We start from the raw sequence: 57,671 nt of genomic DNA, 5'->3' as shown, positions 1-57,671 counted from the left end.
AATGACTTCTGCGGGTACGATGCAATCTTTTTGGGTTCCATCATTAGCGGGACAAAAATACACAATGGCAAATATGCAGACAGATCTTTACTTAGTAGCTGATCGTCCTGGGGAATATGTTGGTCGAAACACAAGCTTTAATGGTGAAGGCTATGCACACATGGCTTTTGAGGTTATTGCTCAATCTCCAGATGATTTTAATGAATGGGTTAATGATATTAAAAATACTGCTAACACATTAACAGAAGATGAATATGCAGAAATATTGACTCCTAGTATAATAGGGCGAAAAACATACAATGGAACACATTTACAATGGATCGATCATGCTCATGGCGGATCAGAAAAATATATCAATCCAGAAGATTATGAAGAACATCTTTATGAGCAAGGCGAGTTGGACGAAGTAGATTCAAATCTGTCAATTACAGATACTGAAGTAGAAGAAGTGGAAGATGAATCAGAACAAGAAGGAAATTAAGGTGGGGGTGAGAAGCGTATGAAATATGATTTTTTTGTAACAGGTGACCCAATAATTTTGATGTCACAAATTGGTATTGGGTTAACAATGATCGGTTTAATTGCACTTATTACGTATTTAAAAAAGTGGACTTACTTATGGAAAGAGTGGTTTACCACTGTAGATCATAAGAAAATCGGGATTATGTATATTATTGCTGGTGTCTTAATGTTCTTCCGTGGTGGAGTAGATGGTCTGATGATGAAGGCGCAGACTTCTCGACCTGGGTTGGAACTTTTAAATGCACAACATTATGATGAGATATTCACGACACATGGTATTGTAATGATTTTATTTATGGCAATGCCGATGTTAATTGGTATTATGAATGTGCTAATTCCACTGCAAATTGGTGCACGTGATGTGGCATTTCCAAAACTAAATGCATTAAGTTTTTGGTCGTTTTTTGTAGCGGCGCTACTATTTAATATTTCCTTTGTAATTGGTGGTTCTCCTGATGCAGGTTGGACATCGTATTTTCCTTTAGCAGGAAAAGAGTTCTCTCCTGATATAGGTAATAACTATTACGCAATTGCACTACAAATTTCAGGTATCGGGACGCTAGCTACAGGGATTAACTTTATTGTAACGATCCTTAAAATGAGAGCACCTGGTATGAAATTGTTGAAGATGCCTATGTTTACATGGACATCACTTGTAACATCTGTCTTAATTGTAGCAGCATTTCCAATTTTGACTATTGCGTTGTTGATGATGACACTTGATAGAATGTTTGGTGCACACTTCTTCACAGTTGCTGCAGGTGGAGATCCGATGTTGTGGCTAAATCTTTTCTGGCTTTGGGGACATCCAGAGGTTTATATTGTGGTATTACCAGCGTTTGGTATGTTCTCAGAGGTTATTGCTACATTCTCTAGAAAAAATTTATTTGGTTATGTAACAATGGTTGTTTCTATTGTAGCAATCGCATTTTTAAGTATGCTTGTTTGGGTACACCACTTTTACACAATGGGTAATAGTGCGGCAGTTAACTCAGTCTTTTCAATAACGACGATGATGATCGCAATACCGACTGGTGTTAAAATATTTAACTGGCTGTTCACGATGCGAAAAGGTAAAATTCAATTTTCAAATGCAATGTTATGGTCCTTAGCATTTATTCCTTGCTTTACTATCGGTGGTGTAACAGGTGTTATGTTAGCAATGGCTGCCGCGGATTATCAGTACCATAACACGATGTTCTTAGTAGCACACTTCCATTATGTATTAATTCCAGGTGTAGTGTTTGCAGTATTTGCTGGTCTTTATTACTGGTGGCCAAAGATGTTTGGCTTTGCATTAAATGAAAAAATCGGTAAATGGCACTTCTGGTTATTTGTGATAGGATTTAATTTAACATTTATGCCAATGTTCTTTGTTGGATTAGACGGCATGTCTCGTCGTATGTACACTTATTCAGAAAGTACTGGTTGGGCACCATGGCTAGGATTCTCAGCTGTAGGTTCCTTAGTAATGGCAGCAGGTTTTGCAGCTTTAGTGTATAACCTATACTGGAGTTTCCGTTACGCATCACGTGATGTTGGATCAGACCCTTGGGATGCTCGTACACTCGAATGGGCAACAGCATCACCAGTACAAGAATACAACTTTGCTGTGATTCCAGAAGTAACGGAATTAGATCAGTTCTGGAAAGATAAAAAAGAGGGTACAAACAAAATTAAAAAAGAAGATATCAAAGATATTCATATGCCGAGTAACTCTGCTGTTCCAATCATAATGGGTGTAGCATTTGGAATAGTAGGTTTCTTCTTAGTCTTTGAGATGTTTATTTTATCAGCAATTTTCTCAGTCGGTATAATCGCTTGTTTAATTGCTAATTCATTTGATTATGATGATGGTTATCATATTCCAGCTAAAAAAGTTTTAGAAACAGAACGTAAGTGGAGAGGTGATCTATAATGGCATCACAAACATCAACACCGTTAGAATATAGCACGCACCAAAATGAAATGACTATTTTAGGATTTTGGATATTTCTAGGTGCGGAAATCGTTCTTTTTGCGACCTTATTTGCTGGATACTTTGTATTAGAAAATGGTGTAGCAGATGGGCCGACACTAAAAGATATCCTTATGATGAAAGATGTTTTAATTGAAACATTTTTACTTTTGACTAGTAGTTTTACAATGGGCTTAGCACTTCATCAAATGCGTCAAAACAACTTAAAAGGCATGCTTATTTTTACAGTTATTACTTTGCTTTTAGGCGCTGGTTTTATGTATATGGAAATTAACGAATTTATTCATTATGTCCATGAAGGTGTGACAATGCAAACAAGTGCATTTGGATCAGCATTGTTTACATTACTAGGAACACACGGTGTGCACGTAACACTTGGTATTGGTTGGGTTATTCTATTAATTATCCAATTGGTACGAAGAGGAATCACACCAGTAACATCTCGTAAATTCTTTATCGTGAGTTTATATTGGCATTTCTTAGATGTAATCTGGATCTTCATCTTTACCTTTGTTTACTTGAAAGGAGCGTTGATGTAGATGAAAAAACAATCAATGTTTCCTTTAAATCATGTGTTGGGTTTTGTTTTGTCCATCGCATTGACTGTAGGTGCTGTATTTATTGTCTATCAAACAGATTTTTCAGCATCAGTTAAGATGAATATCATTGGAACATTAGCTATCTTTCAAGCGTTAATACAGTTGATTATGTTTATGCACATTACAGAAGGTAAGTCTGGTGGTATTAACATAATTAACATAGCGTATGCGATTTTCTTAGCAATCGTTGTTGTAGCAGGATCAATCTGGGTCTTAACAACAGGACACGCAGCGATGTAATTTAAAAAATTAGAACTGAAGTTAAAAGAGTGCAATCACGTTCAACGTGTTTGCACTTTTTTTAATGGTCTTAGAAATAAATCGGTCTGTAGACTTAAGCTAATTCAAACTGTTAGCGGTGTAGAATGTTCTGAGGAAATATTATACTTACATTAACAAGAGCAAAGGAGGTGCACGGAAATGAATGTGTATGAAATGCAAGGAGTCATTAATGAGCGCAAACGTAAATGATTGGTAGATAAGGAGGTTTAAAGCTATGCTAAACGTTTATGAATTAGAAAGTAAAATCATAGATCGGCGGCCAAAATAATGTGTGAGAGAGGGGGCGCATTATCATGAAGCACGTCATCAATAGAAAAAAATAAAAGCAATTTTCCACATTTATTGTAGGGGAAATTGTTTTTATTTTTTTCTAATTAATTGCTCATGATATACTATATGATAACTATCAGCAGGTGTTTTAAATTGTGTTAAAAACAAGGGATTGATTTAAGTGGAGAATTTTACGGAGAATATGATTGATATTGTTCAAAAAATACCAGCAGGTAAAGTCATGACATATGGACAGATCGCTCGTGAGGCAGGTAATCCAAGAGCTGCAAGACAAGTTGCACGTCTTTTACATAGCTTGAGTGATAAATATAAACTTCCATGGCATCGTGTGATCAATAGTAAGGGTGAAATTAGTTTAAGTGGTGAGAGGTTAGAATCTCAAAAAGGCTTGCTTGAACAAGAAGGAGTTCAGTTTAGCCGTTCGAATAAAATTAATTTAACAGTTTATCGACACCTTTAAAATCATAGTGATTGGCTTTTTCTTAGTAGTACGGTAAAGTGGTAGATAATATATACAAAGGGGAGAGAACGATGGCTCATAAATTTGATACAAAGTCAGTGCATCTTGCATTAAAAAATAAAAATGCTGTAGATAGTAAAGTAACACCTATTTATCAAACTTCAGCATTTAAATTTACTGATTTAGACGATTTAGAACGTTTTTATCAAGGTGAAAAAGATTATCTCTACTCCAGAGTAGGAAATCCAAATACTGATGAACTTGGGGCTGCTGTTGCCCAATTAGAAAGTGCGCCAGAAGGTATTGCAACTTCTTCTGGTTTATCAGCAATTTTAGTGGGGATATTAGCTACAGCAAAAGCTGGAGATCATGTATTAGCTTCTACAGATATATATGGTGGAACTTATCAATTATTAGCACATGAATTGGCGGACTTTGGGATAGAAGTGACCTTTATTGATTTTGAAAAAGATCAGATTGAACAGAGTATTCGTGATAATACAAAACTATTATATTCTGAATCTGTGACCAATCCATTGCTTCGTGTTGAAGATATTGCGTCTATTGTTGCAATTGCTAAAAAACATCATCTCTATACGATGATAGATAATACCTTTGCAACGCCTTACTTATGTCAACCATATACGTGCGGCGTTAACTTGGTTGTTCATAGTGCAACTAAATATTTAGGTGGACACAGTGATGTGACTGCTGGTGTACTTGTTGGTGATGAAGAACTAATAAATAATGCAAAATCAAAAGTAGTTAATATCGGTACTAATTTAAGCCCGTTTGATGCATGGTTAGCATGTCGTGGGATAAAAACCTTAAGTGTACGTATGGAACGTCATGTTAAAAATGCTCAGGCATTAGCTGATGCATTAACAAAAAATGCTAATGTATCAAAAGTATATTATCCAAAAGAGGTTTCCTCTAATGGAAATGGTGCGATTGTATCAATAGATGTGACAGGTACATGTGATATTAATAAATTCTTTCAATCTTTGGGTTGGGTAAAAATAGTGCCAACTTTGGCAGGAGTAGAAACCTCAGTTTCTTATCCACTAACTACTTCCCATCGAGCGTTACCAAAAGAAACACAAGATGAACTAGGTATTACCGAAGGATTAGTTAGGATCTCGGTAGGAATTGAAGATGCTGAAGATATTATTGCAGCATTTGAACAAGCAATAGTAGAATCCAAATATTAATCTTAAAATTCACCTTACGTAATTTGTAAGGTGTTTTCTGTTTTGCTGATTATGTATAATAAGTTCAGAATAATATTTTATTAAAAAATTCAGGAGGGTTATGTGATGAAATATGCAGTAATTACTGGGACTTCAAGAGGGTTAGGGGAATCAATCGCAAAATTACTTATGCAACAAGGAATCCATGTAATAGGAGTTGCGCGTCACGCGAATAAATCTTTAAAAAAATTGGCACAAGAAACAACAGGTTCTTATCAAGATTATGCATGTAACCTTGCCAACGGAGAAGAAACCGAAAAAATATTTTCGATAATTGCAGATCAATTGTTTAAAAAACAGACAGATATTGTTTATCTAATTCATAATGCTGGAACAGTTAATCCAATCAATACAGCGGATAAGCACACTGTAGAATCACTGAACTCTCATGTTCACGTTAACTTAATTGCACCAATGATTACAACAGGAGTATTCCTTAAAAAAGCAAATAAAACAAAAATTCCACTTATCGTAACAAGTGTTACCTCGGGAGCAGCAGACCGATCGGTATATGGTTGGAGCGCATATTGTGGAACAAAAGCTGGATTAAATCGCTATACAACATCTGTAGCGTTAGAGCAAGATCAATTAGCGACATCTAATAAGGTCATTTTATTTGATCCAAGTATTATGGATACAGATATGCAGGAGGAGATTCGTTCTACAAGTAAAGAAGCATTTCAGGATGTTGATAAGTTTCAAAAGTATAAAGAAGAAGATAGTCTTAGAGATACAGATACAGTCGCAAACGTACTAGTAGACATATTAATGGATTCAGAAAATGTGGTGAATGGTGAGTATTATAGCGTGAAAGATGTGCTATAAGTATAACGACAGTTCATTTGCGATTTGCTTATCAACAAACACTAAAAATGTTACAACAATTAAAAATAAAGGCTAATACCCATTTTCTGAGTTAGGCCTTCCACTCTGGAGATTATTACATATTCTATAAGTGTAATAAGTAAAGGAGGGGTTATTAAGATGAGTGCAGGATATGGTTATGGTTCCGGATTTGCATTGGTTGTTGTTTTATTCATCTTGTTAATTATCATCGGTGCATCTTGGGGCTTTGGTGCATACTAAGTTTTAAAAGATACGAAGAAATAGAGGATCCTTTTTCAGGTTCCTCTATTTTTTTATGCAAAATTGACATGAAAATATCAATTTTGTGATAAACTGTTTGTATTAATGCATACATAATAGTGAAAACAAAATATGGTATGGCAAGTAAGGAAAGGGAGTATGAACGATGATTACACGAAAAAGTGAACGTGAAATAGCAATGATGCAAGAAGCTGGGAAGTTATTAGCCTCTTGTCATAAGCAGATAGCTACGATGATGAAACCAGGTGTTACAACAAAAGATATTGATGAATTTGTTGAGAAGTATTTAGCAGAGAACGGGGCTACACCTGAACAAAAGGGGTACAATGGATATGAATATGCGACTTGTGCATCTATAAATGATGAAATCTGTCACGGTTTTCCAAGAGATGAACCTTTAAAAAATGGTGACATTGTGACAATCGACATGGTTGTAAATTTAAAAGGTGGGCTAGCAGATTCAGCTTGGACCTACGTTGTTGGTGAAGCAGATGAAAAGACACAACGCTTTTTAGATGTAACGAAAGAATCCCTGTACAAAGGGATTGAACAAGCGAGAGCTGGGAATCGTATTGGAGACATTGGGCATGCGATTCAACAATTTGCAGAAGCGGAAGGCTATTCAGTTGTACGAGACTTTACTGGGCATGGAATAGGACCAACTATTCACGAAGAACCACATATTCCACACTATGGTTTGGCTGGTAAAGGAGCTCGATTAAAAGAAGGTACAGTTATTACAATTGAACCAATGCTTAATGAAGGTTCTTGGCACAGTAAGATGGATAGTAATAATTGGACAGCAAGAACAATTGACGGAGAAAGATCCGCTCAATTTGAGCATACGGTTGTTGTGACAAAAGGTGAACCGATAATTATGACAGATCAAGATTAAACAATAGTGGAAGTGGCAAGGTAGCTTATGCTGCCTTGTTTTTTTTGTGAGAAGAAAATCTTCTATATTTGCCAAAAGTGCTGTTGTTATATCGATCGTTGATTGAAATTACTAAATTAAATCTTCCACATACTTACGGTTATATGGTAAAGTATTTCTTAATACATAGATTACTGGGGGAATGGTAATGGCTAAAGCTTTGATTGAGCATCAGTCATCACAACGAATAAAAATGATGCAAAAAGGGTTTGTGACTGGCTTACCTATTTTGTTTGGTTATTTACCAATTGCGATTACATATGGTGTACTTGCTTCACAGTCCGGAATATCACTAATAGAATTAACGCTGATGAGTGTACTGGTTTTTGCAGGTGCAGCTCAGTTTATGGGCGCAAATATGATTGCAATCGGTGCAGGGTCAATAGAAATTATTATTGCCACTTTTGTCTTGAACTTTCGTCATTTTGTTATGAGTTTATCTTTTATGAATAGTGCCCGAGCACTTGACTTAAAATGGAAGATACCTCTTTCGCTAGGTGTAACAGATGAATCATTTTCAGTTTCCTCTGTACATAAGGAAGAAGCAAATCAAGAAAGAGGAGCATACTTTTATGCTACTTTGATGTTGACAGCTTATTTATCGTGGGTAATAGGTTCATTTCTAGGAGGTATATTAGGGGATATTATGCCAGCAGCATTGAGCCAAAGTATGGGAATTGCATTATATGCAATGTTTATTGCTTTATTAATACCATCTGTGAAGGTGGAAGTGCGTTATGGAATTGTTGCAGTTATAGCAATGGTTTTTAATTATTTCTTTAGTCTTCACTTGGATCAAGGTTGGGCAATTGTCCTTAGTACAATATTGGCTAGTTATATCGGTATCTTTTTTGTGAAGGTGGAACAAAAATGATTATGTTTACAATTATTGGTATGGCGGTTGTAACTGTGATTCCACGACTGATTCCTGCTTTTATTATGGATAAAGTAAACTTTCCGAATTGGGTAAACCGCTGGCTTAATGTTATTCCATATGCTGCATTAGGTGCCTTGATTTTTCCTGGAATCTTAACTGTTATCCCGGAACAACCATGGATAGGTTTTGTTGGAGGACTCGTTGCAATTGGACTGGCTGTATTTAGAGTGAATATTATTGTAGTGGTCATCGGAGCAGCAGCCACTGTATTTATTTTAAATTAAATATATATAGAAAAAACCAACGTGAAGCATTCATTCACGTTGGCTTTTTAGATTATCAATTGTTCTACTTAAACAAAATAAGTATAGAGCATAAATATTACGTCATAGTTGATATAGTATGCGCATTAGCAAGTAACGTAAGTTACCGCTCCTCAAATGAAATTGACTCCCTCTCCGCAGGTACGGCCTCAGCTAACTAGGAAGCAAATGTTTTCGGTTGGCCAAGTAACCGCAGTCCCACAAGTCGAAGATCCACTTGGTAAAGTGTTTTTCTTTACCAAGTTAGCTGAGACTGAGCCTACGGAAAGCGAATCCATTTTCTTACATAGCGGGTTAAACGTTTAATGCGCAGATAAGAATCAAAAATTTACTTTTAACATATAAGCTTATTCATCTGAAGGGTGGGGTTCTGTGTGAATATGAGCGTGTGGTACGGCATGTTTTTCTGCTAATAGTGCTTCAATTCGGTCGGTAATATGATGACTTTGTTTTACTGTTAATTCAGGGTCAACATAAATTGTAATTTCAATCAATGCTTGATTGCCATGTAGTCTACCCTTCATATCCTTCACCTCTAAAACTTCTGCATCTTCTTTTATACTTGCTCGGATTACCTCTAGTTTTTCCACGTCAAAACCGTCCGTTAATGTGTGACTTGCGTTACGAAATATCTCCCAAGCAGTTTTACATATGATAAAACCAACTAGTAGACCAGCAACAGGGTCTAGCCAATATAATCCAAATTGAGCACCGACAATACCAACAAATGCTCCAATACTTACAAGCGCATCTGATTTGTTATCCTGTGCTGCAGCATAAAGGGAACTACTTTGAATTTTTTTTGCGAGTCGTAAGTTATAGATATAAACCCCTATCATAACAAATGCCGCAATTAAAGCTGTCCATGCAGTTAGCATATCAGGCTGTGTGTAGTTATTTTCTATAATTGACTGAAACGTACCGATAATAACTTGCAACCCAACAGTAACCATAATAAAAGCTGCTATAAGTGAAGCAATCGTTTCTGCACGGAAATGGCCATAGTGATGATCTTTATCTGGCGGCTTACGAGATATTCGGAGGCCGATTAAGACTGCGATGGAGGCTATGACATCAGTTGTATTATTTAACCCATCGGCTCTTAAAGCGGATGAGTTCCCGATTGTTGCGACAATTAACTTTATAGTTGCTAAAAGAAGATATGCAGTAATACTTAACCATGCACCTTTTTCACCTTTTTTTAAGTTTTCATACTGATCTTGATCCATGGCAGTTCCTCCCATACTTTCTATCTGCATAATAGCTTAACAAATAGATGTTAAATGAGTCTAGAGAAAAAAAGCGTCCTAAAGTAACATCTTTTTACTTTAGGAAACAATTCATTTCTATCGTTTCCTTTATTTTTAGTATTTCTTTTTTGTTCATACATGAATTAAAGACAAATCTGCATAATAATTTCATGAAGATTTTTTGGAGAAAAGGAAGGGTAAAATGACGCAAGAAAAGACACGAAACAATAATGAGGATGAGTTACACCAGAAACGGTGGGCAATTGTCTCGTTAGCATCGATTCCCTTGATAATGACATTAGGAAATTCTATGTTAATACCTGTGCTACCATTAATGGAAAAAGAGTTGGATATTACTGCACTTCAATCAAGCTATATTATAATGGTATATTCAATTGTTGCAATTGTACTTATTCCTATAGCAGGTTTCTTATCAGATCGATTTGGAAGAAAAATTGTAATTATACCTGCGTTATTAATTGCAGGTGCCGGCGGATTACTCTCTGGTTATGCTGCCTGGAAAATGGAATCGCCTTTTATGGTAATCTTAATGGGCAGAATTTTACAAGGTGTAGGTGTATCAGGAACTGCCCCGATTGTTTTGCCCTTAGTAGGAGATATGTTTAAGCGGGAAAAGGATGTTAGTACAACTTTAGGACTTGTTGAAACAGCCAATACTTTCGGAAAAGTATTAAGCCCAATATTAGGAGCTGCTTTAGCAAGTGTTATTTGGTATTTACCTTTTTTCTCTATTCCGATTTTTTGTGTGGTTTCAGCTTTGCTTGTACTGATTTTAGTAAAAAAACCAAAAAAAGAACAGGAACCAATTGAATTTCGAACATATTGGAAGGATACGAAGTCAACATTCAAAAAGCATGGAAGATGGTTAGTCGCAATTTTCATAATTGGTGCGATCCTAATGTTTGTGTTATTTGGAATTCTATTTTATTTATCGAGTATGTTAGAAGACAATTATAATATTACAGGTATAAAAAAAGGGCTTTATTTAGCTGGGCCACTTGCAGCCTTGTGTTTAGCTTCATATCTGACAGGGAGAAAGATTGGCTCAAATATAAAAGCTATGAAGTGGACAGTATTTATAGGACTCCTAGTAGTAGCAGTGTCTGTTATCTCACTTTCGTTTTCCGAACATTTCATCTATATTTTAATTATTTTCTTAATTGGGGGAATTGGAATTGGTGTTGGTTTACCATGTTTGGATGCAATTATTACAGAGAGTATGGATAAAGAGGTTAGAGGAACCATTACCTGCTTATATAGTTCTGCTCGTTATTTAGGTGTTGCGGCAGGTCCTCCAATAACCGCATTTGTAATGCGATTTGATTTATTATGGATGATCGTAGTTTTTAGTGTAAGTATTGGAATCGCCCTTTTGTTTTCATTTTTTAAAATTAAACCGGAGGCTTCTTAATTTTCTAGGGTTAAGTTTAATATAATATATTGAGGGTAAATGAATAATAAATATATTCTGAAAATTCGACGTTCAACTATTGCAATTTATATTAAAATTTAAGATAATAAAAAAAAGGAACAAGGGGGAAATGTTCCATGAAGAAGCACAAAGTGAATTACACGTTAAAAGCATTTGATGGTAGAAAGAATGCATCAATTGAAGCAAAACGAGAAATTTCATTTGAGATCAAGCTTGCCTCTAGGCTAATATTGGATGCATTAGTTTCAGATTGGAATAAATCTAATCTTGAAAAGCAAATTAATGATTCCATCGACAAGCAAGATAAAGAGAGGTTTCTTCAACTAAGTAAACAATACCAAACATACACACTTGAATACTAAATAGGTTATCCTTGCCGGTTCTTTGGCAAGGATTTTTTATTCTTGTATTATCAGCTCCCGCTGAAGGAAGTTTCAATTTAACAATAATTTTTCTAATAATTTCATTCTCATAGGGTTATCTAGATATGTTATAGTGAAGAGAAGTAGATAGTACTTATGAAAGGATTTTTGATATGAAAAAAACAATTTTTCTTCTTTTTGTCCTTGTTAGTAGCTTATTGCTAACTGCCTGTCAACCAGACAACTTATCTCAAGACAGTGATCAACATCAACAAAAAGAACTGGATGATAGGTCAAAAGAAGATGATATAGATCTAGAGGAATCAGATTCAAGTAATAATAAAAATAATGATAATTCTGATCAAGGGCAAGAAGAGGAAAAGAATAACGAAGGCTCAAAAGGTACAGGGGAAGAACACAAAAACGAAGAACAAGAAAATAATGAACAAAAAGATGAAGAACAAACAAAACAAGATAAGCATATTGCTGCAGTAGAAGAAGGAACTGGATTGCATATTGTCGATAATCCAGGGAGTACCAAAGTTTATGTGAATAAACAAAGAAAGCTTCCAACAGGATATACTCCTGATAACTTAGTTGTTCCAGATGTTGCGCATTATGCTGCTAAAGATGATCCAAAAAGACAAATGCGACAAGTAGCTGCCACTGCACTAGAAGCATTATTTGCTGAAGCGAAAGCGCAGGGGATTGATTTAATTGCTGTGTCAGGTTTTCGTTCTTATAACAGGCAAAAGATAATCTATAATTACAATGTAGAAAACAAAGGCCAAGAACATGCAGACAAATACTCAGCTAAGCCAGGTACAAGTGAACACCAAACAGGTTTAGCAATGGACGTTGGATCTGCTAATGAAACTGCAGCAACTTTATTAGAAGAATCATTTAGGCAAACAAGTGAAGGTGCCTGGTTAGCAGAGAATGCACATGATTTTGGTTTTATTATCCGTTATCCTGAAGGGAAAAGTAATATTACAGGATATAATTATGAACCATGGCACATACGTTACATCGGTGAGGAAATAGCTACTGAAATATATAATAAAGATATCACGTTAGAAGAATATTTTGGCTATGGTTATTAATGAAAATCCTTTCTCTTGAATGAGAAAGGATTTTTTCTAAATTTAATTTGAATATGTAAATTAGCAAAACTGTGTTAAAAGTTGAGTAGTTATATTTAATAAAAAACGATAGAATGAATGTAGAGAGTTTACTGAGAGGGGTTTTTTTCGTGTGTTTTCGTATTGAAAAGGATACATTAGGTGAGGTCCATGTTCCAGAATCGAAGTATTGGGGAGCACAAACACAGCGAAGTATAAAAAACTTTGCTATAGGTATTGAAAAAATGCCGAAAGAAATTATAGCAGCTTTTGCTATATTAAAGCGCAGTGCAGCAATAGCAAATAACGAATTAGATCTTTTGGAAAAAGAAAAGATGGATGCGATTGTCTATGCGGCTGAAGAGATATTAACCGGTAACTTAGCGGAACATTTTCCTTTAGTTGTTTGGCAAACAGGTAGTGGCACACAAACAAATATGAATGTAAATGAAGTGATTGCAAATGTGGGTAATAAATGGCTTCAGCAACAAAACAGCACGGCTAGACTACACCCAAATGATGATGTAAATAAATCACAAAGCTCAAATGATACATATCCAACTGCGATGCATTTGTCCGCTACCTTACAATTGGAGAATCATCTATTGCCTAGTGTAAGAAAATTAAAAAATACACTAGCAAAAAAGATGACTGATTACCAAGCTGTAATTAAGATTGGTCGAACGCATTTGCAGGATGCAACGCCTTTAACTTTTGGCCAAGAAGTTAGTGGTTGGCATCATATGCTGGTTAAGGCTGAAAAGATGATTGAAGAAAGTATGGTTTATTTCAGAGAACTTGCAATTGGTGGCACTGCTGTAGGAACAGGGTTAAATGCACATCCAGATTTTTCACAGAAGGTATGTCAAGCTATTACATCCTATACAAACAATGAATTTGTTTCAGCTCAAAATAAATTCCATGCATTAACTAGTCATGATCAATTTGTTCATACACATGGTGCATTAAAGGCACTAGCAGCAGATTTAATGAAAATTGCGAATGATGTGCGTTGGTTAGCAAGTGGCCCAAGAGCAGGTTTAGGTGAAGTAGAGATTCCGGCTAATGAACCAGGAAGCTCGATTATGCCAGGAAAAGTTAATCCGACACAAGCAGAGGCTGTTACAATGGTAGCTGCACAAGTTATGGGAAATGATGCAACAATTGGATTTTCGGCGAGTCAAGGGAACTTTCAACTGAATGTATTTAAGCCTGTAATTGCGTTTAATTTTTTACAATCTGTACAATTATTAACAGATAGCATGCTCTCATTCGATAAGCATTGTATGCAAGGTTTAGAACCAATCGAAAAAAAGATGACTCAATACTTAAACGATTCGCTCATGCTTGTAACAGCGTTAAACCCACACATTGGTTATGAAAAGGCAGCAAAAATAGCAAAGTTAGCTTATCAGCAAGAATTGAAGTTAAAAGAAGCAGCAGTTCAATTAGGTTTTTTATCGGCTGAAGAATTTGATCAGTTTATTGATCCAAAAGATATGGTCTAATTTTCTACAGAGAATTATGGAAAGACTACCAAGTATTTTTATAATAACTTAGCATCTTCTGTTCACACTATTTATTGTAGGAGGTGATTAGAAGATGGCACAACGAAATCAATCAAATCAACTTTTAGTACCTGGAATCGAACAAGCATTAGACCAAATGAAATATGAGATCGCACAAGAATTTGGCGTGACATTAGGAGCAAATGAAACTGCTCGTGCTAACGGTTCAGTAGGTGGCGAAATCACAAAACGTTTAGTTCAACAAGCAGAACAACAATTTGGTCCACAACAATAATTGAATAGTATATGGCATATAAAGAGGCACTGTTTTTCAGTGTCTCTTTTAAATAGAAAGTAGTGAAGCTTATGTATATTTGTCCAGTCTGTAATGGATTAGAAAACACAACAAAAATGTGTGCGAATTGCCAGGTTAACATGGAAGAACAGGGCCGCCTGATTGAACAACTAGGTGACTATGCACCATATTTAGATGACGAAGGAATGAAGCTTTTTGATGGAGACACACAATCAAAGACAAATCACACGTGTGTCCATGTATATCAATGTCAAATTTGCGGTCAAACAGATCATGTTTCAATTCAGGAAATTTTTTATCATTAAAAAAGAAGCAGTTTGGTATAACCAAACCGCTTCTTTTAGTAGAAAAATTATTATTTAATGCGTAATTCAGTTTCACGATCAAAGAAGTGTGATTTATGCATATCTAATGCTAAATCAATTTTTTGACCACCAGAGATATCAGTTCTAGAATCTACACGTGCAACAAAATCTTGGCCAGCAAATTTTGAATAAAGGTATGATTCAGAGCCCATTAATTCAGCTACATCAATAGTTGCTGTAATGGTAGAACCCTGGTTTGCATCTATGAAAACAGGTTCGTCATGCATATCTTCTGGACGTACACCTAAGACAATTTCTTTACCTACATAACCTTGGTCACGAAGAATCTTCATTTTACCTTCAGGTACCTCAAGTTTTACATCATGATTTTCAACTGCAAATTGTCCTTCTTCTAATATTCCATTAAAGAAGTTCATAGAAGGGGATCCGATAAATCCACCAACAAAAATGTTATCAGGTTTATCATATACTTCTTTAGGTGCACCAACTTGCTGAATAATACCGTCTTTTAAAACAACTAGGCGAGTTGCCATTGTCATTGCTTCTGTTTGGTCATGTGTAACATAAATAGTCGTTGTTTGTAGGCGGTGGTGTAATTTTTGGATTTCAGCACGCATTTGCACACGTAATTTAGCGTCCAAGTTTGATAACGGCTCATCCATCAAGAATACTTTTGCGTCACGTACAATCGCACGTCCAAGTGCCACACGTTGACGTTGACCACCAGATAGTGCTTTAGGTTTACGATCTAAGTATGCTTCAAGTCCAAGAATTTTTGCAGCATTTTGTACACGACGATCGATTTCGTCTTTTTTAAATTTACGAAGTTTCAAACCGAATGCCATGTTATCATATACGTTCATGTGTGGATATAGTGCATAGTTTTGGAACACCATCGCGATATCACGATCTTTAGGTGCTACTTCATTTATTAGTTTATCGTCAATGTAGAGTTCTCCGCTTGAAATTTCTTCTAATCCAGCGATCATACGTAGTGTAGTTGATTTACCACAACCAGATGGTCCGACAAAAACGATAAACTCTTTATCTAATACTTCAAGGTTGAAATCATCAACCGCTTTTAATGCACCTTTTTCATATACTTTATCAATATTTTTAAATGTTAACTCTGCCATGTGAAACCCTCCTAGTTTTTGAAAACGTTTTAATCTATATTTTATAGTTTACTTTAAGTTAAGAGAGTGGTAAATGGCAAACGTGCACAAAAAAACTTGTCCGTATTTGTGCACGCTTACATACCGTGTTTCATTTTGTGTTTTAGTAGTAAAGTTAGATATACGGAAAGCGCTCCATCAAACTGTTTTACGTCTATTCCTGTCCTTTCAATAAACTTATCAATACGGTACTGTAAGCTATTACGATGCATGTACATTTTCTTTGCAGCCAAGCTTGTATTGGAATTAGATTCTAAAAAAACTTGAATTGTTTTTAACAATTCTTCATCATCATTCGTCTCTTGTAGTATCGCATCAATTAATATACTGTAGTCAGCTTCTGAAGATGCTTCAATTAATAGATAGGGAGCTCCGGATACATAATTTATCACAGGACCTTTGTTAAACTTACGCAAGAAATGGGAACATTTTTTAACCCATTGATAGTACGTTGGAGCCTTCTCTAAATTTCTGAAAAACGGCCCAACAAATAGATGGAGATCTAAATAAAAATCACTCATGAATACATCAATCATGTTGTTATAATCTATCTCTTCATCTAGTGGAGGTTTTGTTTCTTCAATTATGATGCCTTCTCGATTATTCTCCCATAGAATAGGTGTGTGAGTAGGAAAGATGCCATGAATGGCTTCTTTGAATGCATCCGCTTCAATGAGATCATCAGATAAAGAAAAATAGACAAATCGGTACACTTTAGGTTTATCTTTCCAGATTGGTAGCTTTTGATTGAATATTAACTGATTCCATTTTTCTTCGTTTTTGGTCAGTGGTGTTTGTGTTGCTTCATATGGTTGTAAAAAAACGTCTAAAATTTCTTTTTCTTTAGGTCCTATTTGTTCTTTGTCTATCCCGATTAGTAGACTGTCAGGAGTCAAATACCAAGCGTAATGCTTACTCAAATTTGATTGGTTAATCTGTCCCTCGATTAACGTTGGGAAAATTTTTTTTAGTTTGTCCAACATAAAATAGCCTCTCTCTTTAATTTTCATTTATTTCATTATAACAAATCACTAAGAATTCGCACATATAACATACTTTCTATTGTTAAAAAAGATCTATATAATAGACTTCAACAAAAATTATTATAGGCAACATGGGAAGGTGTTTTGAAATGTCAACAGTATTAATCATTTTCATGATGGTCGCAATTGGTGCAGTAATTGGAGGAGTGACCAATTCTTTAGCAATTAAAATGCTATTTCGACCCTATCATGCAAGATATATCGGTAAGTTTAAGTTACCATTTACTCCAGGCTTAATTCCCAAAAGAAAAGATGAACTTGCGAAACAATTGGGAAAAATGGTTGTTGAACATTTAATAACAGAAGAAGGATTAAGAAAGAAGTTAGTAAATCAAGATTTTCAAACACAAGTTGAAATCTGGTTAGAAAAAGAAGTGAATAAATTACTTGTGTCGGATAATACGCTACGATCAGTAGCTGCACAATTCGATTTTATATTGGACGAGGTAGAGATAAAACGAGTTCTTCAAGAAAAGGCTAAGGGATATTATGATAATTGGATGAAAGACAATGCAACGAAATTAGTTGGAGAAATAATAGATGAAAATGTACAAAGAAGGTTAGTAAGTTATTTCCCTATGGTAGCAGAAGTATTGCAACAAAGAGGGGTTAACTACCTTGGAAGTGAAGGAGCCACTAGTAAGATGGAAGAACTAGTCGATTCCTACTTCACGGAAAAAGGTTTCTTTGGTAATATGTTTGCCTCCGTCATGGGTGGAAGAACGATAATTGATAAAATCCAACCTATCCTAACAAATTATGTAGACTCACAAGATATGAAGCAAGAGCTAGAAAAACTATTGCAGCAGGAATGGGAATTTCTCCTAGAAAAACCTATTAAGGAAGTAGAGGTGATAATAGGTAAAGATACGGTCGAAACACTTATTGGGTATACTATTGATCAATACGCACCAGTAGATAATATAATTGATCAACCATTTAAAGTATGGTTTGGTTCCATTAATCATCTAATAGAACAAATAGTCACTGGTGCATCAACTCAATTGATGCAAGCGGCAAACAAACGTATAGGAAAACTTATTAGTGGGCTAGGTTTAGAACAAATTGTTGAAAATGAAGTACAAGCTTTTCCATTAGAAAGAGTGGAGCAACTCGTGCTAAATATTTCACGACGTGAATTTAAATTAATCACCTATTTGGGAGCACTGTTAGGCGGTTTAATTGGCTTAATTCAAGGAATTATTGTCGTATTGGTTGGATAATGGATATAGGTTTGTTATAGTTAGTGAGTAAGAAAAATGATTAAGTAAGAAATCTAGGAGGAAATTAACAAGATGGCAAATATTCAAGATAGTGCACAACAATTAGAAGAAGCAATTCGAAACAGTGATGAATTTCAAAATTTGAAACAAGCATATGAAACAGTTATGGCTGATGAAGTTGCGAAAAAAATGTTTGAAGACTTTCGTAATACGCAAATAGAATTACAAGAAAAGCAAATGCAAGGTCAAGAAATTACAGAAGAAGAAATTGAAAAAGCACGTAAGGTTGTAGAGACTGTACAACAACATGATCAGATCTCTAAACTAATGGAACAAGAGCAAAACTTAAATGTTTTGATCAATGACATTAGCAAAACGATCACGAAGCCATTAGAAGAACTATACGGTGCACAAGAACAATAATAATACCTAAAACTCCTGCTATTCATCATAGCGGGAGTTTTTTGTGAAATCAAATCCGCAAACCTTGTTACGTTCAAATAATCAAACTTCACAGTCGATATTATGATGCGTCGTAACTAGTCTAGTAATGTGAGTCACCGCTCCTCAAGTGAAATGTACTTGCTTTCCGTGGGCACGGCTTCAGCTAACTCGGATAAGCAAAGTCCGCTTTCCGAGTGGATCTTCAGCTCGTACTGTTCCCACAGGAGTCTCGCACATTTCACTTGTTTCGCTAACAAGAAGACCTAATCATGATGATTAAAACACTAACACCCAATAAGCTTTACTAAGAGTAAATGGTCTGTATAAATTATTTTTTGACTATTTAGCTTATCAAATGAAATTGGTGACACTCCTGCAGGAACAGCACGGACCGAAAATCCATTTTTAGAAGTGATCTTCTTCTAAAAATTAGTTGAGGTCGTGCCTGCGGAAAGGGAGCCAATTTCATTTGAGGAGCGGGTGAGTACTGGTAACTCACGCTAATAGTTATGTCGCATCATATTTATTTTGCGTCGTAGTTTATGGCGATTTCGTGAGAAACAACAAAAAAACAGTTTTACAAATAAAGAGAAGAATTATTTATTTAATGTGAAACTTCTATCAAGTTTAACCGTACTATTAAAAAGGATGTTTTTTTAGAAAGGGGTAAGCATTAATGACATTGAAATTGGAACAGGTGACGAAGAAGTTTGGGGATTTTACTGCAGTTGACCAACTTTCACTCGAAATACCTGAAAAACAAATATTTGGTTTCCTTGGGGCCAATGGTGCTGGTAAGACAACAACATTTCGTATGATTCTTGGTTTGATGGATGCAACACAAGGTAAGGTAACATGGAATGGCAATTCAATTGATTATGGAAATAGTAATGACATTGGCTATTTACCAGAAGAAAGAGGCCTGTATCCTAAGTTAAAGGTAAGAGAACAGCTTATTTACTTAGGACGATTAAGAGGCATGCATAAAAAAGATATAGTTCCTGCATTAGAAGAGTGGCTTGAACGGTTTAAAGTACCGGATTACATTGATAAAAAAGTTGAAGAATTATCAAAAGGGAACCAGCAAAAAATTCAATTTATTTCTGCTGTTATCCATAAGCCGAAGTTATTAATATTAGATGAACCTTTTTCTGGATTAGATCCAGTAAATGTAGAGATGATGTTAAAGGCCGTGGAGGACTTAAAAGAGGCAGGAACTTCAATTGTTTTTTCATCCCATCAGATGGAAGTTGTAGAAGACCTCTGTGAACATCTCTGTATTATGCAACATGGTAAACCAATAGTACATGGGAAGTTAACAGAGATTAAACGTTCGTTTGGTAAGAAAAACTTATTTATTCATGCTGATTTTGATTTAGATTTTCTTACAGATATTTCAGGAGTTGTATCACAGAAAAAAACGCCAGAGGGCTGTAAATTACAAATTGAAAATGAGGAAATATCACAAAAAGTTTTTGCGGCAATTCAAGATAAAGGTTTTGTTCGCAGATTCGAGCTAGAAGAACCATCTTTAAATGATATCTTTATTGAGAAAGCTGGTGAAGCTTATGAATAAGTTTTGGATTGTATTGAAACACACATACTGGACTCGGTTTAAATCAAAATCATTTATTATAACGACTGCAATTTTTCTCGTATTTATTCTTGGTTTAGCTAATATCCAATCAATTATTGGATTGTTTGATAATGAAGATGAACAGGATATTGTTGCTGTGGTTGATCAAACAGATGAAATATATGACATGCTTTCACAAAATTTTGCTCAGACGGATAACAATATTTCACTTGAATTGTTTGATGGTACAGTGGAAGACGCAGAAGAAGCGGTTAAATCTGGTGAATATGTTGGTGTCTTAAGTATTCAGTCAAGCAAGGATAACTTACCTGTTGCAAGTTATCATACAAGTCAGTTGTCCAATACAAGGATCCAATCACAATTAGAAAATCATTTACAACAAATCAAAGTAGCGTTGGCAACTAATCAGGCTGGGATAGATCAATCTGTACTTGAGTCGATTTACGCACCAATTGAATTTGATACAGTTGCAATTGAAAACGAATCCGGTGGGGAAGCGAAAACGGAAGAAGAGTTAAATGGTGCACGTGGTCTTGTCTATGTGATGCTTTTCTTATTATATTTTGCTGTTTTAACATACGGGAATATGATTGCAATGGATATAGCCAATGAAAAATCTTCACGTGTGATGGAAATCTTAATTTCAAGCTCATCCCCTGTTAGTCAAATGTTTGCAAAAATTATCGGGATTGCACTCTTAGGATTAACGCAGATCGGCTTGTTTTTAATTGTTGGTTTTATCATGATTCAACAAAAACAAGATGAATTAGTCGGAGGTTTCTTTGAATTCTTTGGTTTATCAGAAATTTCTGTCGCAACATTTATTTATGCGATTGTGTTCTTTTTACTAGGTTATCTACTTTATGCTACATTATCGGCAATGCTTGGTTCACTAGTTAGTCGAATGGAAGAAGTCAATCAACTGATGATGCCGGTTATTTTACTTATCGTGGTGGCCTTTATGTTAGCTATGTTTGGAATTAGTGTACCTGAATCAAGTGTTATGACAGTAACATCGTTTATTCCATTCTTCACACCAATGGTTATGTTCTTACGTGTAGGCATGCTAGATGTTCCGATTTGGGAAGTAGGATTAAGCATTGCGATTATGATTGCAACAATTGCTTTCTTAGCATTTATTGGTGCCAGAGTATATCGTGGTGGTGTTTTAATGTATGGCCGTGGTGCTTCATTAAAAGATTTTAAACAGGCAATGAAATTATCAAAAAAAGAATAGTTAAAAATTAGCTTGTAATGGATTAATCTATTACAAGCTTTTTTTAGTTGACGAACGTGCATTCGTTTTTGTGGTCTGCTACAATAATAGTAAGAAAAGATAGTTAGAAAGGGATTATAAAATGCAGGAAAAATTATCGTTTATTCATTGTGCTGATTTACATTTAGATAGTCCTTTTACCGGATTGAATCATTTACCTGATCGAATATTTCAAGAAATAAAAAAAAGCACGTTTAAAGCATTAGACAATTTAATAGATGTAGCAATCAAAAAGAAAGTTGATTTTATCCTAATGGTCGGTGATGTTTTTGATCAAACAAACCAAAGTGTTTACGCACAAATGCAATTTCTAAAAGCATGTGAAACGTTACATCACGCAGGGATAGCTGTGTATCTTTCATTCGGAAATCACGACTATTTACAACGTAGTTTATTACAGTTTAAATTCCCAGAGAATGTCCATATTTTCACTGATGACACGGTTGGGTCTTTTATTTTTGAAAAAAATCAAAAGCAACTTGCAACCATTTATGGATTTAGTTATTTAGAAAGAGCAGTACATAAAAATAAAACAGAAGAATATCAAAAAGTATCAAACACGCCTTATCATATAGGTATGCTTCATGGAAGTGTTAAACAACAAACAGACCATGATGTCTATGCGCCTTTTCAAGTTAGTGAATTAGATAATAAAGGGTTTGACTATTGGGCACTTGGCCACATTCATAAGCGTCAGCAGTTAAAACAAGCCCCACCTATTGTCTATTCGGGAAATATACAAGGAAGATCAAAAAAAGAAACAGGCGAAAAAGGTTGTTATTATGTAGAAATGGACGGGAATAGTGTAGATCTAACGTTTTGCCCGCTTCAAACTATTCGTTTTGAAACTATTACATTAGATGTAAATCAGTGCACAACCATACAACAGTTAGAAAAAGCACTTGACGAAAAAATAGAACAAATTCATAACACATATGGAAAAACAATTTTAAGGATCCAGTTAACAAATTTTCAAGAGGTAGTAGAAACATGGTTTTATGAAGAGATGATCGCAGATGTTATTGCCTTTTTAAATGAAAAAATGACAATCAAACATGATTGGATCTGGATTCAAGCGATAGAACTTTCAGAGCAGAAATATATTGATAAAGAAGCTTTACGACAAGGTGACCATTTCTTGGGTGAAATGCTACGTTCATTTGAAAACACTGAACTAAAGGAAGAGCTTGAGCCATTATGGAAGCACAGGCAAGCAAGAAAACATCTAACAAAGCTTACCAAAGAAGATGAAACAGAAATTATTGACCAAGCAGAGAACCTGTTAATCTATCAATTATTAAGGAAGGAAGAAAGATGAAAATAGTACATGCGGACATATATGGCTTTGGCAAATGGTCTCAAACTTCTCTCGATTTTTCTAAGGGATCACTTATTGTAATTAATGGAGAAAATGAATCAGGGAAATCAACACTGCGTCAATTTATGTTATTTATGTTATTTGGTATGCAGCCAAAAAAACGAGCACAATTTTTACCGAAAAAAGGTGGAAAGTTAGGTGGACGTTTAACGATTCAAACAGAAGATTGCGGTACCTTTACAATCGAACGCCTTCATGATCGAAATAAAGCACTTGCTACTTGTTACCATGAGGATGGCAATCAATATGATGAATCATGGCTACAGCAAAGGTTGAAAGGATTAGATGCTCAGGCTTTTTCTGCTATTTTTTCGTTTGATTCCGTTACATTACAACAACTACAGCAGATAAAAAAAGCTGATATTGGAGAAGTGTTATTAGGTATAGGTATGACCGGAACTGATCAGATCTATTGGACAGAGAAGTGGCTTGATCAACAACTACAGCAATTATTTAAACCACATGGAAAAAAACCAACAATAAATCAGTTGCTTGAAACGATAGAAGAAAAAACAAATGAACTAGTTAGAATGGAACAAGAAGTAGAAAGTTATCAGCAAAAACAACAGGAAAAAACGATCCTGCAAGATACTCTTTCAGAATTACAGGAAGAATATGAAGTATTACGGAAAGAAAAATTACAAACGGAACAAAAGCTTCATTTATATCCAACAATTGAAGCATTCCATCAGACACAACAGAAATTGGCAAGTTTTTCAACAGAAATTGAATTCCCAGAACAAGGGCTCACACGTTACCAGCAAATAAAAGAAGCAATGTATCCGTTAAAAAGTGAATTGACACTAATAGAATCAAACTTGGAAAAAGAAAATCAGCAATTAATTCAAGTAGAGGAATCTTTACTTAATGCTGAAGTAGTTAATAGCCTTGAAGAGTTAATTACAAAAGCAAAAAAACATCAAGATATTGATAATAAACTACAATTCACTAAAAAATCGATAGAAGACTTAGAGAAACGATTAACACAGGAACTTCATTTGATGCAAGTAGGATTGACAATTGACTCCTTTAAAGGTTTTTCATTTTCCTTTGCTACAGAAGAGATATGGCAAGAAATAAAAGAAGAACAAGAGCAAATTACAAGAGAGTTTGCAACAATAGAAAATGAGCAAGCAACTTTGAAAGAACAGCAGAATTTTCTTGCGAAAGAAAAACAAACATATGAACAAAATCAATTAGACCAGGCAACCATTAATCGTTTTGTTGAACAAGTGGACCACAAAAAGCAAGTAGAAGCGGAGCATAAGCTGACAGCTAACCGTAATAAGCAAAAACAAAGCTGGCAGTCAATGAAACAAACAAAAATTAGAAATGCAAATCGAATTGGTCTAATTAGTTTTGGGTTAATACTCATATCAGGAATAATTGGTTTTTTACAATCAACTTTCTATTGGTATGGATTTTCTATAATAGGTTTGATTTTTATCCTGTTGCAGCAAGTTTCTCTTCGTCAATCGATACGATCGATGGAACCATTATTTGTTGCAAAAACAGATGATAGCACTATTAAGTCAATTGATGAACGACAATTTCAAGAAGCAGAAGCCATCTTACAAGAACAGAACCAACTACAACTGCAAGTGGACAAAACAGAAAATGCATTACGTGATCTTCAACTTGAGCAAGTAAAGTTAGAGGAAAGGAAACAATTCTATAAGCAGAAACAACAAATGCTTACCATAAAAATAACAGAACAAATAAAACAGTACCCATTTTTACAAGACGTATTGGTTAGCCACTGGCCAAAACTATATCATCACTTAGAAAAAGCAATGGAAAAAGCAGAAAAGATTTATATATTGACTAAGGAAGCTGATCAACTTGCAGCTGATATTAGGGATTTTTCGTTAGCTTTAGAGGAAGCATATTATCAGCACTTTTCACAAAAGGAAGAAGATAAAAGTAAAATGCTGCAAGCAATACGAGAAATAGCAGAAGGTCAAAAATATAAAATGGAAGAACAAACTCAAATCCGAATGAGATCGGATGATTTAGTGACAAAAAAGCAAGCGATTCAATCGAAGTTGCAACCTTATCAAGCTGATATTAAGCAACTATGGCAAAAGGCTAAAGTAAATGACGAAGAACAGTACATCACTAAGGGAAATCAAAAGCAAGAACAACAAGCCTTAGAGAAAGAGTTAGCAGTTTACCAACAGCAATTAGTTGCTTTTCTATCGGAGCAGGAGTGGTCGCGATTATCACAAGGGGATTTAGTTACAAAAGTCGAACAGGATGAAGCTCTTGGCATGGTAACTGCTAAATTAAAGGAGATTCAAGCTGAGATTAAGGAAAAACAACAACAATTAGCTACTATTCATTTAGAGCTAGAACAACTTGAAACATCCACTTTATATGTAGATGCAAAACATCGCTACTATACTTTACAAAGCGAATTGCAACAACATGCAAAACAATGGGCTGTGTATCAATTGGCAATAGAAAAATTGCAAGATACAAAGGAAGTTTTTCAGCATTATTATCTACCAAAAGTATTGGAACGAACAACATTTCATTTTAATTATATTACTAATAATAAATACGTGAATGTTTATGTCACAAATCAAGATGCAATCTTACAAGTTGAAGATTTTGAAGGAGTCCATTTTAATGTAGCAGAATTATCTCAAGGAGCAAGAGATCAATTATATATTTCATTACGGATTGCTTTAAGTGAAATGTTTCAAAAACAAATGCGGATGCCATTTTTTATTGATGATGCATTTGTTCATTTTGATCCAAATCGACTAGAAAAGATTATTAAAATATTTCAAAAAATGACTGAGAATCAACAAATTATTTTATTTACTAACGACACAACATGGGGTAAAATGACACCAGATAAAAAAAATACGCAAATAGTACAAATTTAATCAATATTGGTTAGCAATCCAATTAAAATAATGGTAAGATATCTTAAGATATTTACTTAAGAAATTTTTCAATGGTAGATTACTTTGATTAAGTGTATGTTTTCAATTTTGATGTAAAAGGATAAGTTTTATTGTAACGACCTTTAAATTGTTAAATTCAAATGAATATACCACTTCAAAAATTCAAAGTGTTGGAGGGTCAAATATTGTCAAAACATGAAGGTAGGGATGAATGGGCAACCTACGAAGAAATAATGGACAAATTTATTCAAGTAATAGCTAAAAATATGAGTTTGTATGGGATTGCGCCTTCGGTTGGTCGTTTATATGGAACATTATATTTCAGTGAAACCCCAATGACTTTAGATGATATGCGTGATGCGTTGGCTATGAGTAAAACGAGCATGTCTACTGGTGTTCGTGCATTATCTGAAATTAAAATGGTTGAACCAGCTTTTAGGAAAGGTGTACGAAAAGATTTATATAAATCAGAGGAAGATTGGTACAAATCTTTTACATCCCTATTTGGAAATCGTTGGCGCCATCATACTGAAACCAATATCGAAGAAGCGGAAGAGGCAATCCATGAATTGAAATTAATAGCTGATAAAACAGAAGATCAAGAATTATTAGATAAAATTGAATTGGATATTGACCATCTTCGGTATGCTCAAGATTATTATCGCTGGCTAATGCGTTTTATTCAAGTAGTGGAGTCTGGTGAAATCTTCAAGTATGTTCCACGTCATGACAGAACTTAAATGAACCTAAAAAGATGCAAGACAAGATCATTACATAATGACTTGTCTTGCATCTTTTTATCTGGCGAATGTCTATAAACTATTACGTATAATCTATATGATACGACATAACTAGTAGCGCGAGTTACTAGTACTAACCCGCTTCTCAAATGAAATTGGATCCCTTTCCGCAGGCAAGGGCTCAACTAATTTTAGAAGAAGAACACTTCTAAAAATGGATTTTCGGCCCGCGCTGTTCCTGCAGGAGTGTCACCAATTTCATTTGATACGCTAGACATTCAAAAAAATGCATACGCATATTTTATTCTCTGTAAAGCTTAGTGAGTGTTAGCACTTTAATTATGGTTAGATATTCCAACTAGCGAAGTAAGTGAAATGGTCGAGACTCCTGTGGGAACAGCGCGAGCTGAAGATCCACTCGGAAAGCGATCTTTGCTTATCCGAGTTAGCTGAAGCCGTGCCCAAGGAAAGCGAGTCCATTTCACTTATGGAGCGGTTATGGCATTCATATCTTTAGTTACGTCGCATCATAATATCGACTGTGATGTATGATTGCTTTAATAAAAGTCTTTTTATTTTATCTTTTCGGTGTTTTCGTAGCGGCTGTCTAGGTAGTCGACAATGTGAATTAGGTATCCTTCAACAGACTGTGGTTGTCTGACGCATGATCCCCATTCAGGTAAACCATGATGGCAAAGAATACAGTGTGTCATTTCATGTATTTTTTCTATTCCAATGGTAATTTTTTCTGTTTCAATAATTTTTGTTAACAGCATAGCACCATATGGAATATGGCCAACCATAACACCTAAAGGGTCCATGGATATACCAGCTTGTTTTCGGTTTTGTATATTAGACAAGTCGGCTGTTGGATATAAAAACTTAAATGCTTCAAATGATTTTCCGGCATGATCATATTCTAATAACTTACCAATATCATGGAATAAGATACTTGTAATCAATAAGTCGTGTTGCGGAGCAGCATCCTTATATTGCATCATCCCATGTAACATATGATAAAGGTGATCAATTGTATCTTTCCAAACAATTGGTGACACATGTTCTTGTTCCTGCGTAAAGCCAGTCCAAAGTTCGTTTTTATATGCTTTTTCAACAACACTAATTAGTTTTATTGTAGCTTGAATATGGTTATCTTCAAATTTTGTCACATATCGTGCAAATCGCATTAGGCCGACTGTATGCTTTAATAGACCACCTAAATAATTGTGATGAAAACCTTTAGCGGCTGGTGCTAATCGAAAATCGTTCCAAAAGTGTCGCATTATGGCAAGTGAAATATCCTGATAAGGAGAAGATAATTCGTATATGTATGCAAATAACTCTGTAGTTAAATCTTCTAAATTTTGCTGCGTGTAGGGTAAGAAGGAAAAAGGATTTATCTCTTCTTCACAGGAACGTAGTTGATTGATCGTGATTGATTTATGTCCACGAAATGAATCAACAGTTCCTTCAATATCAAAAACAGAAAATTTCTCTAAAGAGGGGAGATGCTGCTCTATTTCACCTTGGTTATCCCACATTTTCGCTTGGATCATTCCAATATTATTGCTAAAAGATAAACGTAAATATTGCTTTCCGTTTTTAGTTAATTTAACTTCAAAGTCATTTAATAATAATCGTTCGCTTACCCTATTTCCTTGTTGTTCATCTTGAATGTTAAAAGATGTTTCACCCTCCGGTAAGTCAGGGAGAGGAAATGAATTAAGAATATCCTTCTTCTGTTCAGATGTAATAGAATAGGAAATTGGTATAAATTTATAAAAGTAAGAAGCGTTATCACTCATAAAATATTTCACTCCAGATAGATTATATTATGATCACTGTTATATTGTAACGTAGCAGAACATGTTTTAATAGTGTCAACAACCCATGACTGAAGTCACGGGCTTGTAAGGTCTTACAACCTTTAGAATTTACAGCGGACAACAAGACCAGCGTCTTGCCCTTTAAACCACGCCAGAGGTGCTGTTTAGGCTCCAAGCAACCCGTTTTTTATCATTTAAGCCACAACTATTTGTAGCAGAATTTCATCTTTCGTATAGTATTCCCCATAGTGCTTAAGGTTGAACGCAGCGTTAATATCTCGGTCAAGATGTGCGCCACAAGAAGGGCAATCCCATTCACGAACAGCTACATTTCCTTTTAGTGCCGTATTCTTATGACTGCAAGTGGAACATAATTGTGTAGATGCAAAATTTTTCGGTGCTTTTACGTAGTATTTTCCTTGCTGTTCTAGTTTATATTTTATATACAAGCGGAAGTTACCAAATCCATTATCTTGCTGATTTATGGCATAATGCTTGTTTTGTCCAATTGCACGAAGGTCTATGTTTTCTACTACAATCATGTCATAGCGATTCGCAAGAGTATAGGCTTTTTTGTGAAGCCAATCTTTTCGTTGGTTCGCAACTTTGTTCTGTAGTCTTGAAACAATTAGTCGCTGTTTTTCCCAACGATTAGAGCCCTTCACTCTGCGTGACAATATGCGTTGTTCTTTGGCTAGACGCTCTTTCATTTTTCGATAATATTGCGGATAATTGGCTTTCTTACCCTCGCTATCTACGAAAAAATAAGATTGAGAATAATCTATTCCCAAAATGCGATTTGGTGTACCAATGCTTGTAATTTCCTTTGGAAATGCAACACAAATAGACACATCAAATTGTCCTTTCATGTTCATCGTAACCGTTACATTTTTAATTTTACTACCTTGTGGCAATGGTCTATGTGTATGCAACTTCAATCCAACGGCTTTCACAGAAGATTTTTGCGCTGATGGAAGATATAATATGTCATCTTCGATGTAAATATTTCCGTTTTGGTTAAATGTCGTGTAGCTAGCTTTGCTACCTTTACGAGAATGGAATTTGGGCATTCCTTTTAAATCACGAAATGTCGGTTCTATCCCTAGTGTCTTCTGACGTTTCAAGGCAGCTTTCTTGTATTGTTTTTTATAGGCAATTTTATTAAAGGCTGTAACTGCCTTGTTGAAGTGTTGTTTTGCTTCGTTAGAAGCAAAGGCGTCCACAAGATACAAGTAGGCTACATGATCGTCACTTACGGCTTGTTTTTTAAATGCAGAAACAGTCGGCATACCTATTTTCTTTAAAGAAGGTAGTTTGTCACCAATTTGATAATCGTTCTTTTCCAAGTAGTCATATAGATAGGCAACGTGAAGGTTATACATCTTTCTATCTGCACCAAAACACTGTCGCAAATACGTTTCTACTTCATCAGAAATAGGGATAGCACGATACACATAGCCGCGGTTTACTAATTCAAGCATTGGTTTCACCTCCAATTATTTTTCTTTTTGGTTTTGGATATAATTACTTTTGATATGGCTATCACCTTATGTTCATTATATCACATGCATATAGAAAAACGTTGATTTATGAATGGATTTAGTCCGATAGAACATGTCGGACAATTGAGTTAGCAGAAGCTAACCCTTGTCCGAAGTCGATTCATCTCATGACTGAAGTCACGAGGGTTCTCGACTATTTCCTAAATATCTAAGCAAAAAAAGACTAACATAAGATTTCCTTATGTTAGTCTCAACGATTCAAATAGATTACTCGACTATATCTTCAGCTACTTCTTCTTTAGCAAATAAGTCTTCAAAGTCTTCTATTTTCACATCAATATTTGCTTCCTCAAGTACTTGGTCTAGTTTTTCACTAGAATTTTCTACTTTAGATAAAGCTATTTCTTGTCTTAGATCCTCACGAATGTCTTCTAGAGGCTCAACTTCAGTATCTAATTCACGCTTGTCCGTTACTTTAATAATGTGCCAACCATGGGTAGATTCTACAGGTTCACTAACTTCATCTACATCTAAACTGAAAGCAGCATTTTCAAACGGTGCTACCATTTTTCCGGCACTAAAATAACCCAGTTCTCCACCACTTGTTGCTGAACCATCAATTGAGTGTTCTTTTGCTAGTGTGGCAAAATCTGCACCTTCATCTAATTGTGCTTTTAAGTCTTTTGCAGTTTCTTCATCAGCAACTAAAATGTGACTTGCTTCCACTTCCGTTTGCATTCTTTCATAACGGTTTTCGATTTCTTCATCAGTTACTTCAATATCTTCAGTAACTGCCTTTTGAACTAGTAAATTTATCTTTAAAACTTCACGTAGTGCTTCTTCGTCAGCTAAACCTTGTTGTGATAAAAACGCATCCCATTGATCGCCAACTTGGCTTTTGTACATTTCAACTTGTTCGTCAATTTCTCCTTCTTCGAGATCATACTTGTCCTCTAATATTTGTAACATAACCATTTGTTGTAATACCGCTTCACCACTTGTATCTTTTAATTCATTATAAAATGCCTCTTTTGTAATATTTCCAGATTCTGTTTCTACAACTGTTTCTGGATCATCTGATGAACAAGCAGATAGTGTGAAAATTCCTGCTGCTAGGGTTGCTGCTATAGCTAGTTTTTTCATTTAATTACACTCCTATTGTTGTTAGTTTGATTTTTTTTGGCAATTACTGCACCCATGAGATAATATAACACACTTCTTTTAGAAATAAATAGTCTAAATTTAAATTACTTACTTTTTACATAATTGTTCCACATTAGTGCGCTAGTGAATCCTACATTGACTTTATTAAATAACAAAAGGATGTGATTGTATAATCACATCCTTTTGTTATTTTCATTAACAGATCATTTCTTAAGTATAAATAATCTCTATGTATGAAGAAATTAATAAAATAGTAATTAACACATTAATTGTGCGAAATACGTTAGGTTGTCTTTCTTTAGACATCTCAGTTTGTAGGCACAATCGATTTGTCAGTGTATTAAACAAAAATAATACAAATAATGCAAAGGGAACGAAAAATGTTATCATACCAATGCCCTCCTTTTATCCATGTTATTACTTTATCAAAAATAGATCCATTTGAACAGTGAAACATTAATAAAAAAAGCACCTCTTAGTTAGAAGGGGTGCCTTAGCTTAGCGTGAAATTAAGATATCATAACCAGTTCCATCATTTACAACAATACATTTTCTCGGGGCACGTATGAATTGCCCAGTATAAATAAAATCTGTATAGGAGAGACCAATATTAACTGCAGAAATTATAAGAAAGTAAACAAAATACTCTCCAAAAAAGTAACTAGCCACAAGTCCAGGTATAGTTAGGAAAATAGTTGGCGCGAGTAATGTAATGATAGACGTACGCTTAGACATTTTCGCCCTTAATAATACTTTAATTATTGGAAATGTTTTTTTGTGTAACCGACAGTTAAATTTAAAAGTTCGATTAGTTAATAGTAATGGAATAAAGTGCACAAACTTATGAACAACCGGTAGTAAAAGTAAGCCTATCAGTAACGGGAAGATACCATGATCTTTCACGTTGCTGGTTTGATGCACGATGGAAAAGGGTAAATATAATAAAATGAACGATAGTAATCCTACCAAAAATGAGATTAAATAAATTCGATTAATACCAATTTCTCGTTGCACATTCACAGTTTTCCAACAATTCATGAATGATACCTCCCCTTACGTTATATAGCGAATAATTGAATGAATTCGTGAAATATCCTTCAATGACTATAGTATGTTTTTTGGGGGAAATCAATAGTTTTTTTAAAAAAAAATTAGACACAAAAAATAAGCATAATGCATACTTACATTATACTTATACACTCTTTGAAAGAGGAAGTGTTTAAATTCGCCTTGGATCAGGCTTTATGGCTTGAAATGTGCGTTTTATTCGGTCATTAAAAGAAATAATCTCAGCAAGTTTTTTTTCCAATTGTAACGTATCATTTGTTGGTAAATTGTCACTTTTAGATTCTTCTACAAGAATCTTCTCAACATCATCTAAAGATTGCTCTTGGGAGCTAGTATGATCAATCCATTTATGAATATAGGTACTCATGAATTTACGGTATAGGTTGGAATCAGTTGTGTATAAATCTTTTCGAACACCTTTTTTCCATACACGCTCAACTAAATTTAATTCTAATAAGTTACGGATACCAGTACTGACTGCAGTTTTACTTTTACCTAATGTTTCGCTCATGTCATCTAACGTCATTGGAGAATCTTCAATATATAATATAGAAAAAAGTCGTGCTTCTGAAGGAGATACATCAAACATCTCAATAGTCTTGGAAAACTCATTAATGATTAATTGTTGCATATTCTCTAATGGATTTGTCATAGTACCCTCCTACAAAAATAAGTTGCTTAGTTTAGGTTACACTAAAATTAAGATGAATGGAAATCATGCTTTTAGTAGATATTAGAAGAAAAGGGGAGGATTTTTAAGTAAAAAGCAATAAAAGTTCGTACAGTTTAAACTGTACGTAAAATTTGTTCGAAATTAACGGTATTTATCATTTGAATTATCTAGCGAAAAAAGGATATAGTATTAAGGTAGCATTTTATGCTTAATAAAACACAGTATGTAAATAGCACTTGTAAATTCCAGTGGAACCAATTTTTAAAGTGATTAAAAAGGTACTGTTAAATTTATTTAATAAATGTAAACGAGGTGAATTCGATGCCGGTTATTAAAGTAGAAGGATTATCAAAAGTATTCGGTAAAAATGTAAAAGAATCATTAAAGCTTTTGGATGACGGTATGAAAAAAGAAGAAATCTTAAAACAGACTGGTGATACAGTAGGTGTTAACCGTGCTTCTTTTGACGTAGAAGCTGGTGAGGTTTTTGTTATTATGGGCTTATCTGGTAGTGGTAAGTCTACATTAGTTCGTTTGTTAAATCGACTAATCGAACCTAGTGAAGGAAATGTATATGTAGACGGAGAGAATTTGGCTACAATGAACAAAGAAGATCTTCGTCGCGTCCGTAGAGAAAAACTAAGTATGGTGTTCCAGAACTTTGGATTATTCCCACATCGTACGATTTTAGAAAACGCGGAATTCGGCTTAGAAGTTCAAGGGGTAGATAAGGAAGACAGAAAGGAAAAAGCTAAAAAATCTTTAGAGATGGTTGGTTTAGGTAATTACATAAATCAGTTACCAGAACAACTATCTGGTGGTATGCAACAACGTGTTGGTTTAGCAAGAGCGCTTGCTAACGATCCAACTGTATTATTAATGGATGAGGCTTTCTCAGCACTAGATCCATTAATTCGTAAGGACATGCAGGATGAATTATTAGAATTACAAGTAGCTATGAAAAAGACGATTATATTCATCACACATGACTTAGATGAAGCATTACGTATTGGAGATCGAATTGCACTCATGAAAGATGGTTCTATCGTACAAATTGGTACACCAGAAGAAATTCTTGTTAATCCTGCCAATGATTACGTAGAACGCTTTGTTGAAGATGTCGATCGTTCGAAAGTATTAACTGCAGAACACATTATGAAGCGCCCAGAAACAATTAATATTGAAAAGCATGGACCTCGTGTAGCACTAGAGCGTATGCGTGAAGAAGGGCTTTCAAGTATTTATGTAATTGATGGTAAACGTAATTTAAAAGGTTATGTTACGGCAGATGACGCATCTGAAGCACGTAAAAAAGAAATTAGAGATATAAACGAAATACTAAAAACGGATGTTCCAACCGTGGGCATGGATAAACCGATGCAAGAAATCTTTGAGATTATTCATGATTCTCCAGTACCGATTGCTGTAGTGGAAGATGAAAAATTAAAAGGTATTATTGTAAGAGGAGCAGTGTTAGCAGCTTTAGCTGGAGAAAATGAGGTGAATATAGATGCTTGATTTTATTGCACAAATACCAATAGCTGTCTGGGTAAAGGAATTTACTGATTGGCTAACAGAAGCCTTTGCGTTTATTTTTGATCCAATCAAAAATCAAGGTGGAGATTTCTTAGACTGGACTTCAGATATGTTAGTTTTAATCCCACCAATTATTGTAATTATAATTGTAGCAGTAATTGCGTTTTTCCTTACTGATAAACGGATAGGATTACCGATTTTTACAATTGTAGGATTATGGTTGATATACAACCAAGGACTATGGGAAGAACTAGTATTTACATTCACGCTTGTCTTAATTGCTAGTTTGTTATCCATTTTAATAGGTATCCCTGTAGGTATCTTAATGTCAAAAAGTAAAACAGCTGAAGCAATTATTACTCCAATATTGGACTTCATGCAGACAATGCCAGCCTTTGTATACCTTATTCCGGCTGTAGCATTCTTTGGAATAGGGATGGTTCCTGGTATATTTGCATCACTAATATTTGCAACACCACCAACGGTTCGTTTTACTAACCTTGGTATTAGACAAGTATCACGGGAACTAGTAGAAGCTTCTGATGCTTTTGGTAGTACAGGTTCTCAAAAATTATTCAAAGTTGAGCTTCCGATGGCTAAGAGTACAATTATGGCTGGGATAAACCAAACAGTTATGTTAGCCTTGTCTATGGTGGTAATTGCATCAATGATTGGTGCTCCTGGACTAGGAAGAGAAATCGTATCTGCACTGCAAAATGCAAATGTAGGTTCAGGTTTTGTAGCAGGTATTAGTATTGTTATTTTAGCGATCATCATCGATCGTTTTACACAAAATCTAAACAAATAGTGTTTGTTTACTTTTCAAAAGAAAAGTTTTCATATAAAAAAATGTAAAAGGGGAGTTTTTTAAGTTATGTTTAAATTACAATGGAAACATCTAGGACTATTAAGCGTACTTGTATTATCACTAGTATTGGCTGCATGTGGTGATACTGAGGAAGATACTGCTGACACTGGCAACAACGGTGATACAAATAATGGAGAAGAAGCAACAGGTGTAGAGTTAGGTGAAACTGACTTAGAGTTAACTTATGTTGAGTGGGCTTCTGAAGTAGCTTCAACTAATGTTATTGCTGAAGTTTTAAGAAGTGAAGGCTATGACGTTGACATTACTCCTGTAAGTAACAACTTTATGTGGCAAGGAGTTGCAAACGGTGAAGCAGATGCAATGGTTGGTGCATGGTTACCTGCAACACACGAAGCGCAACTTGCTGAATTTGGTGACGATTTGGATAGACTTGGTGTAAACCTTGAAGGTGCAAAAATTGGTTTAGTTGTTCCACAATACATGGAAGCAACAACAATTGGAGACCTTGCTAATTTTGCTGATGGGTTAGATAGTCAAATTACTGGTATTGAAGAAGGTTCTGGTGTTGTTAAAGCTGCTAAACAATCTATTGAAGATTATGGTTTAGAAGGTTTTGAAGTACAAACTTCATCTGGTGGCGCAATGGCTACTGCACTAGGTCAAGCTATCGAAAATGAAGAGCCAGTAGTTGTTACTGGTTGGACTCCACATTGGAAATTTGCTGAGTATGATCTTAAGTACTTAGAAGATCCTGAAGGTACATTTGGTGGGGCTGAGACAATTGAAACATTTGCGCGTCAAGGGCTTGCAGAAGATAGTCCAGCAGCATATCAAATCTTGGACCAGTTTAACTGGACTGCAGAAGAAATGGCAGAAGTTATGCTTGAAATTCAAAACGGTACTGATGCTTCAGAAGCAGCAGCTAACTGGGTTGAAAACAACCAAGATAAAGTTGATGAATGGACAGCAGGTTTAGAGTAACATCTAAACTGAATTGAAAAGATAAAAGAACTGCTATTACATGGATTATGTAATAGCAGTTCTTTTTAGTTATAGATAATCTTTATAATAAAAAAAACTCGCCGATGGCGAGTTTTTTATGCTCGAGTGCTTGTTTGATCTTCTAATTCTTTAAGTCGTTCTTCAATTTGTGTTAAATATTTTTGAATATTTTTTTGATGTGGTTCAATCGTATTTTTCCAAGTTTCAATTGAATTTTTCACATCGCCAGATAATTCTTTGATTAGGGCTGCACCTTCTTTAGATGTATTTGTAATCTGTTCAGTTAACAGCTTTCCTTCATCTTTAATTCTGTCGAGTGAATGTACGATTTCTTCACCACGTAATTTAACATCATCACGTAACTCTTTACCTGACTTTGGTGTACTAAGTAAGGTGGCAGCTGCACTAACAACGCCTCCAGCTAAAAATCCAAATAATAATGATTTACCGTTTGCCATCGCTTACACTCCTTTCCCTTATATTATACTACTTTCTCTACTTTTATCAGCTTCAAACCTAAAAAAAGATGAATTTTTTTTAATCGACTAATTTTTATTTTTAACTATGACAGAATTTATATAAACTATGCATTAACTATTGTAACGTAAGTTACAAACCCGCTCCGTCAGCAGGTGGTTTTGGTGGGGCGAGTAATCGCAGCCCCAAAGGCTTTCCCTTTCCACGGGCACGGCCTTAGCTAACTTAGTAAAGCAAATGCCTCCGAGTTAGCTGAAGCCGTGCCTGCGGAAAGGGAGTCAATTTCATTTGAGGAGCGGTAACTTACGTTACTTACTAATGCGGATTTTATATCAACTGTGAATTATCATAAAAAGTTTACTAAGAGAGCTTTTGAAAATAAAAGGTCTTTCACAGTATTTTGTGAAAGACCTTTGTAATCCTCATTGAATGAGGGACGTTTATATTATGCTGTTGTTATTTGAGAACGTTTCATTATATTTTGTAAGATTGGATATAGAACAAAAGTTAATGCTGTATTGATCGCGATTGTTGGTAATACGATTGCTAGGAATAAGCCTGTAAATGTTCCTGGCATAAGGCCAACTACGTATATAGCCATAAATAAAAATACACTACCACTAACTGCTGTTCCAATCGCCACTAAGATCGGCGCTGCTATATTTTTATTTAGTTTGTTTGGAATTAGAAACAATAATCCGAAAAAGATAAATGCTGTAATAGGTTTGTCTACTAAGTTAGAAATTTGTCCTCCCGGAGCATTTGTTGTTAATGCTGATATAATCCCAGTCGACATTGCTAATAAGAAGACGTATTGTATTTTTGGAAATAGTAAAATTCCTAAAAACATCATGGTAAGCATAATGTCTGGCTTTACTCCAAAAATAGGTGGTGCAACAATGTGTAAAACAGCACCAATCGAAATAAATAACGACAATAAAATTAATACTTTTGTTTTCATACTATTCTCTCCTCCGCTAAACTAAGCTCAACTATTTTACTTCCATTCGTGCACTGACTGCCGAATGCGAAGTATTTTAATTATTATAACAAATATTCTTCTGATTAAAAAGGTTAAATTTTAAAAAAAGAAGTATTACTTATATATTATTCTGAATTGATTCGGCGATGTTTTTAAGGTCTTCTTGGCTGTAGGCATCACCATTTGTTTTCCATACAGGTTTAAAACCATCTCCTTCACCATAACGTGGAATTAAATGTATGTGCAAATGGAAAACGGATTGGCCAGCTGCCTCACCTGTATTGCTAAGTATATTAATACCCAGTGGCTCATAGGTCTTTTTAATAGCATTTGCTACTTTAGGAACGCGTGCAAACAATGCACTTGCTGTTTCCTCAGAAGTTTCATAAATATCTTTAGCGTGCGTTTTCGGGATAATTAATGTATGCCCTTTTGTTACTTGGCTTAGATCTAGAAAAGCATAAACATCATCATCTTCATAAACTTTTGCGGAAGGAATCTCTCCTTGCGTTATTTTACAAAAAATACAATTTTCTTCTGTCATAATACATATCAACTCCTATAGTAATTTGCCCTTATTTTATCATTGTCAATAGAGGAAAAGCAAAACAGACAAAAAACAAGTGGGTATATCTGTTACAATTAAGTCTTGTAAAGACTCTCTTGTTTCCAGATAACCCACTTGCTGAAGGAGAAGGATACCAATTCGTTTGTTAAACAACTATTGTTTAAACAATCAGGGGAATGATTCAAACGATTTTGCTAGTAATTAGTCAACGCCAACACCTCATTTTAAGTTGTTGTGTTTAACCTTTCTTTCGAAAGGGGTTAGTTACAAGCGTAGTATATCTTTCACCGACACCTCATTTCGTGGAAAACCACTTGATAAGTTGCTGTAAAAGCTATTTCCTAACTCCTTCAATAACTAGTATGAACCGGATTTTAAAAAATATACAATAAAATTTTGGCTTTATGGAAAGAAGATGGTAAAATTTGATTAAGAACGCTCGTAAGGAGGATGTATTTGTGAAATCACTGTTACATATAGAGGATTTAGAGGGCGGTTACACCCATAAAAATGTATTACACGGGATATCATTTGATGTTTATCCAAATGAAATCGTCGGTTTAATCGGATTAAATGGTGCTGGGAAAAGTACGACAATCAAACACATAATAGGCTTAATGCACCCTAAAAAAGGACAGATCGAAATAAATGGCAGTACTTTTAAGGATGCAGCTGAAACCTATCGACAGCAATTTACCTATATACCTGAAATGCCGTTATTGTATGATGAGTTGACGTTGTATGAACATTTACGTCTAACGGCAATGGCATACAATATTGACCAGGAAACATTTGAAAAGCGTTTAGATCCATTACTAGATGCTTTTCGTTTAAAGAAACAATTGAAGTGGTTTCCAATTCATTTTTCTAAGGGTATGAAGCAAAAAGTGATGATTATGTGTGCATTTCTAGTTGAACCACCTTTATATATAGTTGATGAACCTTTTGTTGGGCTAGATCCTTTAGCGATTCAATCTTATCTAGAATTAATGGATCAACAAAAGAAAAATGGTGCTGGTATCCTAATGTCAACGCATATCCTTGCTACTGCAGAACGTTATTGTGACCGATTTGTTATTATACATGAAGGCAAGATCAAAGCGTATGGAACATTGGATGATTTACGTAGAGAATTTTCTATGCCAAAGGCAACTTTAGATGATTTATATATACAACTAACAAAGGAAGCAGATCATCATGTTTAATGCCCACCAATTATTCATGCAACGTTTTCGAGAGTATGTAAAAGAAACAAGTCGATATTTACAATATATTTTTAATGGGCACACAGCAATTGCACTGTTTTTCTTAATAGCAGCAGCAGCTTATTATTATCAGCAAGTCTTAGCAGAGCTACCAAAAGATTTTCCTTCTGCTTGGGTGATAGCAGTATTTTTTGCTTTTGTTTTAACCTATAGTCCTATACACACATTATTAAAAGAAGCTGATCTTGTTTTTGTCTTACCTGCTGAGCATCGAATGGGTCCATATTTTCGTAATGCATTGGTGTATAGTTACATTTTTCAACTATACCTTGTAATCCTTGTGGTAGCAGCGTTGTCGCCTTTGTATTTCGCAAGTTATCCTTCTAGTACAGGCAATACATATTTACTATTTGTAATTGTCCTTTTACTATTAAAAGTGTGGAATTTATTAGCGAGTTGGTGGATGTTAAAGGTTAGAGATAAAGTTAGTCGCTCAATTGATCATTTGGTCCGATTTGCACTTCAGGTAGTTTTATTTTATTTCTTTATTGATGGAGCACACTTTTTTGCTGCTATAACAACGGTGCTACTGTTTCTCATGTTTACTTATAACTTCCATATTTCAACTAAACAAAATGTTCTTGCATGGGACTTGTTAGTGGAGAAGGATCGCACTAGAATGCGGAGTTTCTATAGATTAGCCAATATGTTTACAGATGTTCCCCATTTGAAATCAACAGTCAAAAAAAGACATTGGCTTGTTTCTCTCACCACAAGTTTTGTTCCTTTTGCCAAAGTGGGTACGTTTAATTATTTGTATCGAATTACGACAATCAGAAGTGGTGAATACTTAGGAATGTACTTACGGCTATTTGTTATAGGAGCATTGGCGATTTATTATGTACCAAACCAATGGATGGCACTAGTATTTGGTGTTTTATTTATTTATTTAACTGGAATACAGTTAATGGCGATGTGGCACCATCATAAAACTATTTTATGGTTAGATTTATATCCTGTTTCTAAAGCGCTACGCATGCATTCCTTTACTGGATGGATCCAACGCTTATTAAGTTTGCAAACTCTAGGGTTCGCACTCGTTTTTCTTCTTTTATCCAATTACAATGGAATGATTATGATGTTGATTAGTGGGGGAGCTGTAGTGTTATTATTTGTACAAGGGTATATGAAACGAAAATTAACCTAACAGATAAAAAAGCCAATGTTCAAATTTTTGAACATTGGCTTTTCTGCTTATTGATATTTTTTTATTAATTCTATGAATGTTTTGGCAGCTACTAGCATAGCACGTTCGTCAAAATCAAATTTTGGGTGATGGTGTGCTTGAAAGTTCCCTTCCGCTTGTGCACCTGTAAAAAAGAATGCACCTGGTTTTTCTAATAAATAGTACGAAAAATCCTCTCCAGTCATACTAGGCTCAATTAATTCAGCGGTTGTGACCTCTTTTACCTGTTTTGCTGCCTCAATTACTGCATGTGCTTCTTGTTCATGATTTACTACTGGTGGATATCCTTTGTCATATTCAAAAGAGTAGGAAGCACCATAGCTTTGACATGTTCCTTCAATGATCGTTTCCATTTCATCAATAATAAATCTTTGCAAATCTTTATCAAAAATACGTGCTGTACCAGTAATTGTTGCTGTATCCGCAATAATGTTAAACGTGTTTCCGGCATGAAATGTACCGAGTGTTAGTACAGCTGTATGCAATGGATTTATTCTTCTACTAATAATTTGTTGTAAGTTTACAATTAACTGTGAACCAATTACAATGGCGTCTTTTGTCTGGTGTGGCATTGCACCATGCCCACCTTTTCCTTGGACTGTTATGGAAAAACGATCTGCGCCAGCCATGAACTCCTTTGGTGCTGTTTGAACAATACCATATGGTGTGTTTGTCCACAAATGCGTTCCAAATACTAAATCGACATCATCTAAAACACCAGCATCAACCATTGGTTTAGCTCCACCTGGTGCAAGCTCTTCTGCATGCTGATGGATAAACACAATAGTGCCAGCTAAATCAGCTTGGTATGCTTTTAATACTTTTGCTACAGTTAGAAGAATTGTTGTATGTCCGTCATGTCCACAAGCATGCATGACACCTTGACAAGTTGATTTATAGGCAACTTCTTTTTCATCTTGAATTGGAAGTGCATCAAAATCTGCTCTAAGAGCGATTGTTTTACCCGGTTTAGCTCCAACTAAACGCGCAACAACACCATTTCCTCCAACTTTTGTCTCGTAGGGAATCCCTAATTTTTGATATGTATCGGCAATAAATTGTGCCGTTTTTTCTTCTTGAAAAGACAACTCTGGATACTGATGTAAATATCTTCTAATCTCTATCATGTTGTTATATTCTTGATCAAGCATATCGGATATCTTTGACCACATAGATAAAACCTCCCCGAAATTGTCTTAATAGTATAACATAATTTAATGACTTCAATTAAAAAAAGACCTTCATATGAAGGCCTTCTTTTAAGACTATTTTGAGAATGCTGCATCATTTAAGAGGCGCATTGCTTCTTCTTTGTGTCCAGTTTCATCTGCAATCATGTCATCTAGTTTAACCGAAAGTTCTGTTAAGCCGAGTTTTTCAGCTTGTTCTTTTCTTTTTTGATAACGGACAATTGTATCTTCCTCCGCTTTTAATGTGTCTTCTAACATATCTTTTGGATTGCTAAGTTGCTTGACATTAGCAGGTGTTGTAGTTGGTGTACCACCGAGAATTTTAATTTTGTTAGATAAGTACAATGCGTGTCCCATTTCATCTTCAATTTCATCTTCAAAAAAAGGTTTTAGCATAGGACGATATAATCCTTCAATTACTGATGCATTATACGTATACATAATCGAAGCTGCATATTCATTAGCTAAGTCTTCATTTAACCCATTAATTAGTTCTTCCAATTCACTGCTGTTCTTCATCTGTCTTACATTCTCTGCCATTATAGTACATCCTTTCTTGTTTAAATAATTAATATGCTTTAGAGATACAATTCCCATTCCAATTTTTTTTAAACATAAGATTGCTAATCGGTATAATAATGTTATAAAAGTGAAGGATAGGGAATATTTTTATAAATAAAGTTCTGGGGTGAGTTTGTGAAATGGTATCCATATAATAATTTAGTAATTATAATGTCAGCTATCTTTATAGCAGTTCTGCTTACAGTACGTGTCATAACAACAGACATGCCAGTATTAGATGAATGGTCATCGCCATTTGTTGATACGTTACAAGGAACTACTTTATTTGTTGTGTTTAGGTGGATTACAGAATTAGGGTCTGGAACGTTTATTGCGCCATTCCTTGTTGTTTTTGCAGTTACTTACTATTATTTTAGTAAAAATCTTATCGCTAGTATTATGATCCCGTTGGGTGCATTACTTGGTTACCGGGCAAATCATTGGATTAAAATTTTAATAGAAAGAGAACGACCTAGTCTATTGCCCGAAGCTGAAGGTGTAGGGTTTAGTTTTCCATCTGGTCATGCGATGGGTGCAATGATTGCATATGGTTTAGTCATTCACTTTTTAACTGTTTATTTAAAAAATGACAATACAAAATTAACACTTCAAATAGTCGGAGTAGTGCTGATAGTATTGATCGGAATGAGCCGCTATGTGATTCGAGTACACTACTTAACAGATGTAGTGGCAGGCTTTGCATTCGGATTCTTATTTTTAGCAACCTGGATCGGCTTCTATAACAGAATTAATAACTATGTATCAAATAAATAAATGTCTCCGCCTTAGGACTGAGATAAAACCATGCTGTCGTTCGTTATTGAACGACAGCTTTTTTTGTATAATATAAATATAGTTAGTAGTAAATAGACTTTGCTACACTATACTTAATGGAAATACATTTACTTTAAATTAAAATATTAAATAGATGGGGATGAAAAATGATGAAAAATAGTTTTTTGCGAAATATAGTGGCGCTGAGTATCATTTTATTAGGGGTAGCTTTGGTATTGACTAATATTGGCTTGGTTTCATTGGAATTTGCAGAAGCATGGTATTATATCTATCCAACATTTTTTGTTTTGTTAGGCATGAAATGGTGTTGGGATGGTTTTCGGGGACAAGGAGGTTTTACTTCAGGATCCTTTCTAGTTATTTTTGGCTCTCTATTATTAATGGATCGTTTTGATAAAATTGATTTTACGTTTTGGGACGTCTATAAGCTATGGCCATTATTAATTATTTATGTAGGGTTTACTATTTTTGGCACGTCAAATAAAAAGAAGAAAAAGTTTCAGGTATTATTTGATTCAGACGATTATAAAGAAAGTGAATCGATGTACGGTAAAAACCAAAAGTTTATGATAGGTGATCACAAATTTAATACACCAAACTGGAAAGTTGAACCAATGGGAATTTGGAATGCAGTAGGCGATTACCACATTGATTTTACAAAAGCATTTATCCCAGACAAAGAAATTCCAATTCGCATTCACGGTTGGGCTGGAGATATTCAAATATTAATGCCTGAGAATATTGAGTTTGCAGTTGAAGCTGAAGTGAAAGCAGGCGATATTATTGTATTTGAACAAACATCTGAAGGAATTCAACGTAACCTTTCCTATGAGACACCTGGTTACTCGGAAGCAACTCGAAAATTAACATTGAATTTAAAGCTAAAAGCAGGTTCGATTCGAATCGATAAAGTGTAGGAGAGAGGAGGAACTTTTTTGTTACAACGATTAAATTCAATTCGTTATACGTATATCCGATCTCATTTATATGCGCTATTTTTAACAATGCTTACCTTGTTAGCAATTTTGCTTTCGATTCATGTCTTGTTTGAGCCTGGATGGCTTAATAAGGTAAGTATATTTGTTTTTATTTTTGCATATCTTGTAGTTGGCTTTATTTTTTCTATATATATAGGTTTTAAATCAAGCGGTGATATGAAAACCCGCATGGATTATTTATCTGTTCTTATTGCCCAATTAGCTCGAGGAAATTACACTTCACGTGTTTACGATAATGGAGACGATGAAATTGCTCGCATTGGTGAGGAATTAAACGAGTTAGGTGAAAAAATGCAAGGACAGGTAAAATCACTCCAACGCTTGGCTGATGAGAAGGCAGAGTTCGCAAAAACTGCTCATAAAGCGGCGACTATTGAAGAAAGACAACGATTAGCACGTGATCTACATGACGCAGTTAGTCAACAATTATTCGCCTTAACGATGATGTCACAAGCAACGTTAAAGATAGTTGAAAAAAATCCAGATAAAGCAAAAGCACAAATTAAAGAAATTGCGGAAACAGCTTTACAAGCCCAAACAGAAATGCGAGCGTTATTATTACATTTACGTCCTGTTCATTTGTCAGGTGATACGTTGCCAGTTGGGATTAGTCAGTTGGTCACAGAACTTGAACAGAAGTGCCCACTTGCGTTTCATTTACATATAGATGATATTGTACGGTTATCTGAAACAACGGAAGAACACTTATTTCGAGTGGTGCAGGAAGCCTTATCAAATACATTACGGCATGCTGAGGCAAATGAGGTAACGATTGAAATTAGACAATACAAAAATGAAGTATTTTTACATATTGCGGATGATGGAAAAGGGTTTGATTTATCTGGTGATAACCAGAAAAAAGCTTCGTATGGGTTAAAAACAATGAAGGAACGTTGTGAAGAAATTGGCGGAACATTTGTGATACGTTCCAAACAAAACGAGGGAACACATATAGACATTCGGATTCCGATTTAATGGGGAGGTTTTATGAGATGGTAAGAGTAGTGGTAATAGATGATCATGATATTGTTCGTAAAGGAATTATTGCTTATTTGCAAACAGAAGATGATTTAGAGATAGTTGGGCAAGCTTCTAGTGGCAATGAAGGGATAAAAGTCGTATTAGAACAGAAGCCGGATGTTGTTTTAATGGATCTGATTATGGAAAATGGCAATGGTATTGATGCAACAAAAGCTATAATGAAACAACTAACAACTTGTAAAGTAATTATATTAACAAGCTATTATGATGATGAACAAGTTTTCCCTGCACTAGAAGCTGGAGCATTTAGTTACATGCTTAAAACCTCTTCTGCTGAAGAGATTGCTTCAGCTATTTATAAAGCCTATGAAGGAAATACTGTCATTGAACCGAAAGTTGCGAATAAAATGATGACTAGTTTTCGAGTGCAACAAGATAAGCCACATCAACAATTAACGGATAGGGAACTGGAAGTCTTAATGTGTATTGGAGAGGGGTTAACCAATCAGGAAATTGGTGACAAATTGTTTATTGGTATTAAAACTGTTAAAACACATGTAAGTAATATATTAAGTAAACTAGATGTTCATGATCGCACCCAAGCAGCAATCTACGCCCATCGAAATGGCTTAATTCGTAAATAATAATTTAAAGAGTAAAAGTCGTAGAAGAATCAGGATCTTCTGCGACTTTTCTTTTATAGAATTGGATGGATGTTATATGTCATCGTTATTTTCTTCTTCATCTAGTTCTGTTTGGTTTTGTTCTTCTATTCTTTCTTGATAAACTTCATCCCAATCAACCATTGTATATTTGGTTGAGAAAGGTTTTCCTGCGCGATATTTTGGTTTCTTTTTTTTCTTCTTTTTCTTTCCAAAAGTGTTTTTTAACATATCAGCTTTAAACCAGGATTGATAACGTGCTTCATTCTCCCACTGGATAAAAACGACATACGTATTACCTCTTAATGGTCGTAATACACGTAAAGCATAAACGCCTGGTTGTGCTTTAATTTTATCAGCTTGGTCTTGATATTCCGACTCAAAGATGGGTTTTCCATCATCCGAAACGGGTATGTGTTGCATTACCACGTATCCTTTTAATTGAAGTGTGCCTTTCGTTACAAAGATTTCGTATCCGCGAGGTTCATCAAAAACTGGTGGACCATTGTCCTCGTAATAAGCAACTGCTGCTGTTTGATTACGCATGAAATAAAGATTAATTTCTGGATGGTTTTCAGCTATTTTTTCCAAGTGATCTAATGTTCCGTTGGTCATGTAAGCTTTCAACGTGATCGCTCCTAAACACCTTTATTTTAATCCTAACAAGTTCGTTTTCATTTGTATATGTTCCTTAGGTAGGGGGGATAGATATTTCTTTATCAATTTCTTATTCTAGCGTATAATAGTGCGTTGATAGAATCGATTTGTCGAAATTTGTTTTTTCGACACACATCTGTGAGGTGAAGATTACGTGAAATATATATCAAAATTTCAACAAATGAAAGGCTATCCTTTCTTTAAATGGATTAGCTTAACGGCTGGAATGATTGCTTTATTAGGAATAATTGGTTTTCTATTTATTATATACGGTGGCAGGCTGATTGTAGACGAAAAAGATTTAATTTTACCCGCAACAACGATAGTTGAGACAGAAGAGGGTACATTAGTTAGTAGAATATATCAGGAAAATAGAGAACTGGTATCAATTAGTCAAGTTCCTGAACATGTGCAAAATGCTTTTATAGCAGTAGAAGATGTCCGGTTTTTCGGGCATGCAGGCGTGGATTTTCAATCAGTAATGCGTGCCGTTTATCGTGATATTGTTGCTCTTGATAAAGTCGAAGGTGCAAGTACGATTACACAACAATTAGCAAAGAATTTATTTTTAGATAATGATAAGACATGGATGCGCAAAACGAAAGAAGTAATGGCCTCCATTTATTTGGAACGTCATTTCACTAAAAGTGAGATTTTAGAACTATACATGAATGAAGTTTATTTTGCACATGGAAACTATGGAGTGAACACAGCGGCAAAATATTTTTTTGAAAAACCTGTAGAAGATCTAACCGTTGCAGAGGGTGCAATGCTTGCTGGGTTAGTAAAAGCACCTAACACTTATTCACCATATATTGATTCTGATCGCGCAAAGACACGACGTGATATTGTTTTGTCACAAATGGAAAAAGCAGGTATGCTAGAAACAGAAGAGATGTTAACACTACAAGGGAGAACGTTAGGGGTTGTCGAACAGAAGACAGAAGAAAAGCCTTGGTTAGATGATTATCTTGATATTGTTATTCGAGAAGCGAAAGACACGTATCAACTTACCATTGCTGAATTAAAGCGCGGTGGGTACCGAATTACGGTTAATCTTAATGAAACAGCACAAAAAATTGCGTATCAAGAATTACAAAAAGATACGTACTTTAAAGGTTCCGAACCTAATGTAGAATCGGCATTTGTATTGATGGAACAACAAACAGGTCAGTTAGAAGCGGTAATTGGTGGACGAGATTTTCAGATAGGTGATTATCAACGGGCTATGGTAAAAAGACAACCTGGTTCTGTCATGAAGCCATTAGCGGTTTATGGTCCGGCGATGATGGTTGACTATCGTCCATATAGCTTATTAGAAGATCGCAAGCAAGAATATGATGGTTACACTGCGACCAATTACGATAATGTTTACAGTGAAGAAGTAAGCATGTATGAGGCAATACAATATTCAAAAAATGCACCAGCTGTTTGGTTATTAGATCAAATTGGGATCCCTTATAGTAAAGATTATTTAAAAAAGATGCAGTTAGGCATTGAAGATCAAGGTCTGGCAATTGCATTAGGAGGGTTAGAAACAGGTATCAGTCCAATACAAGTAGCACAAGGCTATCGCACATTTATTCATGAAGGAGAATGGATAAAGGCACACTCGATTGCTTCTATTCAAGACCGAAATGGCGAAGTGATCGGTGAAGCAGATCCTGATGTAACAACAGTATTTTCTAAACAAGTAGCATGGAATATGTTACGTATGTTAGAGAGTGTGGTTGATCATGGTACAGCCAAGTCAGGAGTATACAAAAAAGCGTTAGCTGGTAAAACTGGTTCAACACAACATCCACATGTTGCCGGTCAAGTGAAGGATGCATGGTTTGCCGGGATAACTCCTGACTATGTGACAACCATGTGGATGGGTTATGATCAAAGTGACGAGGCGCATTATCTAACAGAGGGAAGTTCTGCACCAACAAAAGCTACAAAAGCAATATTAGAAAGTTTGGATCAACAACAAACGCTATCAAGTACTTTTTCTAAACCAGCGAGTGTTGAAGATGTAGAGGAACCAATAGTATTGCCAGGGATTACTGATTTAGAAGCTAGTTATAAATTTGGTGGTTTCTCCCTTATTCGTGGTGAATTAAACTGGACTCCATCAAATGATCAACGTGTTATTTACCATATATATGAATCAACCAGTACAGGAGCTAATAAAATTGGTGAAGTTAAAGGAAAAGGAAGTTTTACATTAGATAATGTCTCTTTATTTCAACCTTCAACGTATTATATTGTTCCATATAATAGCTTAACAAAACAAGAAGGAGAACCGTCAAATCAAATTACTTTATCATTTGTACGGTAATGCGCTATAATTACAAGTGTTATTTATTTGTAATGATTATAATTAAAAGTTTAACAACGCAAAGTAAAGTTTATTTAGAAAAAAGAATGATTGTCATGTAGAGGTGAAGCTGTAGTGAAAAAAAAGAATGAAACAATTTTACAAGCATTTAGAGGTGAGAAAACAGATTATACGCCAGTATGGTTTATGCGTCAGGCTGGGAGATCACAACCGGAATACCGTAAGTTAAAAGAAAAGTATTCATTATTTGAGATTACCCATCAACCAGAGTTATGCGCATATGTAACACGTTTACCAGTGGAACAGTATGGTGTTGATGCAGCAATCTTATATAAGGATATTATGACACCATTACCGGCTATTGGGGTTGATGTGGAAATTAAAACAGGGATTGGCCCGGTGATTGATCAACCAATTGAAACGAAATCTGATGTGGAGAAATTAGGAACAATTGACCCTGAGTCTGATGTTCCGTATGTAATGGACACGATCCGATTACTGACAAAAGAACAGTTAGATGTTCCGTTAATCGGTTTTAGTGGTGCACCATTTACATTGGCAAGTTACATGATTGAAGGTGGCCCTTCTAAGAATTATCACCGAACAAAAGCTATGATGTATAGAGATCCTGCTACCTGGTTTGCGTTAATGGAAAGGCTTGCTGATACAACAATCACGTATGTTAAAGCACAAATTAAAGCTGGTGCACAAGCAATTCAAATTTTTGATTCGTGGGTAGGCGCACTATCTGTTCCAGATTATCGCTATTATATTAAACCAATAATGGAGCGAATATTTACTGAATTGAAAGATGAGAATGTACCACTTATATTGTTCGGAGTTGGCGCAAGTCATTTAATTATGGAATGGAACGATCTGCCTGTTGATGTGATTGGAATCGATTGGCGCATCTCAATTAAGGAAGCAAGAGATCTTGGAATTACCAAGCCACTGCAAGGTAACTTGGATCCAGCAATCTTGTTATCTGACTGGAAAACAATCGAAGAGCGAACGAAAGCAATCATTGATCAAGGGAGAGATTTACCTGCTCATATATTCAATTTAGGTCATGGCGTTACTCCTGAAATTGATCCAGCTATATTGAAAAAAGTAACAGAACTAGTTCATCACTATTCAAAACAGTAGAAAGGATGTTTCAAATGGCAAAGAAAAAAGTAGGATTACTTGTAATGGCATATGGTACACCTTACAAAGAGGAAGATATTGAAAGGTATTATACGGACATTAGACATGGACGCAAACCAAGCCCTGAAGCCCTGCAAGATTTAACGGATCGCTATCGTGCAATTGGTGGTATTTCCCCACTTGCTAAAAGAACGGAACAACAAAAAGAGGCGATTGCTAAGCAAGCGAATAAAATGCAAAATGAAGTAGAATTTGTTCCTTATCTAGGGCTAAAACATATTGAACCTTCTATTGAAGATGCTGTAAAACAAATGGCTGACGATGGGATTGAAGAGGCAGTTTCACTTGTATTAGCACCACATTACTCTACTTTTAGTGTAAAAGCATATAATGGTCGCGCACAAGCAGAAGCTGAAAAACAAGGGAAACCTGTTATTTCATCTGTTGAGAGCTGGTATGATGAACCCGGTTTTATCGATTACTGGAAGAAAGCGATCTTAGGTGAATACGACAAAATGTCACCAGAAGAAAAAGAAAAAGCAGTACTTATCGTATCTGCACATAGTTTACCAGAAAAGATTTTAAAAGATGGCGATCCATATCCAGAGCAATTAAATACAACGGCAAAAATGATTTCAGAAGCAACAGGTATTAAAAACTACGAAATCGGTTGGCAAAGTGAAGGAAATACACCTGATCCTTGGTTAGGACCTGATGTGCAAGATCTAACAAGAGATCTATACAAGGAAAAAGGCTATCGTACATTTGTCTATGCCCCAGTTGGCTTCATTGTAGACCACTTGGAAGTACGTTATGACAATGACTATGAGTGTAAAGTAGTTTGTGATGAATTAGGAGCAAGTTATTATCGCCCACCAATGCCAAATATCGCACCTGAGTTTATTGAAACATTGGCTGACGTTGTATTGAAAAAATATCAAAGTGCTGAAATGGTATGAGTGAAGGTAAGAAAAACATTGCAATTGTAGGCGGAGGTATTACCGGTTTATCTGCTGCTTATTATTTGCAAAAAGAAATTAAAGCAAAACAACTACCCTATAAAATTGATTTGATTGATGCTAGTGATAAGCTAGGTGGAAAGATTGATACAATGAAACAAGACGGTTTTACCATTGAACGAGGTCCAGATTCTTTTTTGATCCGCAAAGAATCTGCTGCACGAGTAGCACGTGAAGTTGGTTTAGCTGACGATCTTGTTAAGAATGGAACAGGTAAAGCGTATGTACTTGTTGGTGATCAGTTACACGAAATGCCAAAGGGATCTTTTATGGGTATCCCAACGCAATTATCTCCTTTTTTATTTTCCAACATGTTTTCATTAAAAGGCAAAATTCGTTTGCTATCTGATTTCGTTTTACCGAAAAGTGAACCTGTAGCTGATCAATCTGTAGGCGAGTTTTTCCGTAAACGTTTTGGAAATGAATTACTGGAGAATTTAATTGAACCTTTACTGTCTGGAATATACGCTGGTAACATTGATGACCTAAGTTTAATGGCTACTTTCCCTCAATTTTATCAGATGGAACAAAAGCATCGCAGTTTAATTAAAGGATCACGTGAAGTACTGCCTAAGAAAGTTAGAACAGGGAAGAAAACAAGTAAATTTTATTCATTAAAAGATGGATTGCAGTCACTTGTTGATGCGATTGAATCTCACTTAGATCCGAGTATTGTATCAATACATAAGGAAACTGCAGTTGATCATATCGAGAAGAAGATAGATCATTATCATGTGTTACTCGACAGTGGTGATGTTAAAAAAGTTGATAGCATGATTCTGACAATAGCTTTTCCAGTAGTCAAGCGAGTCTTAAGTCAATATGATTTTTGGAATGTGTTTGGTGAAACGAAAGCGACGTCTGTTGCCAATGTTGCGTTTGGATTTGATGCCTCAGCGATTCCAACTGATTTAGACGGGACTGGTTTTGTTGTATCGCGTAATAGCGACTATCGTATTACTGCGTGTACATGGACGCATAAAAAATGGCCCAATACGACACCTGAAGGAAAGGCAATGCTTCGTTGTTATGTAGGACGTCCTGGAGATGAAGCGGTTGTGGATTTAACGGATGAGGAAATTGCAGCTATTGCTTTAAAGGATTTGAAGAAGGTTATGGGCGTTACAACAAAGCCTGATTTTCATGTTGTCACACGTTGGAAAGATTCTATGCCACAATATACAGTCGGACATCTTGAACGACTTAGCAAGCTCAGAAATGAAATAGATAAAGCCTTACCAGGTACTTTTATAGCAGGGAATAATTATCAAGGTATTGGTATCCCAGATTGCATTGATCAAGGGGAAAAAGCTGGCGAAAATGTGTTAGATTTTTTAAGTGAATAAATGCAAAGGAAACTCTCTTTTCTAATTAGGAAAGGGAGTTTTTTTATGGTGATAGTTATTAATGAATAATTTAGATAAACTGCGCATTAAGAACCTAAATCGTTTAGTCAATATTTAGTAACGGAAGCTACCGCTCCTCAAATGAAATTGACTCCCTTTCCGCAGGCACGGCTTCAGCTAACTCGGATAAGCAAAATTCGCTTTCCGAGTGGATCTTCAGCTCGCGCTGTTCCTGCAGGAGTGTCGTCAATTTCATTTGATCCGCTAGAGAGTCTAAAAATATATAATGCATTACAGCCTAATTTAGCAGCAGAAAAACTTATTGATTAAAACACAATTAGTTCTTCTAACTAGCAGAGGAAGCAAATGGATGACACTCCTGTGGGAACAGCTCAAGTAGAAGATCCACTTTGTAAAGTGTTCTTCTTTACCAAGTTAGCTGAGACTGAGCCCACGGAAAGGGAATCCATTTGGTGACGCAGCGGGTAATTAACTCAGGTTACTAGTTATTGCGGATTTTATATCAAGTTCGTATCTTGAAGGGTAATGTTAGTTGTGAAAAGCACTTTATTTTACTGTTATTTTCCAAATTAGTATTGCAAGGTGGATTATAATGGTATATAGTACATTACATCAGTAATGTACTAATTTTCGTGAAAGGAGGGGTGCGGGGTGATTTCATTAGATAGTTCCAAACCGATTTATGTTCAGATTGCTGAATGGTTAGAAACAGAGATTTTGCGTGACCGCCTTAAAAAAGATGAAAAAGTTTACTCTCAATATCAGCTTGCAGAGATGTTTACAATTAACCCCGCTACTGCTGCTAAGGGATTAACCATTTTAGTGAATGAAGAAATTTTGTACAAAAAAAGAGGACTTGGCATGTTTGTTACCAAAGAAGCGAAAAAAATTATTCAAAATAAGCGCAAAACAAATTTGCTAGAAGAAAAAGTAATCGACTTAGTTAACGAAGCAAACTATTTAGAAATTAACGAGCAGTCATTAATTGATATGATCAAAAAAGCTAATGAAGAGATTAGAAAGGAGAGTAAATAAATGCAGATTGTAAAGGCAGATGGGCTTGAGAAAAAGTTTGGAAGCAAGAAGGTTATTGAGCAGATGTCTTTTGAAATCAAAGAAGAAACCATTACTGGAATAATTGGTCGAAATGGTGCTGGAAAAACGACCTTATTAAAGATGATTGCAGGTTTTTGGAGACCTTCAGCTGGAGAACTACTTGTTTTTAATGAAGAGCCATTTGATTCATTAATGGCATCCGCCAATACAATTTATATCGACGATCAATTGTATTATCCCGATACATTAAACTTGAAACAAATTTTACAACAAAATGCTCAATTCTATCCAAATTGGAATATGGATTTAGCTGATCGATTATTCAATTATTTTGGGTTTGAAGCGAATCAAAGGCATTATCAATTATCTAAAGGGAAAAGAAGTACGTTTAATATGATAATTGGGTTAGCAGCAAGATGTCCTTTAACATTATTTGATGAGCCAACGACTGGGATGGATGAAGCGGTACGAAAGGATTTCTACCAGGCACTGTTGCATGATTATATTGCTTTTCCTCGAACAATCCTTTTGTCGAGTCACTTATTACAAGAAATAGAACCACTTTTAGAAGAGGTTTTATTAATTAAAGATGGAAAAGTCCTAATGCACGAATCGGTTGATACACTTAAAGATTATGCATTTGGTTTACATGGTGATAGAGATACGATCACATCTTGGTGTGCGAATAAATCTATCATTTATCAAAAGGCATATAGTTCAGAAGGGATATATGTGGTTGTGCAAAATGATTTTACTGAAAGGGAATTTGCTCAATTACAAGCAGATGGTATTAAACTATTACCTGTTTCTTTGAATGATCTTTGTATTTATTTGACTAATCCGAAAAATGGGGGGATTGTAGATGTCCTTAGCTAATCTCAAGAAGAGTGAAATACTACAGATACTTTTTCTGTTTAAACTGAAATCTTATTCAGCGTTGTTCACATCACTTATTTTAGTGCAAATCCTTGCAATGTTATTTTCGTTAAGTGGGCCGATCAGCAGTGGTAGCTTTGGTTTTAGTGGTCCCATACATGTAAATATAGGCTATTATACGGGTGATATTATTGTGGGATTTACACTTGTTTGGGGATTTGTTGCTGGATTATTACTGACTACGAAAAAATACTATATGGTAGATTTTTTATTTGTAACAACGCGTAAAATGAGTCAGGTTGCAAACTTATTATTCTTAGTGGCGATCAGTATTATTGGAACGTTAACAGCTCAATTGGCAGGGGGGTTCATTCAATCAGTTAATGTATTTTTTAATGATGTTAAACTTGTAACTAATCCACTAATCATTTCTGAGCTATTATTAAGTATAGGTTCTCTATTTTTTTATTTACTTTTTATGACAATAATTGGCTATTTCATAGGTATGTGTGTGCAATTGCATAAGGTCTTTATTATAGTATTACCAGCGATTTTTGTCGGGACAATTGTGCAAGCGGTCAGATTAGGAGACGGCTACAATTTCATAACAAAGTCCTATTATTTTATTATACAAGAATCCATATTTGTATTATTCAGTTTAAAAATCTTTGTTCTTATAACTATCTTATTTGTGACAGCATTTTTAATCGGAAAACGTATGGAGGTGCAACAATAATGATATTAGTTTTGCCCCTTGTACTTCTATTCATTGTGTTAATTGTACAATTACCTAATCATCGTTTATTTAATCGAATGCACACATATAAACTGTTAGTTGGCTATGTGGTAGTTCTGTTATTAGGTGTAGTGGTATGTACCTTTCTAACAGTTGGTGAGGGTTCTGATTTAGAATTAATGAGTGAACAGGAGTTAACAGATAAACTAGCGATAAATGATAAAATATATCCTTTGTTAGAAAAGGGGAAATGGCAGGAAGCTTCTGAATTTGCTCATCTTTTTGACCAAACAACATTCCCACTTTTTGATGATCAATTAACTATTTCAGCTTTGAAAGAAGACAGGTATATGAATGGGCCTATTTTTGTTGAAAAAACTGATGAATTAATTGATTCGATCGAGGTATTACAATATAAAGGGTACACCAGCTTTTTAAGAATAGATATTTCATCATTAATGGATTTATATCAGGTTAAGTTAGTTGATCAAAATCTCTATGTGGAACCATCGAAAGGTGAAGAAACAATCGATATTGCTCTAAAAAACCATCCCTTTACTGCTTATCAATTCACTGGCAGCAACAACTTAAATAGCGGCTTATCAATTATCGGACTTGAATATATCTATGTCAGAGTACCAGAAAATACGGATGTAACAGGTGACGTTATTGAAGTAAACAAATAATATTATAGGATAGATACAAAAAGCTAGCTCCCAAAACGGAAGGCTAGCTTTTGTGTTAAACTGACTACATAAATTAAACTTGTCTTATTATGAGGTGATTAGATGAAAGTAACAGTGATTGGTTTTTGGGGTGCTTATCCTGAAGAAGGGGCTGCGACTTCTAGTTATTTGCTGGAGAAAGATGATGTTACTGTATTAATTGATTGTGGTAGTGGAGCTTTAGCGCAATTACCAAAGTATACGAATGCAATGGATTTAGATGCGGTTATTTTATCCCATTATCACAATGATCATATTGCGGATATTGGCGTGTTGCAATACAATTGGCTTGTTCAAAATCAAATACATAAAACAAACAAAATTTTACCGATTTACGGTCATACCGCTGATCAAGCAGGGTTTGAAAAACTAACGCATCACTATACTGCTGGTATTGGGTATGATCCTGAAAAAGTATTACAAATTGGACCGTTTTCAATCACATTTATTAAAACAGAGCATCCTGTGCATTGCTATGGGATGCGCATAACAGATGGGGAGAAGGTAGTTGTATATACTGCTGATACGAGTTTTATGCAAGAATTAATTCCGTTTAGTCATAAAGCCGATTTGCTGATTACAGATTGCAGTTTTTATGCTGGACAAGATGGGTCGAGTGCAGGGCATATGAACAGTATCGATTGTGGAATACTTGCAGAAGAGGCAGATGTGGGCAGGCTGCTATTGAGTCACTATCCACATTTTGGTGATCGAACGGAATTAGTAAAAGAAGCAAAGCAAACATTCACTGGAAATATTGAGTTGGCCAAATCTGGATACATTTGGGAAGGGTAAAGTCTTATAAATTGCCTTTCAAGTCTGAATATTTTAGACTAGTATATGGAAAACATTAAATAGGAAGTTCAAACACGCACTTATAGTAAAAAGGAGGACATACTATGAAGTTTATAGATAACGAAGGTGTAACAGATCCACATATTAATTTAGCGATTGAGGAATATGTATTAAATAATTTTGGTGAAGAAGATACATATTTATTATTCTACATTAATCAACCGTCCATTATTATTGGGAAAAACCAAAATACAATTGAAGAAATCAATACCAAATATGTTGATGAGCAGGGGATCAATGTTGTTCGTCGTCTTTCTGGTGGTGGTGCTGTATACCATGATCAAGGAAATTTAAACTTTAGTTTCATAACCAAAGATGATGGGGACAGTTTTCATAACTTTGCAAAATTTACCCAACCAGTTGTTGATGCATTACAGAAGCTGGGTGTTCCAGCAGAATTGAGTGGACGAAATGATCTGCATGCCGATGGGAAGAAAATTTCCGGTAATGCACAATTCACCACACGCGGTAGAATGTTTAGTCATGGTACATTAATGTATGATTCAGAAATTGAACATGTCGTTTCAGCATTAAATGTGAATGCAGAAAAGATTAAATCAAAAGGAATCAAATCAATCAGAAGTCGTGTAGCGAATATTTCTGACTTCATGGAAGAAAAATTGCCTATGGAGCAGTTTAAAGAGTTTATTCTAAAATATATCTTCGATGTAGAAGATGTTGCAGATGTGCCACGTTACAAGCTTACAGAACAAGATTGGAAGAATATCCATCTACTTTCTGAAGAGCGCTATCAGCAGTGGGAATGGAATTATGGAAAATCTCCTAAATTTGATATTCAAAAATCACATAAATTTGATTCAGGATTAGTTGATGTTCGTATGGATGTATCCAAAGGTGTTATAAAAGACTGTAAAATATATGGTGATTTCTTTGGT

Annotated in this window: 58 protein-coding genes (2 of these 58 running past the window's edge); 43 read left to right on the top strand and 15 right to left on the bottom strand. The window is 35.2% G+C overall.

Annotated features, from left to right (window positions below; genetic code table 11):
* The 11 genes from qoxA to D2K40_RS04485 all read left to right on the top strand — a co-directional run.
* Positions 1-481, top strand: the 3' end of a protein-coding gene (qoxA, locus tag D2K40_RS04535; RefSeq protein WP_229666618.1) for a cytochrome aa3 quinol oxidase subunit II. Its footprint begins 494 nt before the window's first position; the window shows 481 of its 975 coding nt (coding positions 495-975); the start codon falls outside the window, past its left edge; it ends in the stop codon at positions 479-481.
* An 18-nt stretch (positions 482-499) separates the two neighbouring features.
* Positions 500-2,440 (top strand): cytochrome aa3 quinol oxidase subunit I, encoded by a 1,941-nt coding sequence (gene qoxB / locus D2K40_RS04530; RefSeq protein WP_117153427.1) that lies wholly within the window; start codon positions 500-502, stop codon positions 2,438-2,440.
* Positions 2,440-3,039 carry a cytochrome aa3 quinol oxidase subunit III gene (gene qoxC / locus D2K40_RS04525; RefSeq protein WP_117153426.1) on the top strand — a complete coding sequence of 200 codons (600 nt, stop codon included), beginning with the start codon at positions 2,440-2,442 and terminating at the stop codon, positions 3,037-3,039. The genes qoxB and qoxC overlap by 1 nt, the downstream gene beginning before the upstream one ends.
* The gene (qoxD, locus tag D2K40_RS04520) at positions 3,040-3,339 is read left to right on the top strand and encodes a cytochrome aa3 quinol oxidase subunit IV (protein ID WP_117153425.1); all 300 of its coding nucleotides are present in this window, start codon (positions 3,040-3,042) and stop codon (positions 3,337-3,339) included.
* A 493-nt stretch (positions 3,340-3,832) separates the two neighbouring features.
* Complete coding sequence (locus D2K40_RS04515) at positions 3,833-4,132, top strand: MGMT family protein (RefSeq protein ID WP_268237309.1); 300 nt, start codon at positions 3,833-3,835, stop codon at positions 4,130-4,132.
* Positions 4,133-4,203: 71 nt separating this feature from the next.
* On the top strand, positions 4,204-5,343 hold the full coding sequence (locus tag D2K40_RS04510; RefSeq protein ID WP_117153424.1) for a trans-sulfuration enzyme family protein: 1,140 nt from the start codon (positions 4,204-4,206) through the stop codon (positions 5,341-5,343).
* A gap of 105 nt (positions 5,344-5,448) precedes the next feature.
* A complete protein-coding gene (locus D2K40_RS04505; RefSeq protein ID WP_117153423.1) occupies positions 5,449-6,207 on the top strand; it encodes a (S)-benzoin forming benzil reductase in 759 nt (252 codons plus the stop codon).
* Positions 6,208-6,366: 159 nt separating this feature from the next.
* Complete coding sequence (locus D2K40_RS04500; protein ID WP_117153422.1) at positions 6,367-6,468, top strand: YjcZ family sporulation protein; 102 nt, start codon at positions 6,367-6,369, stop codon at positions 6,466-6,468.
* A 166-nt stretch (positions 6,469-6,634) separates the two neighbouring features.
* On the top strand, positions 6,635-7,384 hold the full coding sequence (gene map, locus D2K40_RS04495; RefSeq protein ID WP_117153421.1) for a type I methionyl aminopeptidase: 750 nt from the start codon (positions 6,635-6,637) through the stop codon (positions 7,382-7,384).
* 187 nt (positions 7,385-7,571) lie between these two features.
* The gene (locus D2K40_RS04490; protein ID WP_117153419.1) at positions 7,572-8,297 is read left to right on the top strand and encodes an AzlC family ABC transporter permease; all 726 of its coding nucleotides are present in this window, start codon (positions 7,572-7,574) and stop codon (positions 8,295-8,297) included.
* Positions 8,294-8,584 carry an AzlD domain-containing protein gene (locus D2K40_RS04485; protein WP_117153417.1) on the top strand — a complete coding sequence of 97 codons (291 nt, stop codon included), beginning with the start codon at positions 8,294-8,296 and terminating at the stop codon, positions 8,582-8,584. Before D2K40_RS04490 ends, D2K40_RS04485 begins: the two co-directional genes overlap by 4 nt.
* A gap of 386 nt (positions 8,585-8,970) precedes the next feature.
* Here D2K40_RS04485 and D2K40_RS04480 read toward each other — a convergent pair whose 3' ends face one another.
* Positions 8,971-9,852 carry a cation diffusion facilitator family transporter gene (locus tag D2K40_RS04480; protein ID WP_117153415.1) on the bottom strand — a complete coding sequence of 294 codons (882 nt, stop codon included), beginning with the start codon at positions 9,850-9,852 and terminating at the stop codon, positions 8,971-8,973.
* Positions 9,853-10,075: 223 nt separating this feature from the next.
* On the opposite strand from D2K40_RS04480, the gene D2K40_RS04475 reads away from it, so the two are divergent.
* The 6 genes from D2K40_RS04475 (at position 10,076) to D2K40_RS04450 (ending at position 14,938) form a co-directional block, all read left to right on the top strand.
* Positions 10,076-11,305, top strand: coding sequence for an MFS transporter (locus D2K40_RS04475; protein WP_117153413.1), 1,230 nt, complete (start codon positions 10,076-10,078; stop codon positions 11,303-11,305).
* A 137-nt stretch (positions 11,306-11,442) separates the two neighbouring features.
* Entirely contained in the window at positions 11,443-11,688 is a 246-nt protein-coding gene (locus D2K40_RS04470; RefSeq protein WP_117153411.1) for an IDEAL domain-containing protein, read from the top strand.
* Positions 11,689-11,861: 173 nt separating this feature from the next.
* Complete coding sequence (locus tag D2K40_RS04465) at positions 11,862-12,791, top strand: M15 family metallopeptidase (RefSeq protein ID WP_117153409.1); 930 nt, start codon at positions 11,862-11,864, stop codon at positions 12,789-12,791.
* 149 nt (positions 12,792-12,940) lie between these two features.
* Complete coding sequence (fumC, locus tag D2K40_RS04460) at positions 12,941-14,317, top strand: class II fumarate hydratase (RefSeq protein WP_117153407.1); 1,377 nt, start codon at positions 12,941-12,943, stop codon at positions 14,315-14,317.
* A 94-nt stretch (positions 14,318-14,411) separates the two neighbouring features.
* Positions 14,412-14,612 carry an alpha/beta-type small acid-soluble spore protein gene (locus tag D2K40_RS04455; protein ID WP_117153405.1) on the top strand — a complete coding sequence of 67 codons (201 nt, stop codon included), beginning with the start codon at positions 14,412-14,414 and terminating at the stop codon, positions 14,610-14,612.
* A 71-nt stretch (positions 14,613-14,683) separates the two neighbouring features.
* Positions 14,684-14,938, top strand: coding sequence for a hypothetical protein (locus tag D2K40_RS04450; protein ID WP_117153403.1), 255 nt, complete (start codon positions 14,684-14,686; stop codon positions 14,936-14,938).
* A gap of 50 nt (positions 14,939-14,988) precedes the next feature.
* Here D2K40_RS04450 and D2K40_RS04445 read toward each other — a convergent pair whose 3' ends face one another.
* Positions 14,989-16,095 (bottom strand): ABC transporter ATP-binding protein, encoded by a 1,107-nt coding sequence (locus D2K40_RS04445; protein ID WP_117153401.1) that lies wholly within the window; start codon positions 16,093-16,095, stop codon positions 14,989-14,991.
* Positions 16,096-16,211: 116 nt separating this feature from the next.
* Entirely contained in the window at positions 16,212-17,117 is a 906-nt protein-coding gene (locus tag D2K40_RS04440; protein WP_162879134.1) for a PucR family transcriptional regulator, read from the bottom strand.
* A 149-nt stretch (positions 17,118-17,266) separates the two neighbouring features.
* On the opposite strand from D2K40_RS04440, the gene D2K40_RS04435 reads away from it, so the two are divergent.
* The 7 genes from D2K40_RS04435 to D2K40_RS04405 all read left to right on the top strand — a co-directional run bounded on the left by D2K40_RS04435 (position 17,267) and on the right by D2K40_RS04405 (position 26,750).
* Positions 17,267-18,400 (top strand): DUF445 domain-containing protein, encoded by a 1,134-nt coding sequence (locus tag D2K40_RS04435; protein WP_162879133.1) that lies wholly within the window; start codon positions 17,267-17,269, stop codon positions 18,398-18,400.
* Positions 18,401-18,472: 72 nt separating this feature from the next.
* On the top strand, positions 18,473-18,823 hold the full coding sequence (locus D2K40_RS04430; RefSeq protein ID WP_117153395.1) for a YlbF/YmcA family competence regulator: 351 nt from the start codon (positions 18,473-18,475) through the stop codon (positions 18,821-18,823).
* 697 nt (positions 18,824-19,520) lie between these two features.
* Positions 19,521-20,420, top strand: a complete 900-nt coding sequence (locus D2K40_RS04425) for an ABC transporter ATP-binding protein (RefSeq protein ID WP_117153393.1) — start codon at positions 19,521-19,523, stop codon at positions 20,418-20,420.
* On the top strand, positions 20,413-21,678 hold the full coding sequence (locus D2K40_RS04420; RefSeq protein ID WP_117153391.1) for an ABC transporter permease: 1,266 nt from the start codon (positions 20,413-20,415) through the stop codon (positions 21,676-21,678). Before D2K40_RS04425 ends, D2K40_RS04420 begins: the two co-directional genes overlap by 8 nt.
* Before the next feature lie 121 nt (positions 21,679-21,799).
* Entirely contained in the window at positions 21,800-23,035 is a 1,236-nt protein-coding gene (locus tag D2K40_RS04415; protein ID WP_117153389.1) for a metallophosphoesterase family protein, read from the top strand.
* A complete protein-coding gene (locus tag D2K40_RS04410) occupies positions 23,032-25,989 on the top strand; it encodes an ATP-binding protein (RefSeq protein WP_117153387.1) in 2,958 nt (985 codons plus the stop codon). The genes D2K40_RS04415 and D2K40_RS04410 overlap by 4 nt, the downstream gene beginning before the upstream one ends.
* Positions 25,990-26,195: 206 nt before the next feature.
* Positions 26,196-26,750: a GbsR/MarR family transcriptional regulator gene (locus tag D2K40_RS04405; protein WP_373285545.1), complete on the top strand. Its 555-nt coding sequence runs from the start codon at positions 26,196-26,198 to the stop codon at positions 26,748-26,750.
* A gap of 572 nt (positions 26,751-27,322) precedes the next feature.
* Here the strand turns inward: D2K40_RS04405 and D2K40_RS04400 are convergent.
* The 6 genes from D2K40_RS04400 to D2K40_RS04375 form a co-directional block, all read right to left on the bottom strand.
* On the bottom strand, positions 27,323-28,555 hold the full coding sequence (locus D2K40_RS04400) for an HD domain-containing protein (RefSeq protein WP_117153385.1): 1,233 nt from the start codon (positions 28,553-28,555) through the stop codon (positions 27,323-27,325).
* A 215-nt stretch (positions 28,556-28,770) separates the two neighbouring features.
* The gene (locus D2K40_RS04395; RefSeq protein WP_117153383.1) at positions 28,771-30,057 is read right to left on the bottom strand and encodes an RNA-guided endonuclease InsQ/TnpB family protein; all 1,287 of its coding nucleotides are present in this window, start codon (positions 30,055-30,057) and stop codon (positions 28,771-28,773) included.
* 288 nt (positions 30,058-30,345) lie between these two features.
* On the bottom strand, positions 30,346-31,221 hold the full coding sequence (locus D2K40_RS04390; protein ID WP_117153381.1) for a peptidylprolyl isomerase: 876 nt from the start codon (positions 31,219-31,221) through the stop codon (positions 30,346-30,348).
* A 231-nt stretch (positions 31,222-31,452) separates the two neighbouring features.
* Entirely contained in the window at positions 31,453-31,632 is a 180-nt protein-coding gene (locus tag D2K40_RS04385) for a hypothetical protein (protein ID WP_117153379.1), read from the bottom strand.
* Positions 31,633-31,740: 108 nt separating this feature from the next.
* On the bottom strand, positions 31,741-32,280 hold the full coding sequence (locus tag D2K40_RS04380; protein WP_117153377.1) for a DUF3267 domain-containing protein: 540 nt from the start codon (positions 32,278-32,280) through the stop codon (positions 31,741-31,743).
* A gap of 181 nt (positions 32,281-32,461) precedes the next feature.
* Entirely contained in the window at positions 32,462-32,962 is a 501-nt protein-coding gene (locus D2K40_RS04375) for a GbsR/MarR family transcriptional regulator (RefSeq protein WP_117153375.1), read from the bottom strand.
* Between the two features lie 342 nt (positions 32,963-33,304).
* On the opposite strand from D2K40_RS04375, the gene D2K40_RS04370 reads away from it, so the two are divergent.
* The 3 genes from D2K40_RS04370 (at position 33,305) to D2K40_RS04360 (ending at position 36,329) form a co-directional block, all read left to right on the top strand.
* Positions 33,305-34,501: a quaternary amine ABC transporter ATP-binding protein gene (locus D2K40_RS04370; RefSeq protein ID WP_117153373.1), complete on the top strand. Its 1,197-nt coding sequence runs from the start codon at positions 33,305-33,307 to the stop codon at positions 34,499-34,501.
* Positions 34,494-35,327 (top strand): ABC transporter permease, encoded by an 834-nt coding sequence (locus D2K40_RS04365; protein ID WP_117153371.1) that lies wholly within the window; start codon positions 34,494-34,496, stop codon positions 35,325-35,327. The genes D2K40_RS04370 and D2K40_RS04365 overlap by 8 nt, the downstream gene beginning before the upstream one ends.
* A gap of 66 nt (positions 35,328-35,393) precedes the next feature.
* Positions 35,394-36,329, top strand: a complete 936-nt coding sequence (locus D2K40_RS04360) for a glycine betaine ABC transporter substrate-binding protein (protein WP_117153369.1) — start codon at positions 35,394-35,396, stop codon at positions 36,327-36,329.
* Between the two features lie 116 nt (positions 36,330-36,445).
* Here D2K40_RS04360 and D2K40_RS04355 read toward each other — a convergent pair whose 3' ends face one another.
* The 3 genes from D2K40_RS04355 to D2K40_RS04345 all read right to left on the bottom strand — a co-directional run bounded on the left by D2K40_RS04355 (position 36,446) and on the right by D2K40_RS04345 (position 38,353).
* The gene (locus tag D2K40_RS04355; protein ID WP_117153367.1) at positions 36,446-36,808 is read right to left on the bottom strand and encodes a YtxH domain-containing protein; all 363 of its coding nucleotides are present in this window, start codon (positions 36,806-36,808) and stop codon (positions 36,446-36,448) included.
* A 464-nt stretch (positions 36,809-37,272) separates the two neighbouring features.
* Positions 37,273-37,788 (bottom strand): tryptophan transporter, encoded by a 516-nt coding sequence (locus D2K40_RS04350; protein ID WP_117153365.1) that lies wholly within the window; start codon positions 37,786-37,788, stop codon positions 37,273-37,275.
* A 139-nt stretch (positions 37,789-37,927) separates the two neighbouring features.
* The gene (locus D2K40_RS04345; RefSeq protein WP_117153363.1) at positions 37,928-38,353 is read right to left on the bottom strand and encodes an HIT family protein; all 426 of its coding nucleotides are present in this window, start codon (positions 38,351-38,353) and stop codon (positions 37,928-37,930) included.
* Between the two features lie 482 nt (positions 38,354-38,835).
* Between D2K40_RS04345 and D2K40_RS04340 the strand changes: the two genes are divergently transcribed.
* Positions 38,836-39,582, top strand: a complete 747-nt coding sequence (locus D2K40_RS04340) for an ABC transporter ATP-binding protein (protein ID WP_117153361.1) — start codon at positions 38,836-38,838, stop codon at positions 39,580-39,582.
* A complete protein-coding gene (locus D2K40_RS04335; RefSeq protein WP_117153359.1) occupies positions 39,575-40,789 on the top strand; it encodes an ABC transporter permease in 1,215 nt (404 codons plus the stop codon). The genes D2K40_RS04340 and D2K40_RS04335 overlap by 8 nt, the downstream gene beginning before the upstream one ends.
* A gap of 47 nt (positions 40,790-40,836) precedes the next feature.
* Here the strand turns inward: D2K40_RS04335 and D2K40_RS04330 are convergent, their stop codons facing one another.
* The gene (locus tag D2K40_RS04330; protein ID WP_117153356.1) at positions 40,837-42,000 is read right to left on the bottom strand and encodes a M20 family metallopeptidase; all 1,164 of its coding nucleotides are present in this window, start codon (positions 41,998-42,000) and stop codon (positions 40,837-40,839) included.
* Positions 42,001-42,093: 93 nt separating this feature from the next.
* Positions 42,094-42,537, bottom strand: coding sequence for a ferritin-like domain-containing protein (locus tag D2K40_RS04325; RefSeq protein ID WP_117153526.1), 444 nt, complete (start codon positions 42,535-42,537; stop codon positions 42,094-42,096).
* Between the two features lie 177 nt (positions 42,538-42,714).
* Here D2K40_RS04325 and D2K40_RS04320 point away from each other — a divergent pair, with 177 nt between their 5' ends.
* The 4 genes from D2K40_RS04320 (at position 42,715) to D2K40_RS04305 (ending at position 45,997) form a co-directional block, all read left to right on the top strand.
* Complete coding sequence (locus tag D2K40_RS04320; protein WP_117153355.1) at positions 42,715-43,353, top strand: phosphatase PAP2 family protein; 639 nt, start codon at positions 42,715-42,717, stop codon at positions 43,351-43,353.
* 167 nt (positions 43,354-43,520) lie between these two features.
* Positions 43,521-44,291 carry a cell wall-active antibiotics response protein LiaF gene (liaF, locus tag D2K40_RS04315; RefSeq protein WP_229666617.1) on the top strand — a complete coding sequence of 257 codons (771 nt, stop codon included), beginning with the start codon at positions 43,521-43,523 and terminating at the stop codon, positions 44,289-44,291.
* Between the two features lie 18 nt (positions 44,292-44,309).
* On the top strand, positions 44,310-45,347 hold the full coding sequence (locus tag D2K40_RS04310; RefSeq protein ID WP_117153353.1) for a sensor histidine kinase: 1,038 nt from the start codon (positions 44,310-44,312) through the stop codon (positions 45,345-45,347).
* A 17-nt stretch (positions 45,348-45,364) separates the two neighbouring features.
* The gene (locus D2K40_RS04305; protein ID WP_117153350.1) at positions 45,365-45,997 is read left to right on the top strand and encodes a response regulator transcription factor; all 633 of its coding nucleotides are present in this window, start codon (positions 45,365-45,367) and stop codon (positions 45,995-45,997) included.
* A 72-nt stretch (positions 45,998-46,069) separates the two neighbouring features.
* Here D2K40_RS04305 and D2K40_RS04300 read toward each other — a convergent pair whose 3' ends face one another.
* Positions 46,070-46,642 carry an antibiotic biosynthesis monooxygenase gene (locus tag D2K40_RS04300; RefSeq protein WP_117153348.1) on the bottom strand — a complete coding sequence of 191 codons (573 nt, stop codon included), beginning with the start codon at positions 46,640-46,642 and terminating at the stop codon, positions 46,070-46,072.
* A gap of 184 nt (positions 46,643-46,826) precedes the next feature.
* On the opposite strand from D2K40_RS04300, the gene D2K40_RS04295 reads away from it, so the two are divergent.
* The 10 genes from D2K40_RS04295 to D2K40_RS04250 all read left to right on the top strand — a co-directional run.
* The gene (locus tag D2K40_RS04295; RefSeq protein WP_229666616.1) at positions 46,827-48,995 is read left to right on the top strand and encodes a transglycosylase domain-containing protein; all 2,169 of its coding nucleotides are present in this window, start codon (positions 46,827-46,829) and stop codon (positions 48,993-48,995) included.
* 114 nt (positions 48,996-49,109) lie between these two features.
* Positions 49,110-50,141 carry a uroporphyrinogen decarboxylase gene (hemE, locus tag D2K40_RS04290; RefSeq protein WP_117153346.1) on the top strand — a complete coding sequence of 344 codons (1,032 nt, stop codon included), beginning with the start codon at positions 49,110-49,112 and terminating at the stop codon, positions 50,139-50,141.
* A gap of 14 nt (positions 50,142-50,155) precedes the next feature.
* On the top strand, positions 50,156-51,100 hold the full coding sequence (gene hemH / locus D2K40_RS04285) for a ferrochelatase (protein WP_117153344.1): 945 nt from the start codon (positions 50,156-50,158) through the stop codon (positions 51,098-51,100).
* Positions 51,097-52,506, top strand: a complete 1,410-nt coding sequence (gene hemY, locus D2K40_RS04280) for a protoporphyrinogen oxidase (RefSeq protein WP_117153342.1) — start codon at positions 51,097-51,099, stop codon at positions 52,504-52,506. Before hemH ends, hemY begins: the two co-directional genes overlap by 4 nt.
* A 672-nt stretch (positions 52,507-53,178) precedes the next feature.
* Complete coding sequence (locus D2K40_RS04275; protein WP_117153340.1) at positions 53,179-53,562, top strand: GntR family transcriptional regulator; 384 nt, start codon at positions 53,179-53,181, stop codon at positions 53,560-53,562.
* On the top strand, positions 53,563-54,459 hold the full coding sequence (locus tag D2K40_RS04270; protein ID WP_117153338.1) for an ATP-binding cassette domain-containing protein: 897 nt from the start codon (positions 53,563-53,565) through the stop codon (positions 54,457-54,459).
* The gene (locus D2K40_RS04265) at positions 54,446-55,195 is read left to right on the top strand and encodes a hypothetical protein (protein WP_117153336.1); all 750 of its coding nucleotides are present in this window, start codon (positions 54,446-54,448) and stop codon (positions 55,193-55,195) included. The genes D2K40_RS04270 and D2K40_RS04265 overlap by 14 nt, the downstream gene beginning before the upstream one ends.
* Positions 55,195-55,881: a hypothetical protein gene (locus D2K40_RS04260; RefSeq protein ID WP_117153334.1), complete on the top strand. Its 687-nt coding sequence runs from the start codon at positions 55,195-55,197 to the stop codon at positions 55,879-55,881. Before D2K40_RS04265 ends, D2K40_RS04260 begins: the two co-directional genes overlap by 1 nt.
* Positions 55,882-55,983: 102 nt before the next feature.
* Positions 55,984-56,715 carry an MBL fold metallo-hydrolase gene (locus D2K40_RS04255; RefSeq protein WP_117153332.1) on the top strand — a complete coding sequence of 244 codons (732 nt, stop codon included), beginning with the start codon at positions 55,984-55,986 and terminating at the stop codon, positions 56,713-56,715.
* A 104-nt stretch (positions 56,716-56,819) separates the two neighbouring features.
* A protein-coding gene (locus D2K40_RS04250) for a lipoate--protein ligase (protein WP_117153330.1) crosses the window boundary here: on the top strand, positions 56,820-57,671 show its 5' portion. The gene runs 144 nt beyond the window's last position; only the first 852 of its 996 coding nucleotides appear in the window; it begins with the start codon at positions 56,820-56,822; the stop codon falls past the right edge of the window.

It is taken from the genome of Paraliobacillus quinghaiensis, assembly GCF_003426025.1.
Classification (GTDB): Bacteria; Bacillota; Bacilli; order Bacillales; family Amphibacillaceae; genus Paraliobacillus_A; species Paraliobacillus_A quinghaiensis.
This window is presented reverse-complemented; position numbering and strand designations above follow the sequence as displayed.

What these genes read in the sequence shown, in the direction of transcription:
- D2K40_RS04490 (WP_117153419.1), top strand. Translation starts at nt 7,572, where the DNA reads ATGGCTAAAGCTTTGATTGAGCATCAGTCATCACAACGAATAAAAATG.
- D2K40_RS04475 (WP_117153413.1), top strand. Translation starts at nt 10,076, where the DNA reads ATGACGCAAGAAAAGACACGAAACAATAATGAGGATGAGTTACACCAG.
- D2K40_RS04440 (WP_162879134.1), bottom strand. Translation starts at nt 17,117, where the DNA reads ATGTTGGACAAACTAAAAAAAATTTTCCCAACGTTAATCGAGGGACAG.
- D2K40_RS04270 (WP_117153338.1), top strand. Translation starts at nt 53,563, where the DNA reads ATGCAGATTGTAAAGGCAGATGGGCTTGAGAAAAAGTTTGGAAGCAAG.
- D2K40_RS04425 (WP_117153393.1), top strand. Translation starts at nt 19,521, where the DNA reads ATGACATTGAAATTGGAACAGGTGACGAAGAAGTTTGGGGATTTTACT.
- D2K40_RS04465 (WP_117153409.1), top strand. Translation starts at nt 11,862, where the DNA reads ATGAAAAAAACAATTTTTCTTCTTTTTGTCCTTGTTAGTAGCTTATTG.
- D2K40_RS04395 (WP_117153383.1), bottom strand. Translation starts at nt 30,057, where the DNA reads ATGCTTGAATTAGTAAACCGCGGCTATGTGTATCGTGCTATCCCTATT.
- D2K40_RS04345 (WP_117153363.1), bottom strand. Translation starts at nt 38,353, where the DNA reads ATGACAGAAGAAAATTGTATTTTTTGTAAAATAACGCAAGGAGAGATT.
- D2K40_RS04390 (WP_117153381.1), bottom strand. Translation starts at nt 31,221, where the DNA reads ATGAAAAAACTAGCTATAGCAGCAACCCTAGCAGCAGGAATTTTCACA.
- D2K40_RS04485 (WP_117153417.1), top strand. Translation starts at nt 8,294, where the DNA reads ATGATTATGTTTACAATTATTGGTATGGCGGTTGTAACTGTGATTCCA.
- hemH (WP_117153344.1), top strand. Translation starts at nt 50,156, where the DNA reads ATGGCAAAGAAAAAAGTAGGATTACTTGTAATGGCATATGGTACACCT.
- D2K40_RS04360 (WP_117153369.1), top strand. Translation starts at nt 35,394, where the DNA reads ATGTTTAAATTACAATGGAAACATCTAGGACTATTAAGCGTACTTGTA.
- qoxB (WP_117153427.1), top strand. Translation starts at nt 500, where the DNA reads ATGAAATATGATTTTTTTGTAACAGGTGACCCAATAATTTTGATGTCA.
- D2K40_RS04480 (WP_117153415.1), bottom strand. Translation starts at nt 9,852, where the DNA reads ATGGATCAAGATCAGTATGAAAACTTAAAAAAAGGTGAAAAAGGTGCA.
- qoxD (WP_117153425.1), top strand. Translation starts at nt 3,040, where the DNA reads ATGAAAAAACAATCAATGTTTCCTTTAAATCATGTGTTGGGTTTTGTT.
- D2K40_RS04455 (WP_117153405.1), top strand. Translation starts at nt 14,412, where the DNA reads ATGGCACAACGAAATCAATCAAATCAACTTTTAGTACCTGGAATCGAA.
- hemY (WP_117153342.1), top strand. Translation starts at nt 51,097, where the DNA reads ATGAGTGAAGGTAAGAAAAACATTGCAATTGTAGGCGGAGGTATTACC.
- D2K40_RS04435 (WP_162879133.1), top strand. Translation starts at nt 17,267, where the DNA reads ATGTCAACAGTATTAATCATTTTCATGATGGTCGCAATTGGTGCAGTA.
- D2K40_RS04420 (WP_117153391.1), top strand. Translation starts at nt 20,413, where the DNA reads ATGAATAAGTTTTGGATTGTATTGAAACACACATACTGGACTCGGTTT.
- D2K40_RS04500 (WP_117153422.1), top strand. Translation starts at nt 6,367, where the DNA reads ATGAGTGCAGGATATGGTTATGGTTCCGGATTTGCATTGGTTGTTGTT.
- D2K40_RS04305 (WP_117153350.1), top strand. Translation starts at nt 45,365, where the DNA reads ATGGTAAGAGTAGTGGTAATAGATGATCATGATATTGTTCGTAAAGGA.
- D2K40_RS04330 (WP_117153356.1), bottom strand. Translation starts at nt 42,000, where the DNA reads ATGTGGTCAAAGATATCCGATATGCTTGATCAAGAATATAACAACATG.
- D2K40_RS04470 (WP_117153411.1), top strand. Translation starts at nt 11,443, where the DNA reads ATGAAGAAGCACAAAGTGAATTACACGTTAAAAGCATTTGATGGTAGA.
- liaF (WP_229666617.1), top strand. Translation starts at nt 43,521, where the DNA reads ATGATGAAAAATAGTTTTTTGCGAAATATAGTGGCGCTGAGTATCATT.
- D2K40_RS04325 (WP_117153526.1), bottom strand. Translation starts at nt 42,537, where the DNA reads ATGAAGAACAGCAGTGAATTGGAAGAACTAATTAATGGGTTAAATGAA.
- D2K40_RS04365 (WP_117153371.1), top strand. Translation starts at nt 34,494, where the DNA reads ATGCTTGATTTTATTGCACAAATACCAATAGCTGTCTGGGTAAAGGAA.
- D2K40_RS04445 (WP_117153401.1), bottom strand. Translation starts at nt 16,095, where the DNA reads ATGGCAGAGTTAACATTTAAAAATATTGATAAAGTATATGAAAAAGGT.
- D2K40_RS04370 (WP_117153373.1), top strand. Translation starts at nt 33,305, where the DNA reads ATGCCGGTTATTAAAGTAGAAGGATTATCAAAAGTATTCGGTAAAAAT.
- D2K40_RS04260 (WP_117153334.1), top strand. Translation starts at nt 55,195, where the DNA reads ATGATATTAGTTTTGCCCCTTGTACTTCTATTCATTGTGTTAATTGTA.
- qoxC (WP_117153426.1), top strand. Translation starts at nt 2,440, where the DNA reads ATGGCATCACAAACATCAACACCGTTAGAATATAGCACGCACCAAAAT.
- D2K40_RS04255 (WP_117153332.1), top strand. Translation starts at nt 55,984, where the DNA reads ATGAAAGTAACAGTGATTGGTTTTTGGGGTGCTTATCCTGAAGAAGGG.
- D2K40_RS04430 (WP_117153395.1), top strand. Translation starts at nt 18,473, where the DNA reads ATGGCAAATATTCAAGATAGTGCACAACAATTAGAAGAAGCAATTCGA.
- D2K40_RS04415 (WP_117153389.1), top strand. Translation starts at nt 21,800, where the DNA reads ATGCAGGAAAAATTATCGTTTATTCATTGTGCTGATTTACATTTAGAT.
- D2K40_RS04355 (WP_117153367.1), bottom strand. Translation starts at nt 36,808, where the DNA reads ATGGCAAACGGTAAATCATTATTATTTGGATTTTTAGCTGGAGGCGTT.
- D2K40_RS04335 (WP_117153359.1), top strand. Translation starts at nt 39,575, where the DNA reads ATGTTTAATGCCCACCAATTATTCATGCAACGTTTTCGAGAGTATGTA.
- D2K40_RS04350 (WP_117153365.1), bottom strand. Translation starts at nt 37,788, where the DNA reads ATGAAAACAAAAGTATTAATTTTATTGTCGTTATTTATTTCGATTGGT.
- D2K40_RS04380 (WP_117153377.1), bottom strand. Translation starts at nt 32,280, where the DNA reads ATGAATTGTTGGAAAACTGTGAATGTGCAACGAGAAATTGGTATTAAT.
- D2K40_RS04505 (WP_117153423.1), top strand. Translation starts at nt 5,449, where the DNA reads ATGAAATATGCAGTAATTACTGGGACTTCAAGAGGGTTAGGGGAATCA.
- D2K40_RS04265 (WP_117153336.1), top strand. Translation starts at nt 54,446, where the DNA reads ATGTCCTTAGCTAATCTCAAGAAGAGTGAAATACTACAGATACTTTTT.
- D2K40_RS04510 (WP_117153424.1), top strand. Translation starts at nt 4,204, where the DNA reads ATGGCTCATAAATTTGATACAAAGTCAGTGCATCTTGCATTAAAAAAT.
- map (WP_117153421.1), top strand. Translation starts at nt 6,635, where the DNA reads ATGATTACACGAAAAAGTGAACGTGAAATAGCAATGATGCAAGAAGCT.
- D2K40_RS04385 (WP_117153379.1), bottom strand. Translation starts at nt 31,632, where the DNA reads ATGATAACATTTTTCGTTCCCTTTGCATTATTTGTATTATTTTTGTTT.
- D2K40_RS04375 (WP_117153375.1), bottom strand. Translation starts at nt 32,962, where the DNA reads ATGACAAATCCATTAGAGAATATGCAACAATTAATCATTAATGAGTTT.
- D2K40_RS04450 (WP_117153403.1), top strand. Translation starts at nt 14,684, where the DNA reads ATGTATATTTGTCCAGTCTGTAATGGATTAGAAAACACAACAAAAATG.
- D2K40_RS04400 (WP_117153385.1), bottom strand. Translation starts at nt 28,555, where the DNA reads ATGAGTGATAACGCTTCTTACTTTTATAAATTTATACCAATTTCCTAT.
- D2K40_RS04410 (WP_117153387.1), top strand. Translation starts at nt 23,032, where the DNA reads ATGAAAATAGTACATGCGGACATATATGGCTTTGGCAAATGGTCTCAA.